Consider the following 57,671-nt stretch of genomic DNA (forward strand, 5'->3'; position numbering starts at 1 on the left):
CCTCTGCTGCCGTTAGCCGGCTTGCCCCGCACACATAAGCCACAACAATGGACTGCTAACCTCCCATTTGGTAGTAGAGCCGGAAATGTTCGCTATCCAGGAAGAAACCGATCTTTTGCCTGCGGTCTATGACGGTCCGTTCGAGCAACCGATGTGGTCGACGTTCCTCGATCGCCTTCGCGCGCGCACACGCGCCGAGTACGCCGGTATCGCCTTCCGGCCGCCCGGACGGCCGCTGAACGCAACGGTGAACCTGTTCTCTGGCCGGCCCGTCAGTCCCGAAATCGCCCGACTCTACCGCGAAGAGGCATGGCAACGTGATCCACTGCCCTATTTCGACCTGCGCGAAGAGCGTGTCTATTCCCTGCCAGAGCTCATCCTCCCCCACGATCCCGTCCATCGCCGCTACCGCAACGAGATCCTCGGCCCCGCCGGCGCGGATGCCATGCGGGTCGTCCGGATCACCGAACCGGGCGGCGTCAGCGCATGGCTTGACATCATCCGCTCAGGCTCGGACTTCACGCCCGCCGACGGCGCGGTGCTCAGCCGGATTGCGCCGCACTTCCGCCGCGCCTTGCGCGCATATGCCGAGATCGAGCGCCAGAAGTCCGGCGCGCGCATCGCCGCCGAGGTCATGGAGCGTCTTAACTTCGGCTGGATCGCGCTCGACGCCCGCGGTGTCGTGCTGGACGAGAGCGCCGAGGCGGCGCGGCTGCTGCAGCACGGCGCGGGCTTGCGCCTGACGCGCAGCGGTCGGCTGATCGCCAGTAATCCCGCGACGGACCGCACTCTCAACGTTGCGCTCCGCGCCGTCGCGAGAGGTCCGGGCAGCGCGCCGCGGGCGCTCAATGTCAGCACCGACCCATGGGTCGACATGTTGCTGGTGCCAGCGACGTCGGACCCGGCATCCCCCACCTCGGACGCTGCGGCAATCGCCTATATACAGGGCGACAACCGCAGCCTCGCCGATCGGCACGAGCAGCTTGCCGAATTGTTCGGCTTGCTTCCTAGCGAAGCCCGCTTCGCACTGGCCCTCTCGCGCGGAATGTCCATCGCCGAGGCGGCGGAGAGCTTGGGCCTGACGGTGGAAACCGGGCGCAACTACTCAAAGAAGATCTACGGCAAGATGGGCGCGCGCGGGCAAGCCGACCTCATCCGATTTATTCTGACGAGCGTGCTGGCGCTGGCCTGACCATCAGGCCGTGACCAGTTCACCCTTTCGCGCAAGTTCCAGAGCATCGATGAACTGGTCGGTCGCACGGTCCCAGCTGAAGCCGTTGCCGAATACGGCAGCGCCAAGCGCATCGCAGCGCAGTGCCCTGGCGATCGCCACGTCGAGGTTGTCGTCCAGCGCGCCTACCGCCATTGGCAAATCGCCCTGCGGTCCCCGGCCGTTCGCGCCGATGATGTCGATCGGCCCCGGGACCGGATAGCCCGCAACCGGCACGCCGCAGGCAAGCGCCTCGATCAGCACCAGCCCGAAAGTGTCGGTGCGGCTGGGGAAGACGAAAACGTCGGCCGAGCAATAGGCCCGTGCCAGCTTTTCGCCGGACAGCGCCCCCAGGAACCGAGCCTGCGGATACTCGCTGCGCAGGGCCGAAAGTTCGGGGCCTTCGCCGACCACGACCTTCGTACCCGGTGCCCTGGCGTCGAGGAAGGCACGCAGGTTCTTCTCGGGGGCGACACGCCCGACATAAAGCAGGATCGGGCCGGCGAGTGCATCCAGTTCGGGAAGCGAGGCATGGCCGGGACGGAACAGCTCCTGGTCGATCCCGCGGGTCCACAGCCGGGTGTGCCCGATCCCGCGCTCGCCGAGTTCGGCGGCCAGCGTCGGGGTCGAGACCAGGACCGCGCTGCTCGGCGCATGAAAGCGGCGCATCAGCGGCCAGAACCGCTCGGCCGAAATCCCGGTACGGACCGCGGCATAGTCGGGGAAGCGGGTGTGGAACGAGGTGGTGAAGGGCACGCCGTGGCGGATGCACCAACTCCGCGCGCTCCAGCCGATCGGGCCTTCCGTGGCGATGTGGACGATCTCGGGCGCGAAATCGCCCAGCGTCCGCCGGGTGCCGAAGCGCGGCAGCATGGCGAGCCGGATTTCGCTGTAGCCGGGCAGCGGAACGGTGCGGAACTGGCTCGGCGTGACCAGTTCAACCTCGTGCCCGCGGGCGATCAGGCGGTCGACGGTCATCCCCAGCGACCGGACGACGCCGTTGACCTGGGGGTGCCAGGCGTCAGTGCAGATGGCGATCCTCACGCGGCGATCTCCTCTTTGGCAGGTACGGGCTGGGCAAGCGGGGCAGCGGCCGCTTCGCCCTTGCGGACCTCCTCGGCCCAGTGGAGGATTTCCATCTGCCCGTCGCGGTGCTCGACCAGCGCGGTGCAGCTCTCCACCCAATCCCCGTCGTTGTAGTATTCGATGCCGCGGATCGTGCGCATTTCGGCGCTGTGAATGTGGCCACAGACCACTCCCTCGACGTTGCGCTCGCGCGCCGCGAACGCCACCGCTTCCTCGAAGTCGCAGATGAACTCGACCGCGTTCTTGACCTTCTTCTTGAGATAGGCGGAGAGCGACCAGTACGGCAGGCGGAACTGGCGGCGGATCACGTTGAACGCGTGGTTGCTGCGCAGCAGGATCGAGTAGGCCTTGTCGCCCAGGAACGCGAGCCAGCGCGAATAGAGCACCACGCTGTCGAACCCGTCGCCGTGCGTGACCAGCAGGCGGCGGCCGTCGGCGGTCTCGTGGATCGCTTCCAGCACCAGTTCGACCCCGCCGAAGCCCATGCCCGCGAACGGGCGCAGCATCTCGTCATGGTTGCCCGCGACGAACACCACGCGGGTGCCCCGGTGCGCCATCTTGAGCACGCGGCGGACGACCTCGTTGTGCGCGTCGGGCCAGTACCAGCCCTTGCGCAGCCGCCAGCCGTCGATGATGTCGCCGACGAGATAGAGCGTCTCGCACTCGACCGAGCGGAGGAAATCGAGCAGCATCTCGGCGTTGCAGCCGCGCGTGCCGAGGTGGACGTCGGAAATCCACACGGTGCGGTACTTGCGCTTGGGGCGGAAGGCCTGCGGCTCGGGCAGTTCGAGCCATTCGGGAAGTCCGGCGATCCCCGCGGAAGCGGACCGGAAAATGTCGGGAAGCGGTTTGCGTCGAAGTCCCACCGGGGGTCTCCCTGCTGTCTGACTTGCGCCCACCGTGGCGAAGCAAGGTTGCAGGGATAAGGCGAGGTTACGGCTTGGTGACGGTATCCGCTCCTTCGAGCGCGAGCGGGCCCAGCGGGCTCCCGATCAGCCCGCTGACCATCGCCGCCTGGATGGCATTCGCCGGCCACAGCTTCGACAGCGGGCCGACCAGCCGGTCGCGGATGACCGGGAGGACGCGGCTGTCGGACTGGTAGACCGGGGTGAACAGCCATGTCAGCCACTGGTACAGCCGCACGTGCCACAGCCGCATTTTCACCGCGGAGGCCAGGGCTGCGGCCATCTCGTCGTGGCGCGACAGCGCGGCAGACAGTGCCCAGGCATCGAGCAGCGCCATATTGGCCCCCTGCCCCAGCTGCGGACTGGCCGAATGCCACGCGTCACCGATGTGGATCAGCCGCTCACCGCAGGGTTCCGATAGCGTGCGGTGCGCATAGCGGGCGAAGGTGAGTTGCCCAGGCTCGGTCAGTTGCCCGGCGAACGGTTCGCATTCGGGCCAGAGTACAAGGACCTCGCGCTTCCATGCGTCAAGCCCGCCGTCTTCCCACGCCGCAAGGTCGCTGCCCTTCAGCGACCAGAAGAACGCGGCGCGCGGGCTTGTCCCTCCGGCGGTGCCCAGCGGCAGCACCCCGGCCATCTTGCTTGACCGGCGATAGCGCTGGGTCAGCGTGTGCGCGTCCAGCGTGCAGCCGCCCGGCCAGTCCACGGTTCCCCACAGCGCCCCGAATGCGAGCTCGCGCCCGGTCGGCGGAGCCAGCGTCGATCGCGTGCCGAGCGCATCGACGACGAGATCGAAGCCGGCGCTGGCTCCTCCGTCCTCGAACAGCAGGACGCGGCGATCCTGCTCGATCCGCGAGCCCGCGACCGCATGACCGGTGTGGATGGGAATGCCTTGCGCAACGACCGCCTCGTGCAGCGCCTCGAACAGGCAGGCGCGGTGGATGCCGATGCCGAACAGGCCCTGCCGGTGAAGCGCGGCATAACTGACGTCGAGCACAACCCGCCCCTCCGCCTGGCCGAACAGCCGGTCGATCCTTGCGCCCTGCCCGGTAATGCGTCCTGCCAGCCCCAAACGGTCGAGCACGGCGAGCCCGGTCGGCTGGATCATCAGGCCGGAGCCCAAGGGGCGCGGCTGGTCGAACCGTTCGAACAACTCGACCTGCTCGCCGGCGCGCGCCAGCAGCAACGCCGCGGCCAGGCCGCCGACGCCGCATCCCGCAATCGCGATCCGCCTTCCCCCCATCGGACGGTGGATAGACCGGAACGGTCGGCCGCGCCAATTGCGAAAGCGGTTCTTGTTGCGACCGGCCAGATGACCGAGGGCCAGCCAAATTCGCCGATGCGCGGTTTGCTCTCGGATTGCCGGCGCTTTCTGACAGTCAGCAAATCAAATAGGCGTCTGCCGAACTTGAGCCGAGACATTCGCAGAGTGATAGGTACCCTGCACATCGGTGTTGATGCGGATGGAGGACCCCATGGAACTGAGCGGCAAACGTGCGGTCGTCACCGGCGCGGCATCGGGTATAGGGTTGGCGATCGCCAAGGAGCTGATCGGGCGCGGCGCAAAGGTGCTCCTCGCCGACGTCAACGCAGCGCTTCTGGAAAGCGTCGCAAACAGCATCGGCGGCGGGGTGATCTGGCAGAGCTGCGACGTCTCGGATCATGCCCAGGTCGAAGCATTGGGCCGGCGTGCCGCGACGGATTTCGGCGGGGTGGATCTGGTGTTCGCCAATGCCGGGGTGATTGCCAGCGGCCCGCTGCTCAAGATGAAGCCGGCAGAAGTCGACTGGATTCTCAGCGTCAACATCAAGGGAGTGTGGAGCACGTTCGCAGTGTTTGGCGAGATGATGAAGGCGCAGCCTGAGGGCGGACGGCTCTGCGTGACCGGGTCCGAGCACTCGCTGGGGTTCCAGCATGCCGGCGCAGGCATCTACACCGCGACCAAGCATGCCGTCCTCGGCATGGCCGATGTTCTCCGGGCTGAACTGCCCGAAGCCGTTTCGGTCAGCGTGTTTTGCCCGGGCCTCGTGGCAACCGCGCTCGGCGCGGGGCCGCGGCCGGCAGGCCTCGCTCCGGTCCAGCGCGATTCCGACATGAGCGCGCGGATCCAGGCGCGAGGAATGCCCGCGGCCGACGTGGCCCGCCGGGCGGTCGATGGCACGCTGGCGGGCGAGCTTCTGATCGTCACGCACCCCCACGCCGTGAAAGCCGCGCAGCGACGCTTCGCAGACATCTCATCGGCCTTCGCGGCCCAGGCTCCCTACACCGAGGAGTCCGAACGCTACGACGTCAACCGGGTGATCGCCGAGGTCGTCGCGGAGCGGAAGGCGGAGCGTACGTAAGCATCGCCCGCGCAGGGCAGGAAAGAGCATGGCCCGCCTGCCGGGGGCGCTCGACCTCGACCGGGGCCTGACACAAATGTGACAATGGGCGGCGTCTACTGGATGGCCGCCGGTCGTCACGCTAAGACGCCGCCATGCCGATACGGGGACTCTATCGCACCCGCGATGCGCTGCTGGGTGCAGGCGTGCGTGTGGCGTGGACGGCGGGGGACGCTGCCCCGGTCGTCTCCGAAACCGTCTACGAAGCGATGAAGGGCTGCCCCGGGCTATCAGAGCTGCCGACCGCCGAGCAGTTTTACGCGCGCGGCACCGGGTACCGGAAGGACCTTCTCGAGCTGGGTTGAGCGCCTGCTTTGACTGCCTGAGGCGACCTCATCGGTCGTTGTCGGCGGCAATCAGGCTCAGCGGCGCCCAGAAGAACGGGTGACGCCATGCCGGGCGCCAGCCTTCGACCGCACGTCCATCGGCATACTTGCCGGTGCGAACCGCATGTTCGGCAGCCGAGAGGGCGGCCGCGGGCGTCATTGCCGGGTTCGCTTTCATTTCATGGAGCATGGACACCAGCAGGACCGGCGCCGTCTCGTCGGACAGGCGCCAATGGCTGGCAACCATGCGGCGCGCGCCGGCGTAGAGGAAGGCCCTCGCGAGCAGGCCGAGCGCGTCCGCATCGGCAATCGAACCATCCCCGCCGCCGGCGGTCGCCGTGTCGCAAGCCGAAAGCAGCAGCCAGTCGGCACGCAGCCGCAGCATCGCGATTTCCGAAGCGGTCAGCACCCCGTCGTCCGCCGCGCTGGGCACGGCTGGCGGGGTGAACACGATGCCGGGCTCGCGCAGGCCTTGCCCGCTCGAGGGGTCGGGCAAGTAACCATGCGTCGCGAGATGGACGACCTGCGCTTCGGACAGGTCCGGATCATTGCGGAAAGCGTTCTCGGTGGCCTCGCTCCCGGTGCGCACCATTCCCAGCGCAACGCCCATTTCCTTCGAGACCTTGCGCAGCTCGAGCCGCGTGTTGGGCAGCGCGGAAAACGTGCTTCGCAGCCACTTGGGATCGGCGAGGTCCTTCACCGGCATCGCGAAATCGCCGCCGCCAGACCCCATGTCGGGCGCGCCATAGCCGAGGTAGGGTGTTTCGCCCGGGTCCGGTCGCTCCAGGCCGGGCGCGCGAAGGGCGGCGACGCTGGGCAGCAGGACGATGTCGTGTTGGTCCCCGAACCAGGCAGGTGCCGCATCGGAACCGGGCGGGCGTGTGAGCAATGTCGCGAGCGGCAGTTCGCCGATGCGCCCGCTCGCGGCGACGTAGATGGTCCGTTTGCCGGCCAAGGGCCCCGCCACCGGCTCGATCAGCCGCTGGTACAGCCCGAACGCTGCGTCGGCGGCGAAGGGACTGTCCGCACCGCCCGCCGTGCCCTCCGGGCAATTCTTCCGATCGAGCGAGCAGCGCAAAGTGCTCACATCCTGCTCGACAAGATCCTGCCGCTTGACCTCCTGCCACGCAAATCCGTCGGCGGAGACCGAGAGGACGAATTGCGAGAGTTCGCCACCGCCGGACAGGAGCAGCAGGGCTTCCCCCGGTCGCAGGCGCTTGCGCAAGGTCGGCAGGTCGATCGACTTGGGTGCGAGGAGCAGCGCATAGCCCGGGTTCTTCGCGTCAATCTGCCGGTCCACGGCGGCGAGGCGCGTGGCGAGTTCGGACTGCTGCTCCTCCAGCTGGGCAATCCGGCCGAAATCCATCCCCTGCCGCGCCTCGGCGAGCGCCATTGCCAGCTGCCGCGCCTGCTCCGCGAGATCGGACTGCTCGCGGGCCAGGGCCGCGCCTGGTCCGTCCCCCTGGGCAAGCCGGGCAGCCGTTGCGCGCATGGCCTGGCCGGCGTTCGTCGCCGACAGATCCTGCATGACCATGAGGATCGTCGATCGATCAGCGTGGCGGCCAAGGTCCTCCACCCGCCGGGCCTCGGCGAGGTACTCGGCGTAGATATCGCGCAGCGGACTGTTGGAGATGCGTCCCCCTGCCGTCGCCCGCGCCAGCGCCTGCTGCGCCGGGTCCGTCCCCGCGTCGAGGCCCAGCGACACCCTTTCGGAGGATTGGCGCGCGATCAGTGCGGCCTTGCCGAGAAGCAGCAGCGGCTGCGGATCGGACGGATCGACCTCGCGGCGGGTCTGGGCCAGCATCTCGAGCGAGAAGATGCGCATCCCGTCATTGGCGGAGACGCGGGAATTGAAGATGTCGACCGCCGCTGCGAATAGGGGAATCGCCGCGACCGGGTCTCCCCGGTCGGCCACGATCGTCCCCAGAAACTGGCTCGCGATGCCTTTGTTGTAGAGCAATTCCAGCGGGGTCTTGTCGCCGAAGCTGGCGAGTGCGGCGCGCAGCACGGTCTCCGCCTCTGCCTTCTGGCCATCGAAGCCGAGCGCGAGACCCAGCAGGCTCTGAACGAAGGCCAGCTGGCCTCGCAGCGCGGGCGAACCGCCCTCCGCACCAAGCAGGGGTGTGATTTCGTCGATGGTCTTGCGCAGGCCGGGAATGGCAGCGGGATAATCATCCCGGCTGAAGGCCAGCAACGCCTCTGCCAGTGGATTGTCGTCCTGCCGGGCGGCGTTGCCGGTTGCCGCGCTGCGCCCGAAAATCTGGTCGAGCGAGCTTGCCGTCGCCTCTGCCAGGCCGAGGAACTCCCGTTCTTCCTCCGGCGCGGAACGCATCGCAGGCAGCAGCTTCTGGATGATCGCATCCGCCTCGCTTGCCGCGTTGGTCTGGATGAGGGATGCGGCGAGAAACACCTGCGCCCGGAAATAGTCGGCACGGCGCGCCGGCAAGCCTTCGAGTGGCGCAGCGCCAAGCCGCATCTCCCTCACCGCGCCCGCCGGGTCGCCGCCGGCGGAAAAGATCGAGCCGAGGAGAAAATGCAGGTTTGCCGCGTCTGCGGCCGGCGCCGCCCGCACATCCTTGCGGGCAAGCGTCTGCTGCAACAGGGACACCGCCTCCTCGGTCGCATTGCTCTTGAACAGAGCCTCGGCAAGCGCCGCTGTCGCGGAGAGCGCGGACGGGCTCACAAGGCCGTCTCGCGCGCGGCTCCGGGCCATTATTTCCCGCCGCACCAGCACCAGCTCCTGAACGGCGCGCGTGTAGTCGAGCGCATCGGCGAGCACGCCCAAACAGGCATCGGTCATCTGGTCCTGCGCCGGACCGAGCTTTCGGTAGCCGTCGCAAGCCTCGCGCAGCGGCGCGACGGCCTCCGCCTCCCGCGTCGTGCGATAGAAGAGGTCCCAACCCATCAGGTAAAGCGCCCAATTCAGCTGCGCACCGTCCGCGTTGCCGAGAGCCTTGCGCGCGGCGATGCCTTCACCGAGCGCTGCGATCGCCTCCTCGAAGCGCCCCGCATCGTGCAGCGCCTGGCCCAGCATGATCCGGTAATCGGCCTCGGTGACGGCACTGCGCCCGTCGATCCCGAACAGCACAATGAGCTTCCTGTAGTCGTCGACCCGGCGAGGGTGATCCGCCATCCCCGTCGCGACGACCACCGACAGGCCGTAGGACAGGCTGAGCCAGTCGCGAAAGAACTTCTGGTCGCGTCCGGTCTCGAAGCCGGCGATAGCCTGGTCGATCGCATCCCGCGCCTCCGGATAGCGCTTCTGGATGAGGCGGATCTCGGCGACCCGATAGGCCGCCTGAGCGGTCAGGCCGTGCGCGGCACCGAAGCGGGCCGTCCGCCAGGCCACGCATTGCGCGTAAAGCGCCGCCGCTTCGTCGGGCCGGCCCGCGCCGTTGACCGCCATCGCCAGTTGAAAGCGGGCTGCATCGGCCTGGTAGCTGTCAGCGCCTTCGCTCTGCGTTGCGAGTGCCAAAGCCTCGCGCGCGCCGGCCTCCGCCTTTGTCCAATCACCACCGTTCATCGCCTGAGCGGATTCGGCGATCGCGGCGTCAAAGCCAGCGGCGGCTTCCTGTGCGATTGTCGGGGTCGAAGCGAGCAACGCCAACGCCAGCGCCAGCGCAAACCGCGCCCCGCGCTGTCCAGTCACCCCGATCTCCCGCAACGTCCCGGACAAAGTACAGGCGAACCGCTTGCCGGTTTTACGGTGAATGCGGCTCTCGGTCACTGCTATGCCTCCTCGAACGATGTCAGCACGATATCGGTCAGCATCTCGCCGGCGACCTCCAGATAAGCCCGCAGGCAATCCAAATGAATACGATAGCTCGTTCTTCACCGCCCGACAGATCATCATCCTGCGCTTCACGACAACACGCGGACAAACAGGTCGCACAGTGGGATAAAGAGCCGCAGGATATGTGGTTGGATCGTGCTGTTGCCAGCGCAAGCAAAGGCCGATGCGATTGTAACGCTGCTCATGCGGCGTTGAAGATCGGGCCTATCGGGTCGTGCGCGGCGCTAGATGCAGAAGGGCAGCCGGAACTGGCCCGCCCGTCGCCCAGTCGAGCAATTCCACGGTATGAGCCACAGGCAGGTCGGAGAACCGCGCGATCTGGGTTGCGCAGCCGATGTTTCCGGTCGCGATAACGTCGGCATCGAGCCGATCGATCGCGCCAGCCTTGCGCCGGCCAAGTTGGTCGGCGATTTCGGGCTGGAGAATGTTGTATGTGCCGGCCGATCCGCAGCATAGATGACTTTCGGCGGGAAGTCGGACGGTGTAGCCGGCCTCGGTCAGCAAGCGCTTGGGCTGTTCGGTAACCTTCTGACCGTGCTGTAGCGAACAAGCCGGGTGATAGGCCACGGTTACACCGCGCTTCGTTGCAGGCGGCAGTTCGACGCGGGCAAGAAACTCCGAAATGTCGAGCGCGAGCGCGCTGACCCGGGCGGCCTTCTGCGCATATTGCGGATCGTCGCGCAGCATGAAGCCGTAATCCTTGATCGACGTTCCGCAGCCAGAGGCGGTAACGATAATCGCAGCAAGCCCCGCGCCTTCAATTTCTGCGGTCCACGCATCGACGTTGCGCCGCGCCGCCGTCATCGCTTCGTCAGTCCGGCCCATGTGATGGACCAGCGCACCGCAGCAACCTTCGCCTTGCGCAAAGATCACGTCATGGCCGCAGCGATTGAGAAGGCGAATGGCTGCAGCGCGGAACTCGGGACGCAGCACGGGTTCGGCACAGCCCTGCAGCAGCGCAACCCGCCCTTTTGCCGCCGGGACCAGTGCAGACCGTGCCGGCGTCTGCGCCGACACGCGGCGGGGGGCCAAGGTAAGCATCGCAGCCAGCGGGCGCAGCGCGGATACTCGCGCAAGCATTGCGGAAAAAGGCCGCGCCAGCGGAGCCAGGGCAAGCGCCAGGCGGAAGCGCCTCGGGTTGGGCAGAACGAACGCCAGAAGGCTGCGAAACAGGCGGTCTGGCCAAGGCCTTACGTGGCGCTCGGCAATATAGGCGCGGGCATGGTCGACCAGGTGCATGTAGTTCACGCCCGACGGGCACGTTGTCATGCACGACAGGCACGACAGGCACCGGTCAACGTGCTTGACCACCTCGGCGCTTGGATCGCGCCCGTTTTCCAGCATGTCCTTGATCAGGTAGATGCGACCACGGGGGGAATCGAGCTCGTCTCCGAGCAGAACATACGTGGGGCAGGTCGCCGTGCAGAAGCCGCAATGGACACATTTGCGGATGACCCCTTCCGAGGCGCGCATGGCCGGATCGGCCAGCGCCTCAGGTGGAAAGCTGGTCTGCATGCGCATCCTCCGCGAAACGGTTGGTCAGGAATACTCCAGCGGGGTCGAACGCGCGTCGCACGCGCTGTTCGAGGGCGGCAACGCCGGGGCTCCGCGGATGGAAAGCAGGTATGCGCGCGCGCACCTCGGCCGGCGCGTTGACCAACGCAGCCTCTCCGCCGAGCCGGGCCGCCTCCTCACGAAGGCTTGCCCCCTCATCGCCAAGCGCGGCCCAAACCTGACCCCCACCCCAATCCATCGCCCATTCGGCACCGCGGGCGTCGAGATAGCGCACAAGCTCGGCCGCCAGGCGCGGCGGCAAATGGACGCGCCAGAGGACTTCGCCTGATAGCCCTCCCCCGGTCATCGCAGCGCGCCACAACGGTGCTGCTTCGTGCTCGGCCAGCCGTCTCAGCTCGCAACGGCCTGCCAAGAGGCCAGGCAGCGCCCCGCAGCGTGCCTCGACGGACGGGGCGAAGCCCGCGACACGCAGCAGGGTGATGCCGTGCTGCAGATGTGCCGCCGCGGACACATCCGCATTGCTGCCGAGCGCGCATGCCATCACTGCGTAAGCGGCAGCGGGATCGAGCCCCTCGGCCGCCAACGTAACGCTGAGGCGCGGTCGCGGAAGGACCTTGAGAGTCAATTCCGTCATAGCAGCAAGACGGCCCCACGACCCGGCCATGAGCTTGGGCAAATCATAGCCGGTGACGTTCTTGACAACCTTGGCCCCGGCGACAAAGACTTCGCCACGACCGGAGACGGCCGTGAAACCAAGCAGATGGTCGCGAGCACTGCCTGCAGTGACCCGACGCGATCCCGCCACCCCCGCCGCAACCGTTCCGCCTATCGTCGCACCCGGCTCTCCCCACGGCTCGAACGCCAGCATCTGACCTTCACCCGCAACCAGAGCCTCGATTTCGGCCAGCGGCGTTCCTGGCAGGACGGACAGGACGAGTTCGGCCGGATCGTAATCGATTACGCCCGACAGTGCCGCAAGGGACACCGGCTCGGCAGCGCGCGACGCGCCGAAGCCTGCGCGCGTCCCGCCGCCACGCAATTCGAGCCTTTTGCCCTGCGCCGCGGCGCCGGCCACGATCTCGGCGAGATCGCCTGCATCTCTTGGCGTCAGCATCAGAACCTCGGCAGTTCAGGGTGCGGCAGTGCCCCGTGATGCACATGCATCCGCCCCAGTTCGGCGCAACGGTGCAATGTCGGGAAGACCTTGCCGGGATTGAGCAACAGTTCGGGGTCGAACGCACATTTCACGCGCTGCTGCTGCTTCAGGTCTTCCTCGCCGAACATGGCGGGCATCAGGTCGCGCTTCTCGATCCCGACGCCGTGCTCGCCGGTCAAGACGCCGCCAACTTCGACGCAAAGCCGCAGGATGTCATTGCCGAATTCCTCGGCCCGGTCGAGCTCGCCGGGCACGTTCGCATCGTAAAGAATAAGCGGATGCAGATTGCCATCGCCCGCGTGAAAGACGTTGGCGACGCCAAGGCCGTATTGCTGGGAAAGCTCCTCCATCCGGCGTAGCACGTCGGGCAGGCGGCGGCGCGGGATCGTGCCGTCCATGCAATAATAGTCGGGCGAGATGCGCCCCACTGCCGGGAACGCCGCCTTCCTTCCGGCCCAGAATGCGACCCGCTCGCCCTCGTCGCGCGAAATGCGCGTGGTGACCGCCCCGTTGGCGTCGGCAATCCGGGCGATTTCCTCGATCAGGTGATCGCATTCCGCGGCGGGTCCGTCGACCTCCACGATCAGCAACGCCCCGACGTCGAGCGGATAGCCGACGTTGACGAACGCCTCCGCCGCATGGATGGCGGGTCGGTCCATCATTTCCATGCCGGCCGGAATGATCCCTTCGGCGATGACCTGCGCGACGCAGGCACCCGCCTGCTCGGCGTCGGGGAAACCCACCAGCACGGCCCGCGCGGTCTCGGGCTTGGGCAGGATGCGCACGGTCACTTCGGTCACAACGCCGAGCAGGCCTTCGGACCCGACGACCACGCCGAGCAGATCAAGGCCTGCGGGATCGAGATGCCGACCGCCCAGCCGCACCACTTCGCCATCCATCAGCACCAGTTCGACGCCAAGTACGTTGTTGGTCGTAAGGCCGTATTTCAGGCAGTGTACCCCACCTGAATTTTCCGCCACGTTGCCGCCGATGGAGCAGGCGATCTGGCTCGATGGATCGGGCGCGTAGTAGAACCCGCGTCCCTCCACCGCTTGCGTGATGGCCAGATTGGTGACACCCGGCTGGACCACGACCACGCGGTCCTCGTAATCGATGTCGAGGACCTTCTTGAACTTACCCATTCCGAGCAGCACTGCGTCAGCAAGCGGCAGGGCGCCGCCTGATAGCGAGGTTCCGGAGCCACGCGGCACGACCCGAACGCCTTCGCCATGGCACCAGCGCAGAACCGCGGAGACTTGCTCCACCGTCTCGGGCAACACGACGAGCATCGGCGGCTGACGATAGGCGGTCAGGCCGTCCGATTCCCATGGGCGTAACGCGTCGGCATCGGTTATCACGCCCTCACCCGGTACGATCGCCTGCATGGCTGCGACGATCCGCTCCCTTTTGGCGAGCGTTTCCTGGTCTGGCGCAGGCATGGCGATGGTCATCGATGATCTCCGTCGCAACTCGTCGTCACAATCAGCCGGCCGCCTTCACCTTGTGCCGGAAGCTGTGCAAAAGCGGTTCGGTGTAGCCGTTCGGCTGCAAAACGCCATCGAACACCAGCGCTTGCGCCGCCTGGAATGCAAGGCTCGCGTCAGGATCGCTTGCCATCGGGCGGTAGAGCGGATCCTCGGCATTCTGGACATCGACCGTCTTTGCCATGCGCAGCAAGGCCGCTTGAACATCTGCCGGAGTCACGACACCGTGCAACAGCCAGTTGGCGATATGCTGGCTCGAAATGCGCAGCGTCGCGCGGTCTTCCATCAGTCCGACGTCGTGAATGTCCGGCACCTTCGAGCAGCCAATGCCCTGGTCGACCCAGCGCACGACATAACCGAGAATTCCCTGGGCATTGTTCTCGATTTCCTCCCGCACGTCCGCCTCGGACCAGTTCAGCCCGTCCGCGACCGGAATGGACAACAAGTCGTCGAGCGAAGCAATCGCTTCGGCCTGCCGCACGTCCTGTCGGGAAAAGACATCTATCCTGTGATAATGTGTTGCATGGAGCGTCGCGGCGGTAGGCGAAGGCACCCACGCCGTGTTGGCACCTGATTGCGGATGAGCAATCTTCTGATCGATCATCTCGCCCATGCGATCGGGCATCGCCCACATGCCTTTGCCGATCTGCGCCGTTCCGGAAAGTCCACAGGCCAGCCCGATCTGCACGTTGCGATCCTCATAGGCCTTGATCCACTTGCTCGCCTTCATGTCACCCTTGCGAAGCATTGGCCCGGCTCGCATCGAGGTGTGGATCTCGTCGCCGGTGCGATCGAGAAAGCCGGTGTTGATGAACATGATGCGATCTTTCACCGCATGGATGCACGCGGCAAGGTTGGCGCTGGTGCGGCGCTCTTCGTCCATTACCCCGATCTTGACGGTGTGGCGCGGCAGGCCAAGCAAATCCTCGATTTCGTCGAACAGGTCGTTGGCAAAGGCGCATTCTTCGGGGCCGTGCATCTTTGGTTTGACGATATAGACAGAACCAGAGCGACTGTTGCGCAAGGGGCCGGTACCTTGAAGATCATGCAGCGAGATAAGGCTGGTCACGATGCCATCGAGTATTCCCTCGGGCGCCTCGGCTCCATCGGGCAGCAGGATTGCGGAACTGGTCATGAGATGGCCGACATTGCGCACCAGCAACAAGGAGCGTCCGGGCAGTGAAAAGGTGCTGCCGTCTGCTGCGGTGTAGACACGGTCGGGATTGAGCCGACGAGTAACCGTAGAGCCACCCTTTTCGAACGTGTCCTCAAGGTCTCCCTGCATAAGTCCGAGCCAGTTGGCGTAGGCGGCAACCTTGTCGACCGCATCAACCGCTGCGACCGAGTCCTCGAAGTCGCAGATCGTGGAGAGCGCGGCTTCCATCATGATGTCGGACATCCCGGCAGGATCGTCCTTGCCGATGGGATGGGCGCGATCGATCATCAGTTCGAGGTGCAGTCCATTGTTGCGCAGCAAGATGTTTTCGCCGGCCCGGCCCACCAGCTGAGACGGGTCCGACAGCGAGACGTCGCCGCCGGTCCAATCGGCCCAGCCACCCGTCTCAAGCGGCACCACCTCGTCCAGAAATGACTTTGCCCAGCCGATCACCTTCGCGCCGCGGACCGGGTCGTATCCGCTACCCCAGCTCGATCCGGGAATGGCGTCGGTCCCGTAAAGTGCGTCGTACAGGCTGCCCCATCGCGCGTTCGCAGCGTTAAGCAGGAACCGCGCATTCAGAACCGGAACCACAAGCTGTGGCCCCGCGACAAGTGCAAGCTCGGCGTCCACATTGCGCGATGAGACGGCGAACGGCTCCGGTTCAGGTACCAGATAGCCCAGCTTGGTCAGGTAGTCCTTGTAAGCGCGCCCGTCATGCGGCTGGCCGGCACGGCTTTCGTGCCAGGCGTCGATGGCAGCCTGCATGCTGTCGCGTTTGGCGAGCAAGGCGCGGTTGCGAGGCGTGAAGCGGGCGAAAATCTCGGCGACCCCAGCCCAGAAATCGTCGGCCGAGATGCCGCTACCCGGGAGTGCCCGTGCCTCGATGAACTCGGCCAGCTCGCTCGCGACGCGCATCCCTGCCTTTTCGATATAGCGGCTCATCTGTGCATTCCCCAAAGCGTTCTGTTCGCGATGTGCGCGTCTATCCGCCCGGGGCAACTTCCGGTAGAACGAAAGAATGCAAATCAGCTTTTCATACAGGTAAAAGATGTTCGATCCCGATTATGACCTGTTCATCCAGATCGTAGAGGCTGGTTCGATCTCCGCCGCAGCGCGGCAAGGGACCCTTTCGGTGGCCAGTCTCTCCAAGCGTCTTGCCCGGCTGGAGCACCGTTTGCGCGTACGCCTGGTGCACCGCACGACACGCCACCTTGCACTGACGCCCGCGGGCAAGGACCTGTATGACACGCTTCTACCCTTGCGGGCTTCACTGACCGCGGCCGAAGACCGGATCGCCGGGCGCAACGCGCTGATCAGCGGAGTACTGCGCATCACGGCGCCCACGTCGTTCGGGCGGATGCACGTCGTACCTTGCCTGCCATCGTTCCTTGCCAAGCACCCGCAGATCAACCTGTCAGTCGACCTGTCGGACGAATACGTCGACCTGCTGGCTGGCCAACATGACCTGGCCGTTCGTATCGGCACCAGAATAGGAGCGGGGCTGGTTGGCCATCGCCTCGGCACCAGCCATCGGTTATTGTGCGCTGCCCCGACCTATCTTGCCGCTCATGGCGAGCCCGCCTGCCTGGCCGATCTTGCCAATCACAGATTGCTGGCGACCGACAGTCAGCTGCCTTGGCAGATTACCGGTTCAGAAGGGGCCATCTTGATGAACGGGCAAAGCCACATCCGAACCAGCTCAAGCGAAGTGGTGCGCGAACTCGCTTTGGGCGGATGCGGCATCGCACTGCGTTCGATATGGGATGTTGGCGAAGCGCTCGCCACGGGCGCGCTCGTGCAGGTACTGCCCCAGTACCGAGGCTCCGAAGAGGTAGGTATCTTTGCTGTGCATGCAGCTGGACCCGAAGTGCCGGCCAGAATCCGGTCATTAATCGACCACATGAAATCAAACCTGCGCATCGGCGATCCAAATTCGTTGATGCAATTTGTGGCAAACTGAAAGACCTGACTGGCACAGGCAATTGATCGGATCTTGAACACTTTTTCGTAGCGCACCTTCCCGACGCGCCTTCCTCGCCTGAATCTGTCACAGGCGATGTTTCGCCTACGCGGCAGAATTGCTCGGGCAGCCTCCAAAAAGCCGCCGTGTCTCTGTCGACCTACAGCGCGCTTCGATGCGGCGCGTGAGGGAGCGGGTAGTGACCGACCATGGCGCGATCGACGCCCTGTGCAACGGCGCTTTGGTTAACCAGCCGCGCGCTGCATCTGTCGGAACACAAGTCTGATGAATGCCTCCACTATGTTGCATGGTCGGCGTGCCGGGACGACAAGCTGATCCATCGAGTAGAATACTAGGAGACGGGAACGGATCTGGAACTGCACGGCAAACGGGCTTTCGTCACGGGCAGCAGTTCGGGCATCGGTGCGGCGACCGCGAAGATCCTGGCGGCCGAGGGCGCCAAGGTAGTCGTGCATGGACGTAGCCATGACAAGACCCGCAAGGTTGTGGACGCCATCCTCGCTGCTGGCGGGGAAGCAGGCTACGTGATCGGCGAACTCGATAGAGAAGACGTGTGCGCCGATGTCGCCGAACAAGCCTTGGCAGTCTTCGGCGGGATCGACATCCTGGTCAATAATGCCGGTGGCTTCGCCGCCACCGGCCGGCTGGATTCGAACGCCGAGAATTTCAACCGGCCATGGCTGGAAACGCCGTGGGACGACTGGATGTGGACTTACGAACAGAACGTAGGCTCGTCCGTGCGGCTCATCCAGGCGCTGGCACCCGCAATGATCGAGCGCGGCTGGAGCCGCATCATCAACCTTGCGAGTGCCACTGCTACCCAGACAGAAACCGGTCTGGCCGATTACCAGCCGGCCAAGGCCGCGATCAGCAACATGACCTCGGGGTTAGCCAAGTCGCTTGCCGGCACCGGCATCACCGTCAATGCGGTTACGCCCGGCACTGTCGCGACCGAAGGGGTCAAGGAAGGTTTCATCAGTTGGGCAAAGGAACTCGGCTGGGATACCAGCGACTGGTCGGCGCTCGAGCGCCGCTTTACCAACGAAATCTTCCCGCAACCGACCAAGCATTTCGGACGGCCGGAAGATATCGGACGGATGATCGCCTTTCTGGCGAGTCCGCAGGCCAGTTACATGACCGGAAGCAATTATCGCGTCGATGGCGGCATGTGCCGGTCAATCAACTGACGGCCGCGAGTTGGCCGAAGACACGTTTCAACCCGTAGCCCTCTAATCGATGCGGATGCCCGGCTGTGACCGAGTTCCGATATCAGGCCGACTGATGAACCGATATGGTTTCCCACAACTGGGACACGGTTTTCGACGGGTCGCTGTGTGAGGTCATCGGCATGCGATCGGTGCCGATCCGCTCGGCTATCGCGTCGAACACGGTTTGGGGATCATCCGCTTCTATTTCATAGATGGTCGCAAACTTCCATTTATTGCCTGAACCTTCCTGTTGCACGGCTGCCGATCGCAGCCGCTGCGCGTTCAGAACCCCGTCGATGGCGAGGACGTCTTTGACATGCCGCTCCTCGTGCCAGGCATTCCAGTCGGCCTCGTGGCCATCCTTTGGCGAGGCGAGAACCATGAAAGTATAGCGGCCCATGTTTAGTCCTTCTGTCTTGGCGGTATGATTTTGCGCTGCGACTAGCGGCGCAGCAGAGCAGCCACGTCCGCGGCGTCCCGCATAGCCTGGGCGATGTAGCCAACCCCCTTGCAGTCGCCGATGGCGAAGGCTTCGACACCCGCGTCCCGAAGCTGCGTGGCCAACGCCAGGTCGGCCGTTGCGCCCTTGGCAAGAATGACGTTCTCGGCCGCGATTGTGCGCTGCGTACCGGCGCCATCGGTGCAGCGGACAGCACTGGGCGTGATCGCAATGTCGGCTGCCGAAGGGATCATCGTCACGCCCGCCGTTTCCAGTTCGTCGAGAACATCGCCCCGACGCAGCACTGGCAGCCCTTTGCCGAACTTGGGCGTATCGTCGATGATCGTGACGGTGCGTCCGCGGTGGGCGAGGAATTCAGCCAGTTCCAGCCCGACCAGATCACCCCCCACGATCACGATTGTCTTGCCGAGCGGCATCCACATCCGGCTGGCGCGGCGGACCATCTCGGGCGACCCGGTCAGGTCCAGCTTGCGCCCGACGCTCATGACGGCACGGATCAGCGGCGAGAACTTTGTGCCGGCATTTGCGGTCGGCCCCTCCCCGGTCAGGAGATAGCGCAGATCGTTGCCATCATAGACATGCTTCAGTTCGGCGCCCGGGATTGGCACCCGCGGACGAGCGGCGCCGGTCGCCACGACGACCGCGTCGGGCGCCATGGCGACCACGCTATCGACACTGGCAGGAGTGCCCAGCCGGACGTCGATCGAGCTATTCTGCACCTGCCGCTTGAGCCACTCGACGATCCGGCCATTGGGTTCGTAGGCGATGGCCGCGATGCGTGCCGTGCCGCCAAGGTCCGCCGACGCCTCGATCAGCGTAACGGCATGCCCCATCGCGGCGAGCAGGCGGGCTGCCTCCATCCCACCGGGCCCGCCACCGACCACGACCACGCGGCGCGGGGACGACGCGGGCGAGCCGACATCGATCGCGTGTTCGCGGCCCGTCGCTCCGTTGACCGCGCAGCGCACCGGCCGGTCGAGCGTAACCTCCGAGATGCACGTATAGCAGTAAATGCAGGGCCGTACCGCATCAGGGGTCCCGTCCTGCAGTTTTCGGGCGAGGTCCGGATCGGCAAGCAGCTTGCGCCCCATGCCGATGAAGTCGATCTGCCCCTCGCCCAAAAGCCGATCGGCGACATCGACCTCGATCCGACCCGCAGTGATAACCGGAATATCCACCGCCTCGCGGATCTGTGCGGCGAAGGGAACATAGTTGGCTGGGCGCATGGCCGCAGAGCCGCCGACCAGGCCGCGCCCGCGACTGCTGCCGCTATAGGCGCTTGCGCTTATGGCGTCGGACCCGGCCTTTTGCGCCAGACGTGCGGTGATGCAGGCATCCTCGACCGTGAAGCCATTGTCCAAGTTGAATTCGATGGCGTTGATCTTGCACCACAGCGGGAAATCCCGCCCGATCTCCTCGCGGATGGCAGCGATCGTCTCGATCAGGAACCGCGCCCGATTCTCCGCCGATCCGCCATAATCATCCGTTCGGGTGTTGGTCGCAGGGGACAGAAAACTGCGTAGCAGATAGCCGTGCGCGGCGTGGATCTCGATCGCGTCCACACCTGCCGCCACCGTCCGCCGCGCGGCGCTGGCGAATTGCGCGATCACCGCGGCAATATCCGACTTGTCCATGACATGGTAGGAGGGCGGCGCCTGGATCCGACCAAACGCAGAATCCGCACGCTCTTCGTCGAAAAGCAACGTGCTCAATATGCTCGACGACGCGGAGGGAACGGAGGGCACCAGCAGCGGCCGGCCCGCGATCATGTCTTCGGTCGATCCCGGCCCCCCATGCTGCAACTGCAGCGCTATGCGCGCGCCATGGCTTTGGATCGCCCGTGCCAGGTTCCGCAGTCCGGGAATGAAGCGATCGTCGGATATCGCGACCTGGTCCTTCATCACCATCCCGGCGGGATAGGCGACGCCGACTGCACCGATATTGACCAGCCCCACCCCGCCCCGCGCCCGCGCCTCGTTGAAGGCGATGATGGCGGGTCCGCATGTCCCGTCCGCCTCGGCAAGGCCAGTGCCCATCGCCGACTGGATTATCCGGTTCCGCAGTTCGAGTGTGCCAATTCGCCCCGGTGACAACAGTTGGACTTTGTTCTTCATGTGGGCATTTCTATTGCCGCAATGCGATGTTGCGAAAACGGTGGACACTGAGTCCCGGGCGACAAGCCCGGGACTCAATGCCTTTCAACTCAGAAATCGACGCTGATGGACGCGCCAAAGGTACGCGGCGGACCAAATGTGACCGTGCCGTATCCGAACGTGGCGAACTGGATCGCAGAGGCAGTGCCGTAGTGCTTGTTCGTGAGGTTACGGCCCCAGATCTGCAGGCTAACCGGCGAACCCATCACGTTCTTCCAGTTGATCGACCCGTTGAGGAGGAAATAACCGGAAAGATTGTTCAACTCGCCGCCAGCAAGCCTGTCGAAAGTGCCAAGGCGGTTCGATTGCGTGATGCTGCTGGTGTAGTAGCCCGAAAGCGTGGTCGATATTTCACCGGTATTCTCATCGAGCGGCCAGACATAGGTGATCGCCCCGTTGATCTGATGTTTGGGGGTCTGCGCGGGCGTCGCACCGCTCAGGTCGACCGCCGGAATGAAGCTGGGATCCGGTGCAGGCCCGCCAAGGCCTGGATAGATGAACTCGTCGAATTTGGCGTGGATGTAATTGTAGCTGAAATCGAGCGTCAAATTCTCCACCGGCGAATAGCGCATTTCGAAATCCGCGCCATAGACCGTTTCCTTCGCCGCGTTGACGACACCGAAGCCTGTGCCGCCCCCTGCGTAATTGGCATTCGCGAAGACCTGCTTGTCCTTGATCTTGCCGTAATACAGCGCAAGATTCGTGCGGATCGGTCGGTCGCCGAGACGCCAGTCAGCCTTGATGCCCACTTCCGCCATCGTGGTCTTCTCGGGCTTGAACGTCGTTCGGCCCGGATCGCGCAGAGTGAAGTTCGTTCCGCCGGCAAGGTAGCCATGGCTGATCTTGGCATATCCGAGCACCCGGTCGCTGAACTGGTTGGTCACACCGAGCAGCCAGCTCGGCGCCCTGAACTTGGCGTCGCGTGACCCAAGACAGGTTTGGGGATTGAAGTTAGGATAGCCGGCCAGGCTGCCCGGTTGACACGGCTTGGCGGGAAACGGCAGGAAATCGTAGCCGAAAATGGGCGGCGTGCCGAGCGGTGTCGCCGGATTGGAAAGGTTACCGCCGGACGTGACAACGGATTTGATTTCGTCCCAGTTGTAGCGGAAACCACCTTGCACGCCCAGCGTCTCGGTTACTTTGTATTCGGCATTGAAGTAGACCGCCTTCGATTCTGTTTCCTTGCGCTCGAAATTGTTGGTGCTGATGACATTGTTCGGAGCGCCAAAGAACGCGAAGAGGCCTTGCAGCACGTTGGCGTTGATGCCCGTCGAACGACGCAAGAACGAGTAGTAACCGCCGACACTCGCTTTGAAGCCCATGTCCGCGCTGTCGAAACTCAGGGTTATGTCGTTCGTCCATTGCGAGGTCTTGTCTTCTCGCAGGACATCGACAGTGACGGGCCGCGTCGTGCCCGGCGCATTCTCGCTCGTCACGGTGTGATCATTGCGATAGCCCAGCACGTTGCGCAGCGAAACCGTGTCCGAGAGTTCGAGGGTAGTCCGGTTCTGGAGGCCATAGAGGTCGGCCTTACCGAAAAGATCGGGCTGCACGCCGGTCGCATTCGGACCGGCATGGATCGTGTTGTAATCGCCCAGCTGTGCACCGAGGTCGGGCAGGAAAATGCCCAGAGTACTACGCACGAACTTCACCGGCACTGCGGAATAGGGCGCCTCGTCGCGATTATAGTAATCGGCGATCAGCACGTTCTGCAACGATCCGGCATCGATCGACAACGTGCCGCGCAGCGAATAGTGATTTTCGTCCTGGAAGGCCTTGGGCAGGATGCCGGCATTGTCCGGGTTTTTGACGTAGCCGTCCCGCTTGACGTAGTTGCCCGCAAACCGCAAGCCGACGACATCGTTCACGGGGATGTTGATCATGCCTTCGAATTCGCGGCGGTTGAAGTTGCCATAGCCGGCCTTCACCGAACCTTCGAATTCGTCGGTCGGCAGGTTGGAGCGCACCGAAATCGTGCCGCCGGTGGTGTTGGTGCCGAACTGGGTTCCCTGCGGACCCTTGAGCACTTCGATCGTCGACACGTCATAGAACGAATTCATGATGCCCACGGTCGAGATGAGCGGCACGTCGTTGAAGTAGATTGCGACACCGCCGTCGATGCCGAGCTCGGTCGAGGTGCCGCGGATGGCGAAGATCGGCACGCCGCCCGTCGCGTTGTTGGAAACGGTCAACCCGGGCGTGATCGCCTGCAGGTCCTGTGCCGAAAGCACGACCCTGCTTTCCAGTTCGTCGGCATTGAAGGCCGTAACGGAAATGGGCAGCGACTGCGAAGCCTCACCGACTTTCCGCGCAGTGACGACGATATCGCCGAAGCCTGACTCGGCATCCTGGGCCTGAGCGGCCTGTGCTGCTTCCTGGGCCTGCGCTGACTGCATCGCCATCATCATCGATACAGCAAGAACCGAAACGGTACTGAAGCTCTTTAATCTTTTCATTTCAACATCCTCCCCTACTAAATATTGATAGCGGCTCCCAAATTGGATCGTGTGACTTCGATGCCATCACGAATTCATTATTGACTTCCCGGACCTCCGCCCGGCTTTCGATCCGCTATTCGCGGGATCGGCTGCGATTGGGCCCAGGCAAAAGTGCGATTGGCCTCTGCCGAAAGAACATGAATCGTGTTCGCGGATCACAGTTCGACCCCGCATCGTGACGCTTTGCCCCCCGCCGAATGTCGAACCGATCATCCAAATGCATCCATCCACATGGACAGACCCAATCTTACGCGATCAGCCAGCATTGGAAATGGCACCACCGCGATATTCTCTATCTGATGGCGAGCGAATTCCGACGGAGGTTTGCAACATTGCTGCACAAATCTGCCCGGGTATCTGCGGGTTTCGGCTTCATCCGTCCGAAGTCGTGCGCAGGGAGGAGCGATCAGCTGGCGGCGCACAATCCAACCGGAGATCGGTCACCATCACAACCTGAATATGGCAGCAAGAACGACTTTGGAAATTGTTGCAACGGAGCTTTGGCCATACCTTCCATCAGTTGCTCATCACAAGCAGGGAAGGATGCAATCATGACCCTCGAAGAACGCGTCGCACGTCTTGAGGACCTAAACGAAATCAGGAGCCTTCGGAACAAGTACCATCATGCCGTCAACTCGAACACTCCCGAACGCTTTGCCGAGATCTATACTCAGGACGCAGTTGTCTATTTCGACGACTTCATGAAGCAGGAAGGCCTCGACAACATTCTCGCCGCTTCCCGCAGGCTCTCCGACAGTGCCTTCGTGAAGCAATTCCTGCACAATCACGAGATTGAACTGCTAGGCGATACCGCCAAGGGGTATTGCTACCTCGACGCACGTTATGCGGCAGAAGGCGAGAGCATGATTGTCGCGGCACGCTATGACGACGAGTACCGCCGCACCGAGGCGGGTTGGCGGATCAGCATGACACGCGTGAACATCATTTTTTCAGTGCCGCTGTCTCAGGGCTGGGCCAATCTTGATGCTGCGGAAATCGGCCGCAGTCGTTTTGCCGAACTGGCGCGCACTCTCAGCGAAAATTCCGCACCTTCATGATGGCTGGAGAGGGCTGACGGCGACTTCGCACGAAGATCGTGCGAGAAAGGAACGCGCCGTGCGGCGCGGGGCGTCTGCCCACGTATATCCGTCCCCGTTCAAGCCTCGACGACGTCGGGTTCCCTGCCAAGAAACGCAGCCACCGCCATGCTCGCCAGGATTAGTCCGGTGAACACCGGAATGATGAGATCATATCCTCCGGCGACATCGCGCGCATGGGCGGCGATCATCGGCGCGACACCGTAGCCGACCGCAAACAGGCCGGCGATCAGCCCGAAGATCGAGGCATAGGCAAGAAGGCTGAAATAACGGCCGCAGATGTAGGCAAGCGAATTGATCGTGCCGCCAGAGCCGAGGCCCAGCAATACCGCGATGAGCACGCCCATCAGCGGACTTCCCTCGTTTACGAGCGTCAGCAGGCACGAGCCGAGGATTGCCGCGATTGCCAGCATGAATACGTGGCGTGCCGGGAAGTGATCTTGCAGAAACCCGGTGCCGAGACGACCGACGATGAGCGCCGCGCCCATTGTCGAGGTGGCAGCCGCTGCCGACATCGGCGACAGCCCTCCCTCGTTCAGGATCGGGTAGAGATGGATCGCCATCGCGCCTTCCACTCCCGCAACGATCACGCAGACGATTGCCAACTGCCAGAACTGGCGACGGCGCAAAGCGCGGGCAAAGGGCGAGCCGATCGCAGGCGACGAGGAGGAGACGTTCGGTTCGAGGGAGGCTTGCGCGCTGTCAGTCTGCGCGTTCCTTCTGGGTTGTCCGCCATGAAACCATGCCCACAGCACCGGCAAAAGAACAAAGGCGAATAGCGCTGCAAAGATGAGATAGACTGCCCGCCAACCAAGTTCCTGGATGATCGCCAGCGCCAGTGGCGGGAAGAATGCAAATGCCAGCCCAGCCCCACTGAGCGTGATGGCAAGCGCCATGCCGCGTGACTTGTCAAAGAACTCCGTGACTGCGGTTGACCAGACCAGTGGACTGAGGAGGGTGATGATGGCCCCGAAGAAGACCCACGACACAATCCACCACGCCGCGTTTCCGGGATTGAGCGCTATCGCCAACACACCTGGAATCGCCGCGATTGCACCAGTCATGGCGCATCGCCGCACACCGAAACGTCCGATGGCGTATCCCACCAGGGGCGCAAGCAGCAGCGACATGACCGAGCAGATCATGATGTTCGCGGTAACAAGCGCCCGGGTCCAGCCGAAGTTCGTGGCAAGCGGCTCCATCACCACGCCAGTGACACTCGTCACCCCGCCGATGAAGATCATGCCGACGCTACCGCCTGCAACGGTGCGCCAGCCGAGCGACCATTCGCTGCGGCTCAAGACAGCAATCCCTGCGCCTTCAGATCGGCCACATATCGCCCGATCAGTGCCGCACCAAGGTGCGGCACCTGGCCGTCGGCAGTCACCCCGGCCCGCGCCGTCGCTTCGACAAAGCGGGGACAGGGCAGCGTCGACCCGGGATTTGCCGGCTGCGGTCGGGCTACGGCTTCAAGAAGCGGCAGCATCGAGGCTTGGCGAGTTTCGTCGGGCAAGGCGCGCAGCGCCCCTTCGAAGCGATCGCGCCATTGGGCAAATGGAGCGCGCGTCATCGTGTAACCCAGCTCCTCAAGCCAGTGGACGAATGTGTCGAACGACACGGCATCGTCATGCGGATTGAGCACATGGTACGTCGAGAACCCCGAAGCCCCGCCCGCACCGATCGCGGCGACGGCGTCGGCGATGAAGTCGACCGGCAGCCCATCGTAATGTGCGCGCTCTCCTTCGTAGAAGCTGTCCGGTGCCAGCCGCGTTGCGGCGAGGCTGAGAATCTGGCGCGTGAAGATGTCGGGAAGGTTGAGGTGGCCGGAATAGCCGGCGGGCGCCATGATCATGCCCGACCGGAAAACGCTGACTGGTAACCCGAAACACTCGTGCGCCTCGCGCAGCAGCACCTCGGCGGCCCACTTGCTGGCGCCATAGCCATCGGCATAGCCGCTTGATGCGCGCCATGCGGGGATCGCCGCGCGCACATCGTCGTCTTCCGTCGCGACGCGACCATCATGGAAAGCGGCGGCAACCGTCGACACGTGAATGATGCGCTTGGCCCGCGTGGTCAGCGCCAGTTCTATCAGGCTTGCCGTGCCTGCGACATTGGGCCGGAAAAGTTGCGCATAGGGCAGGACGTGATTGACCAGCGCGGCGGGGTGCACGATCGTATCGACATCCGTGGCGAGGCGCGACCAGTCGGCATCAGCAAGTCCGAGGTGCGGCGCGGCGAGATCCCCGGCCAGCACCTCGAGCCGCCCTTCGGCGATTGCGGCGATTTCGCGCGCCAGCGCGTCGTCGCCACCCGCGAACGAACGCATCAGCCTTTCTCGCGCCGCCGCAGCGTCAGTCCCGCGCGTGACGCAGACGAGCCTGCCGTCGACCTTCGCCAGCCGCCGGAGCCAGGACAGTGCAAGGAAGCGACCGAGAAAGCCGTTAGCCCCAGTCAGCAGAACGCAGCGCGGCTCGCCCGTCCAGACCGGCGCGATTGCGTCGGCTTCGGCCAGCACCTTGCGCGGTATGAACTTGTCGAGCGTCAGGTCGGCGGCGTGTATGATGGCGGCTTCCGGCCCGTGTACGGCGGCCGCGCTTACCTCGCCCTCGCCGCCACGCTGCCGCTCTATGTCGCGGGCCAGCTGCGCGAAGGATCCGGCAGGATGCATGATCGTGCCAACATCGACCGGGAATCCGTAGATGTCCTCGAGCAGCAGCGCATAGGAAAGCCCTGCCAGCGAATCCCCGCCCAGCGCCGCAAACGAGGTTTCGTCCGACACTTCTGACGCCTGAATGCCCAGAATGGACGCGGCGGCGCGGCGCAGGGTCTCGACCATCGGGCGGTCGCTGCCGTGACGGCGCAAGTCGTCGAGCTCTGTTGCCTGGTCGTCGGCATGGGCGGCATACATCGCCTCCAGCCGATCGCCATAGCGGGCCTTCAGCGCCGGGCGCAGGTGCTTCGCGAGCGAGGACTGCAGCCCGTTGGCAACCGAGAACGGTTCGCTCTCGACGATGATGTCGCGCGGGATTTCATAGGCGTTAAGCCCGGCGTCGAGGCCGATCCGGCGCAGCGCGGCGAGAAGATGCTCCTTCACCTCAGCCTCGCCTAGCCCGGAAGGCAGCGCGGCGGGATCGGGCACCACCACGCCGAGGAGGTAGGCCCTTGCGCTGTTGGCGTAGAGATAGACTTGCGAGATTGCCGGATCGCCCAGCGTGAAAAGCGCCTCGAGCGGGGCAATGGCAACGAACTCGCCTTGCGCCAGCTTCACGACGTTGTTGCGTCGGTCGAGATAGGCCAGCCGGTCGGGCTCGAGCTCGGCCATGATGTCGCCGGTGCGAAAATAGCCGTCCTCGTCGAACGCCGCCGCCGACAGGTCTGGGCGACCGAAGTAGCCGGCAAAGAGCGCCACGGACTTGATGAGCAGCTCGCCGCGCGGGTGCGGCTTGTCGGTGGTGAAATAGCCCAGTTCGGGCACGTCGACCAGCTTGTAGTCGATGATCGGCGGGCGTGTGACTTTCTGGTCGAGGGTGATCGAACCCGATTCGGTCGACCCGTAGCCATCGACAATGGGACGGCCGAACAGCCGCTCGATGAACCTGCGCAAACCCGGATCCAGCGGGGCCGAGCCGACGACCGCGTCCGCGATCCGCCCGCCCAGCGCACGATCGTTGAACGCCGCCAGCGCCTCGTCTAGCTCCTTCTCGTCGGCCACGTCAGGATACTGCGCAGTAAAGCGCTGGTGGATGAGTTCACATATGCGCGGGACGAGCGCCATCGTAGTCGGCCGGACGGCAGCGATGTCTTCCATGAGCGTGCTGAGATCGCTCCGCCCCGTGAAACAGGTGATGCCGCCGCTGGCAAACGTCAGCCACAGATAGACCATGCCATAGACGTGATTGAGCGGCTGATAGTTCAACACGATCGGCGAGAGCTCGCGGGTGTTGAGCCAACCCGCCTTGGCCAGCCGCTGGGTGTGCATCGCACCCTTGGGTGTACCGGTGCTACCCGAGGTATAATAGACCACGACGAGCGGATCCTCGCCCGGTAGTGGCTGATAGGGTGTGGCCGGGGGCATCGCCGCGCCCCGCGCGCGCATTTCGCTGAACGTCAACATGGCCACATCCGGCCGATCCCCTGCCAGCCGCGCCTTCTGCGTTGCGACCTGCGCGCTTTCCGCATCATCGAAGCCGTCGTGATCGAACACGACCACGGCACGGGTCTCGGGACAGCCGAGCGCCAGAGTGACCGCGGTTTCAAGATGTTCGAGTGCTGTCGCGATGACGGGTGCCCTGACTTCGCCGATCATCCCTAGAAGCGACTCGACGGAAGCGGTGGTTTGCAACGGCACGATCGGCAGGCCCAGCAGCCCTAGCGTGAGATTAAGCGTCGCGAAGTCGACGTTGGCGAAGGCCATGATCGCCACCGGATCCCCCGGCCTTAGTCCGAGGGCCGGGTCGTGCGCGAGCGCCGCGGCGGCGGCGAGCACGCGTCGCTCGAGCTCGGCGTAATCGATGATTGTGTAATCGTCATCGAGCCGGCCCGAATGCACCGCGCGCCAGGCCATCGCCGGTCGATCGCGGTAGGCCCCGAAGGCGTGCATGGTGAGCTGCGGGATCGTTGCGTCCGGGTTGCGCGCGGCCTCTTCATAGCCGGCGTCGCGGCGGAGGTTCGGGTCTAGATCCTGCAGCGTGAAGGCACGTGCGCCTTTGTCCACTAAGGTGGCCATGACGATCCTCTCTCGTTCAGCGGCAAGGCTTTAACGCCGCACGCTCGTTGCCCGAAGTTATGAGGGCGCGCGCTGTAACGGCGCAACAATTCAAGGAAAGTATCCGTCATCTGATAGTGCCCCGCACAGGTCTCGGGGTCCGGGCCGAGGCGACCGCTCCTTCCTTGCCAGACGACGGGCCTTGCCCAATCATGCAATCAGCCGCGGATATCACGCTGCGTGGGGAGGCGCGGAAATGAGTACAGCTGGAAGCCGCGAAAAGCCGGAACCGCGAAAGCCTTCGGCGCGGCTAGTGCGCGGACGCGCCGCAATGGCGGCACTGGCAGCAACGATGTCCGTGGCGGCCGCAGTCGTGTTTTCCACCCACGCGAGCGCCACGGAACGAGGCACATCCGCCTTCGACGTGACTTCGGGCACCTCGTTCGCGGCGGCGGTGTCGCCAGACGGACGCAACATCGCCATCGACCTTCAGGGCACGATCTGGGTGATCCCGGCCAAGGGCGGGAGAGCGCGTCCGCTGACCAATCGGTTCGACGACGCCCACCTGCCGTCGTGGTCGCCCGATGGAACGCGCATCGCGTATTACGCCTATCGCGGAGGTCGCTATGCGATCTGGTCGATGCGTGCCGACGGGCGTGATCAGCGCCGCCTCACCAATGCACCCTTCGACGACCGCGAACCGGCCTGGTCGCCCGACGGGCGCAGCATCGCCTTTGCGAGCGAGCGCGGGGGCAGTTACGACATCTGGCGGCTCGACCTTGCCGACGGGCGCCTGACGCAGTTGACAAGCGGCCCCCGGGAGGATCGCTCGCCCGCATGGTCCGCCGACGGGCAGCGGATCGTGTTCGCTGGGCGCGAGGCGGGGACGAGCGCGATCCTGGCCGTCGCGGCCGCCGGCGGCGAGGCAGTGGTCCAGCGCAGCGCGCCGGCCGGCGTGACTTATGAAGCGCCCTCGCTTTCGCCGGGCGGATCGCTCGCGTGGGTCGCGCGCGACGCGACGAGCAGCCAGTTCGAGATCGACGGTCAACCGATTGCCGACATCGGCCCGGTGTTTCCGTTTCGCGCCGGGTGGCGCGGCGAAACGGCCTATGTAACCGCAGACGGGTATATTCGGGAGATCGCGAAGGCGAAGGCACGTATCGTGCCATTCGCGGCACGGCTGGAAACCAATACCGCCCGATACCCGCGCGCGCGCCGCGACTTTACCTCGACCGCACCGCGCAAGGTGCTGGGCATCCAGCATCCCGCGCTTTCGCCCGACGGCCAGACAATCGCGCTCGTCGCGCTGGGCGATCTTTACACGGTGCCGGCCAGCGGCGGCACGCCGACCGCGCTGACCCGCGACGGTTCGATGGAGGCCGACCCGGCGTGGTCGCCCGACGGGACACGGCTCGCCTATTCGTCGGACAAGAGCGGCGGGCTGATGCAACTTTGGCTGCGCGACTTGAAGACCGGGGTGGACCGACGGCTGACCTCGTTGGCAACGCAGCCGCTCGGCGCGGCCTGGTCGCCCGATGGGTCAACAATCGCGTTTCTCGACTATGACGGTTTCTTCGGCACGGCCGGGCTGATGTTGGTCGATGTGGCTACAGGGGAGACCACCCGGCTCCAGAAGACATTGCCGCAACCGGGCAATCCGACCTGGTCGCCCGACGGCCGATATGTCGCAGTGGCATTGGCCAGGCCCCTGTCGGGAAGCTCGCGCGAGGGATACAACCAGGTCTGGGTCGTGCCGGTCGACACGAGCAAGGCCCCGTTCTGGCGCATCGCGACTGACCGCACGCTTGATACGCGCGGAGGCGGCGGGCCGGTCTGGGCACCAAACGGCGGGCGCATGGCGGGGATCCAGGACGGATTGCTCAAGGTCTGGCCCGTCAGTCCCGACGGAGAGACGACTGCCCCGGCGCGCATTCTTTCAAGTCGGATCGCGCATTGTCCTACTTGGCGCGGTGATGGCGGCGCACTCCTCTACCAGTCGGCCGACAGCCTGCGCATGATCGATGCGGACGGCACGCACGACCGCGAAGTGCCGCTCGACTTCACCTATCGCATGTCGGTTCCCGCTGGACGTCTGGTGCTGCACGTGGGCGGCCTTGTCGACGCGGTGCGCGATACGACGCAGACTGACATGGATATCGTGATCGACGGCAACCGGATCACCGCCATCCTGCCTCATGCTGCGGGCAACCACGCCAGCGCCGACAAGGTCATCGACGCACCAGGTCTGACCGCGATCCCTGGCCTGATCGACTTTCACGCCCATCCGCAGAAAGATGCCGGCGCCAACGCCCACCTCGCCTGGCTCGCATATGGCGTGACCACGGTGCGCGATCCGGGCAACCAACCGTACGACGGGGTGGAGGACCGCGAGGCAAGCGAGGCGGGCGTGCGGATCGGGCCGCGCATCTATACCACCGGGCCCCTGCTCGAATGGCAGCGGGTCTATTACCGCATGGGTGTGGCGATCTCTGGGCCTGATCACCTCGCTCGCGAACTCGAACGCGCTCGCGCGCTGCGCTTTGACCTGATCAAGAGCTATGTCCGCATGCCCGACGCCGAGCAGCGCCAGATCATCGCAGCGGCACATGCGATGGGCGTGCCGGTCGCCACGCACGAGATCTATCCGTCGACATATGCCGGGGTCGACAGCGTCGAGCATCTGGAAGGCAGTAGCCGGCGTGGCTTTTCTCCCAAGGAAGGCCCTCTAGGTCGGTCCTACGAAGACGTCGTCGGCCTGCTTGTCCGGTCGCAGGCAACGATCACGCCAACGGTTTTCGGCGCGCTCAACATATATCTTGCGCAGCATCCGCAATTGCGGCGCGATCCACGCCTGGCGTTCTATCCGACGTGGGCCAGCGGCCCGTTCACGGCCGACGCCCCGCTCCCCGCCGCGCTGCTCGCCGCGCAGCCCGGGCAACTGGCGACCCTGCGCGCGTTGCATGCAGCGGGCGGGCGCATCGTGGCCGGCACCGATCTTGTCATTGCTCCGAACCTCATCGGCGAACTGACGGCCTATGTCGCGGCGGGGTTTTCGCCTTTCGATGCTTTGCAGTCGGCAACCGCGGTGCCGGCGCGCGCCCTCAACCTCGACGCGGGCACGCTCGAGGCCGGGAAGCTGGCCGACATCGTCTTGGTAGAGGGCGATCCCCGCCGCGACATCGGCGCACTCTTCAACGTGCGCCAGGTGGTCGCCAACGGCCGGGCGTTCAGCGTGGCCGAACTTCTCGCGCTTGGCACCGCCTCGCCGGTCAAGGGTGCGGTCGATGACGATCGCTAAGTGCTGCCTCAGGGAATTTCGTTCGAACCGGGCGATGCTTGCGCACTATGGTCCGCGCGAAAGCAATTCGCGCTGACCGATGGCCCTGGCGGGCAACCGGACCTGCGCCAGCCAGGCACGACGCCCGGACGCAAAGACAAGATCCAATAAGGGAGACTCTCTGAAATGACCAAGACCCGCGCTTTTGCCGCCCTCTCGCCCGGCCAGAGCGTCGAGCCGCTTGAGATCGACCGCCGCAACCTGCGGGCGGACGACGTGGCCATCGACATCCTCTATTGCGGGATTTGCCACACCGACCTGCACATGGCGCGCAACGACTGGGGCCATACGAAATATCCCTTCGTCCCCGGCCATGAGATTGTCGGCAAGGTGGCGGCAATCGGCTCAAGCGTCAGCAAGCACAAGGTTGGCGATGTGGTGGCCGTGGGCTGCATGGTCGATAGCTGCCGCGTCTGCGCCCCGTGCAAGTCAGGGGAAGAGCATTATTGCGCAAACCAGTTCACTGGCACGTACGGCGGGAGCGACCGGCATGACGGCACGCCAACTTACGGCGGCTATTCCGAGAGCATCGTGGTGTCGGAAGATTTCGTGTTGCGCGTACCCCAGGGGCTCGACCCCGAGCGGGCAGGACCGGTGCTTTGCGCAGGCGTTACCGCATGGTCTGCCCTGCGGCATTCCGGGGTCGGCCCGAATTCACGCGTCGCAGTCGCCGGACTGGGCGGGATCGGACACATGGCCGTCAAACTCGCCGCCGGATTGGGGGCGCACGTCGTGGTGGTGACGACTTCGGAAAGCAAGCGCGACGACGCCAAGGCGCTCGGTGCGGCCGATGTCCTGATCTCGACCGATCAGGCGGCAATGGGCGCCGCAATGGGCCAGTTCGATGTCGTGATCGACACCATCCCGGTACAGCACGACCTGACGCCCTATCTGATGCTGACAGGGCTTGATGGGCGGATCGTGGTACTTGGCATGATCGACATGGTGCCGAGCTTCCATTCCGGCATCATGATGATGAACCGCCGCATCCTGACGGCGTCTGCCATCGGCAGCATCGCCGAGACGCAGGAAGTGCTCGATTTCTGTGCCGAGAAAGGCATCAACGCCGATTGCGAGACGATCCCGGTAAGTCAGATCGAGACCGCGTTCGAACGGATGGAAAAGTCCGACGTCAAATATCGCTTCGTCATCGACATGGCGACGATCCACTGAAGATAGGCGCCCCGGCCCCGCCAGCGGGGTCGGGGCCGCTTCCGCGCAGGATCAATGGTGGTCGGCGGCCTGGCGGATCGCCGTATCGTCCCATTCGCCCAGCGCCTGCTTGACGATTTCGCGCCGGAACGGGATCACCTCCGCAAAGCGCCCGTCGCGCACCTTGTTTACCCAGTCGTTGTCGCCCATCATGCTGCGGCCGACGGCAACAAGGTCGAACTCGCCCGACGCAAAAAGATCCTGAAGCACGCCGAAGCTGTGTTCGGCCTGGCTTTCGATCGTCTTTTCGCTGTAGATCGTATCCATCACGTCGACGTTCAGCCCGACGGAGCCGACGGCGACGACCCGGGCGTCGGTAAGAGACTTGACCCAGCCTGCGAAAGTCCGCCTGCGATCGGGCGATGCCGGTTCCCAGAAGCGTCGGGTCGATACGTGGAACATGTCGGCACCGGCGTCACGCATGCGGGCAAGGAAGGACCGCAAGTCCGCCTCTTCCTCGACGATGCGGGCGTCGTAATCAGCTTCCTTCCACTGCGAGAAACGCACGCTGATCACGAAGTCGTCACCCGCAGCCTCGCGGATCGCGCGCACGATCTCGGCGGGAAAGCGGGCACGTTCGACAAGGGTGGCGCCGCCGTAGCCGTCCGTGCGCAAGTTGGTCTCGTGCCACAGGAATTGATCGAGCAGATAGCCGTGCGCGCAATGGACCTCGACCCCGTCGGCGCCGAATCTCTTCGCGAACATCGCGCTGCGCACGAAAGCGTCGCGGAGCTCGTCAAGCTCTTCCAGCGTGGCGGCACGGCCGTTCGGCTGGCCGGTCCGGATCAGTCCGCTGGGGCTGATCGAGGCCATGTCTGGGCGCGGGCCGCCAGAATTCTCGACCCGGCACGCGCCAGTGTGGTTCAGCTGCACCAGCACGCTGCTGCCCTCGGCGTGGACGACGTCGATGCAGCGGCGCCAGCCGTCGCCGCGGCTTTCGTCGAGCATCAGGACGAAGCCGTCGTGCCCGGTCGAGGTGGGGTGATCGATCGCCGCCGATTCAGTGATAATCAGCCCGGCACCGCCGTGTGCGCAGCGACGATAGTATTCGATCAGTTGCGGGGTCAGGGCATAGCGGACGGCCATTCCGCGCTGCATCGCAGGCAGGACGAAGCGGTTGGGCACTGTTGCCGAACCGATCGTGACCGGGGAAAAGAGTCCGTCCAATGCTGCCTCCGCCGTCACCGGCAATGCTCTGCCGTGGCGAAAAGCTACATCAGCGACGAGGCAGCGCTAGGCCATACCGGACGGCCGCCTGACGCTATCACGTTGCGGATATGGCAGATGGATAACATGCATCAATGCCTTCCGCCTGATCAGGCCTTAGTGGGCCTGCAGCAATGTGAGTGCAAGACCGGCACCCAGGCTCGCCAGGGTCGCCGCCAGCACCGGCGCTATGCCCTTCATTCCGACTTCACCGATCATGTTGAGACGGGTGCGCATCGCCGTGGCGGTTACCGCCAGCAGCAGCAGTATCTTGGACACGGTGAGCGCGCTGTCGCGCACGGGGATGGGTACCGCCAGGAACGAGCCCGCCACTGCCACCACGGCAAACAGGGCAAGGAACCATGGTGGCAGATAGCGCGGTCCGCCCGCCGCTCCGCCTTTGCGCATCCTCAACCAAAGACCTACCGCCAGCACGATAGGGCCCAGAAGCGCCACTCGGGTCAGCTTGACGATCGTTGCATAGCGCCCGGCATCGTCCGAAAAGGCATAGCCGCCGCCAATTGCCTGCGCGACATCGTGAACGGTCGCACCGATGAGGAAGCCGGCCTGGGAATCGCCCAGGCCCATCTCGCGCCCGATGATCGGATAGATCGACATGGCGATCGCGCTGGCCAGCGAGATGCCCGCCAGGGTTACCGCGAAATGAGCCTCGCCCACGCGCTTGCGGTCCATCAGGGCATAAAGTGCGAAGGCTGCGCTTGCTCCGCAGATCGCGGTTGCACCTCCGGCGAGCAGGCCCACCTCGAGCGGCTGGCGCAGCGCTCGCGCGGCGACGAGCGCGGCCAGCATCGCCGCAACCATGATGACGATGAGGGACGCGAACGGGGCGATGCCCAGCGCCGTCACTTGCGCGATCGAGACGTTGAAGCCCAGGAGCACGATCGCGGTCTGCAAGCCATAGCGCGAGACGAAGTTAAGCCCCGGCAACACGCGAGCATCGTCGCCGAAGAAGTTGAGCGAAGCGCCGATCAGCAAACCAAGGAGAATGACCGGAAATCCGTAGTGATCGGCCAGCCACGCCGCCGCCGCCGCCGCGGTGGCACAGGCAGCCAGTCCCGGCCACAGCTGGGCAAGCTGGAAACGCGGGCGGACGGGTTCGCCCGCCTCGTTGTATTCGCCGAACAGGTCGCCGAGGAAGCTGGCGGTGTCCGGCATGCGATTGTATTCGTCGCGCCGCGAAATCATCATGCCCTCCGCCCCCCTTCGATCAATATCGGCCAGATCGGCGCAGACCAGGTCTCGCGCCCTTGCCCCTGCTCAGATTTCGCGCAGCGAGGTCCGCAAGAGATTGGCAAGCCGTGCCGCACCGCGAGAGATATGCGCATTCTCGAGAACGGCGTAACCGACACTTCCCAGCTCGGGCAATCCGGCGACCCGATGTGCCGGATTGTCCATCATGAAGGTGCCGGTTCGCGGCGCGATCGCCAGCCCGGCTTCGATCGCGGCATGCAATACCGAGGCGGAGGCTGTTTCCACCACGATCTCGTAAGGTATCTTTGCCCGGTCGAGCGCATTGATGCCCATCTCGCGGAACATGCAGGGCGCCTCGAGCAAGGCCAGCGGCAGGACGTCGCGCGTGACCAGATCCTGGTCGCCGTACCACGACACGGGACGCTCGGCGACGATCTCAGGATCGTCGGACCCGGCGATTACCACGGCGAGATCGAGCCGGTTCGACTGCACCAGCTCACGCAGTTCGCGCGAGCCGCAAATGCGCAGGCTTAGCCGGCTGTCCGGGTTCAGAGCCGAGAACAGACGCAGCGCGCCCGACAGCAGGGTCCGGGCGAAGTCCTCGACGACGCCGAGGCTGATCGCACCCGCTGAACGCTCGCCTTTCAGGGTCTCGATCGCTTCGTCGTTGCAGGCGAGAATCGTGCGTGCATAGTCGAGCAGGATCTGCCCCGCCGGCGAGACCGTCAGCCGCCGGGCGTCGCGAAAGAACAGCGGCATGCCGACGATTTCCTCGAGCCGCTTTATTTGCAAGCTGATTGCCGACGGAGTGACGTTGATCTGGCTGCTTGCCTTCAGCATCGTCGAACAGTCGACGACCGCAGCGAACGTGCGGAGCAATTCGGTGGGTAGATTGACCGCCATTGGGAAGTGTTGCTGACCTCTCTCGACCGATAATGTATAAGAAAAGGTCATCATTCATAGTACGAACGATTAGGTCCTGTAATCATCTCATTTGTGATCCCGAACGGCGGACACTGGCCTGACGCACGCTAAACCCTCCCTAAAAAGGACTTGCTTGTGACGGCGTGGGACAAGCCCCAGAATTGGGCAATCACCAGCAGCACCGCCGAGAAGGACGGGGCACGGGAGAGAGAACCATGGCTGTGCAGACCGATGGCAAAATCGAGCTCAAGATCGAACGACTGTCGCCGCGCATTGGCGCCATTATCCATGACATCAGACTTGGTGGAGACTTGTCGCAGGCCGTCGTCGAAGCGTTGCGCAACGCGTTGCATCGCTACAAGGTCATATTCTTCCGTGAACAGTTCGACCTGACCGATCAGGAGCAGGAGGCCTTTGCCGGACTGTTCGGGACGACGACCGCGCACCCGTTGGTCAAGCCGCCGAAGGGCACCAAGACGGTGTTCGAGCTAGATTCAACAAACGGGCTGAGAGTCGATGGCTGGCACACCGACGTCACGTATCAGGAGCGGTTATCGTATGCCTCGGTGCTCCGCGCGATCGAGTTGCCATCGATCGGCGGCGACACGCTATGGTCGAACACGGCGACCGCCTATCAAGGACTGCCCGACAGCCTCAAGCGCTTGATCGACCACGCCTACGCGCGCCATTCGACCGACGAGGCCGGCATGCCCGAGAAGCTCTCGGGCGTCTATGACCGCAACCCTGGCATCGGCAGCGAGGCGGTGCATCCGGTGGTCCACGTGGTGCCGGAAACTGGCGAACCGGCGATTCTGATGGGCTTCGCCTTCCGCCAGATTCTGGGGATGAGCTATCCCGAATCGCTCAGCATCTACGAAATGGTGCAGGCGCATGTCACCCGGCCCGAAAACTGCGTGCGCTGGCGATGGGCCAAGGGTGACGTCGCCATGTGGTTCAATCATTCGACGCAGCACTACGCCACGGCCGACTACACCGAACGCCGGGTCATGCACCGCGTCTCGATCGACGGCGCGATCCCGGTGGCGCTGAACCCGACCCGGGTCTGACACTGCGCCGGCCGGGGCGACCGCAATCGGTTCCTCCACGCATGTTCCGGCCGGTGGCGGCTTGTCAGGCCGGCACCCTTGTCGCCGCCTCGTGCGCCAGCGCAGCCTGGGTTGCAGGCCGTTCGAGGAAGCGGCGATTGTGCTCGTTCCAGCGGGTCCACCCCGTGGTGTCGAGCTCGAGGCGCTCGGCCCAGCGACGGAACACAGCGACATACGGATCTACGATCGTATAGTTCTCGCCCATCACCCAAGGTCCGGCGATCCTCTGTTCAATCATTTCGAACCCGTACTTCAGCCTCTGCAGCGCCTCGGCCTTCAGGCCGGCCGCTGTCGTCTCGTCCGCAGCAAAGCGCTCGGTGCGCCAGAGCTGCGCGATGAAGACCTGCTGGTCCGTCGCAAGCCAGGCCATCATCTCGTAGCAGCGCGCCAGCGCCAGCGGGTCGGCAAGCGGCAGTAGCTGCGCATCGGGGAAGCGGTTGGCGACATAGGTCAGCACTGCGATCGTCTCGGTCACCACCTTGCCGTCGACGATCAGCGCGGGCACCCGCCCCAGCGGGTTGATCGCCAGAAACTCGCTGCGCCGCTGGTCGCCTTCGGCAAGAACGAGACGATGCGGCATGAATTGCGCGCCCGCTTCCTCCAGCGCAACCAAGGGTGCAAAGGCGCAGGAGCCGGGGGCGAAGTGAAGTTCGATGGTCACTGTGCTTGCTCCCTAGATCACGAAGAAACCATGGCTGGCGTCCCGTTCAAGTTGCGCGACGAGCCCGTATTCCCAGTCGAGGTAGGCTTGCATCTTCTCTCGCGGGTTGTCCGTGCCTTCATAGGGCCGGCGGTAGGCGTCCTCGTTCGCCGAAAGCGGATTGGCGAGGCCCTTGGCAAGCGGATGGCCAGCGGCCGACCAGCCTTTCGTTCCGCCTTCGAGCACGAGGACGTGGCGCCCGGTGATCGCGGCCACTTCGGGCGCGGCGTGGCGCGCCAGCTCATCGTCTGGCGACGTCAGCACGATCGTCGTTCCTTCGGCTACCGGAGGCAGGTCGCGGCCCAGACGCCCGCGCATTACGAACCGTGCGCCCGGCACGTGGCCCTTCTTGTGCTGGGTGCTGAGCGCAAGGTCCAGGATCAGGCATTCGCCCGCGTTCGCGGCCAGCGCGTCCGGCCCGATCATGGCGCAGGTTGGGGCCGGCACGCGAGCGTTGGGAGCGATCCCCCGCTCAACGGGCAGCGCAGCGCCCGCTTCCTCGATGACGACCACGTCCCAGCCCATCTGCGCGAGCCAAGAAGCACTCATGTGCGCACGTGCACCAAGATCGTCGAACAGGACGATCAGCGCGCCGCGAACCGGCGCATTCATGTCGGTCTCCTGCACCAGCTGCCCCCCGGCCACGTGGCGAAAGCCCGACGGATGGCCGGCCTCATGCTCGGCCAGCGAGCGGACGTCGAAGCGATAGACGGTGCGCCCGGGCGTCATTGCCACGGCCAGATCCTCGCCGCGGATCGTGCGGACCCCGGCGCGATAGCTCACCGATCGGGCATGCTCACGCCGACCGCGGATCTTTTCAGGATCCACGTCGGGATAACTGCGCGCCTGCCCGGTATCGAGTTCGAGTTCATCCAGCGACCAACCGATCGTGCCGTTGCGCAGAGCCATGATCGGATTGGGAAGCCCCGCGTTGATGAGCGACTGTGCGCCGATGATGCTGCGCGTGCGTCCCGCGCAATTGACGACGATGGGGGTCGCCGGATCGACGGCGATGTCACCGGCGCGCAGCACCAGTTCGGCGCCTGGCACGCTGATCGCAGTGGGTATGCTCATCGTCTGGTATTCGTCGAACCGCCTTGCGTCGAGCACGACAAGGTCTTCGTTGGCAGCCAGCCTTTCGTTGAGGTCGAGCGCCGTTATGTGTGGCGTGTGCCGCCGGCTCTCGACAAGTTCGCCGAACGCCTTGCTCGGCGAATTGACGTCTGCGAACAGTTCCAGTCCCGCCGCGCGCCACCCTTCCAGCCCGCCATCAAGCAAGCGCAGGTCGGAAAAGCCCGCACCCGACAGCCAGTCGATCGCCTGCATCGCCTGGTCCTCGTCCTCGCCGTAGAGCACGATCGGCACGTCCGCGCGGGGCAGCAGGTCCCGGATGCCGACCTCGATCCTCGACAGCGGCACGCAGGCGGCGAACAGCGGGTGCCCGTCGGCGAAAGCGAATTCCTCGCGCACGTCGAGCACCGCGATCTCGTGGCGCAATTTCCACGCCCGATGGACTTCGTGCGGAGCGGCGCGGCGTGGTGATGGCGGAGGCATCAGGGGAGAACCTCGATCATAGGGGGTTGCGGCGAATAGCGCGACACGAACCGCCGGGGTGTGCCGTCGGGATCGAATGCGCGCCGTTCGATCGAACCGATGTCGCCGCCATAGGCATGGATCGAAACCGATACCCGGTCGGCAAGCGCGTTCGTCACCGCGTGAATGTCGCCAACCGCCGGGTCGAGCACTTCGACGGCGCCTGCAGCGAGCAGGTCGGGCGCGTGCGCCGTCAGCGCCCGATCAGCGCCCAGGTCGTAGCGAGTTGATCGCTCAGCCCCACGCAGGACGCCGACGACACCCCACAGGCCGCCGTGATCGTGGATCGGGGTGTGTTGCCCAGGCGCCCAGACGAAACTCACAACCGAGAACCGCGCCGACGCGTCGAGATAAAGCAGGTGCTGCTGGTAGCGCACCTCGCTCGGAGCGGCCCAGGCGTCGGGCAACCAGCCGTCATCGGCGACAAGCACACCCATCGCTTCGGCCGCGCGCGCGGCCGCGATGCCAGTGGACGCGTCCGAGACGACGATGCGCTCAAGTGCGCGGCAGAAATCGACCAATGCCTGCAAGACGCGGTATCCTGTCCCCGTTGCGAAAACGCGCCTGCGATCAGGTCATCATGATGCGATGCATGACCCGGTCGTAGCTGCGGTCGAACACCAGGTAGTGCTGGGTGAACTCGTTGTCCCACATGCCGACGGTGCCCGGCTCCCAACGCAGGCGAAGCTGCCACTGCGGAATCTTCGCCTGGTCGAACAGGAAATTGAGCAACGCCGTGCTCTCGTCATAGCGCAGCTCGTTCACCTTGCGCGTGTAGAGTTTGTTGACATAGAGTGCTTTCTTGCCCGTGCGCGGATGGGTCACGACCATCGGGTGGGTGACGGCGGGCGCGTCCGGCTTTTGCGGCCCCCAGGAATGCGAGCACGTCAGCCCTTCGAGGAAGGCCTTCATTGCAGGCGAAAGGCATTCGAAGGCGGTAACCATGTCGGCGAACATCGTGTCACGACCATAGTCGGGAACGTCGACCGCCTGTAGCAGCGAGCGCCAGTGGCGATTGGAGCGCGGCGCACCATCGGTGTGCCACGAGTCGAGGTTCCACTCCATCGCGTGATCGCGATATTCGTCGGCGTTACTATGCAGGACCTTGATGCCCGGAATCTCGCCCAGGTCGTCGCTGTACGCGGGAAGTGACGGATGCGGCACCTCCTCGGGAGCGCCAAAGTGGCTGGCAAAGCGGATATAGCCACGTGGATCGAGGTCGGTCTGCCCGCGGAACACGAGCACGCGATATTTGTCGAGTGCGTCGCGGACCGCCGCGATGGTATCGGGCGAGTTGTCGTCGGCCAACCGAATGCCGTGCACTTCGGCCCCGAAAGTCCCGGTGAGCGGCCGAATGTCGAGCGCGCAGGCCGCGGTGGACGCTGACCTGACCGGCAATTCTGCGAGTTCTGCCATTTTCCAAGCTCCCCGGCGGAGACGCCGCCGTTCATCGACGCCTCATCGCGCGCCTTTTCCGACCGGATGCCCGCCGTCATCGGGGCGCGCACCGGCACAACCTTGCTATCGCCACTAGACCCACCGGGGAAAGCGAGACAATCTGTTGGCATGATAAAGCGCGCTTAGCCAAAAGCGCCGTGAGGATAACTGCCGGTCAGTGTCTGCTAACCGTTTCTTGATTGCCACCCGGCCTGGCATCAACGACCGTGCGATCTTGAACGGGCCTTGAGAACCGGGAGAGAATGCGATGCCGAATGCCGCCACGTTGAGGCGCGACCAAAGCCCTGTGCCATCCGACGGGTGCCCCGGCGCCATCGCGACGATCGGTGAGCGCAAGGACGTTGCGTTCCCCTGCGAGACAGTCGAAGAGGAGCGTACCTATCGCAAGCAGCGCCTTGCGGTCGCCTTCCGGATCTTCGCCGAGAGAGATTTCGAACTTGGCGCCGCAGGTCATATCACGGTGCGCGATCCCGAATATCCCGACCGGTTCTGGGTCAATCCGGTCATGTTCCCCTTTGGTGAGATGCGTGTGTCTGACCTCATGCTGGTCGATCACACGGGCCGCATCCTCGAAGGCCAGGGCCAGATAAATCCGGCCGCCTTCGCCATTCACTCGCGCCTTCACGCCTTACGCCCTGAAGTGAACGCGGCTGCCCATTCGCATTCGGTTTACGGCAAGACGTGGTCGGCCTTTGGCAGGTTGCTGCCGCCGCTCACCCAGGACGCGGCGATCTTTCATGGCGACCATGTCATCTTCGATAATTTCTCGGGCGTGCTCGACAATCTCGACGAGGCGCAGCGGCTGGCCAATGCGCTGGGCGACAAGCGTGCTGCGATCCTTCAGAACCACGGCATCCTGACCGTGGGGCAGACTGTGGAGTCGGCAGTCTGGCGCTATCTGGCTTTCGAGGATGCGTGCCGTGTGCAGCTCCTTGCCGAAGCGGCGGGCGGCGGCACGCCCATGCCCGACGAGGTTGCCGAGAAGACGCACCGGCATCTGGAATCCGACATGGTTGGCGTGTTCTCGTTCGAACCATACTGGCGCTCGATGATCGCGCGTCACCCCGAGGTGCTGGACTGAGCGGGCGCGAGGGCGTGACACGTCCGCTGATCGCCGCGGTCCAGTTGCCCGAAGCGGCTGCGCGCGCCTGGCTGGGCGGCATCGCGAACCTGGATTTGCGGACGACCGGAGCTGACCTGTCAGCGCTGCCAGGGGATGTCGAATGCCTGATGGTCGCGCCCGAGGCGTATGGCGGACCGCTCGTACGCCCGCCATCGTGGCCGGGTTCGATCCGCTTGGTCCAGCTTCTCTCGACGGGGCTCGACGGATATCCTGACTGGTTGTTCGATGGCGTGACGGTAACGACCATGCACGGCGTCAACGCTGTGGCCGTGGCAGAATTCGCGATGGGCGCGATCTTGGCAGAGGCAAGGCGCATTCCCGACGTGTGGGAAGAGGGACAAGCCTGGTCGAAGAACGACGGTGCCGCTCGGATCAGTGCGGGGCTAGCCGGTGCGAGGCTCGGCATCGTCGGCTTCGGCGCGATCGGCGCGGCCATCGCACGGCGGGCGTTGGCGTTCGACATGGAGGTACAGGCCACCCGGGCGAGCGATGCGCCGCTTCTGGACGGTGTGCGCCGCGCCGTCTCGCTCGACGATCTTTTCGCCACCAGCGACCATGTCGTACTTGCCCTTCCCTCCTCTGCTTCGACGGTCGGGTTGGTCAATGCGGCGCTGCTCGGCAAGGCGAAACCGGGGTTCCATTTGGTCAACATCGCGCGCGGCGACCTTGTCGACGAGCAAGCACTGCGCGAAGCGCTCGACGCCGGAGTGGTCGGGCGCGCGACCCTTGACGTGCTGACGCAGGAACCGCCCCCTGCGAAACATCCCCTGCTCGGCCATCCCCGCGTGCGCATTTCGCCCCACATATCCGCCCATACACTTGGTGCAATCGACGGAATGGCTGCACGCGTGCGTCACAATATCGACGCTTACAGAAGCGGCCGTCCTCTCGAAGGCGTGCTGAGCGAAAGGATCAGTTGACTCGATGACCGACGTTTCGCATCGCCCTACGCCCTTCTATTACGGCTGGGTCATCGTCGCTTTCTCGGCGGCGATGCAGATCTTCTCGATCGGACTGCTGTTCTACGCGAACGGCGTGGCGTTGTTGCCGTGGATGGAAACGTTCGGTGTCGGCCGCGCCGCCCTGTCGGCGGTGCCATTCGCCTGCACCATCGCGATCAGCATCCTGAGCCCGTTTGCCGGACCAATTTTCGATCGCTACCCCGCGCGTCTGCTGGTCACCTTCAGCCTGGTCTCGCTGGCTGTCGGATTGTTGGGAGTAAGCCTTGCGCAGTCGGTGTTCCAGCTCATCGCGGTCCATGCAACGCTGCTGACGGTTGGCGCGACCGGCGCGGGCGCGTTTGCCGCGCAGACCCTGTCGGCCAAGTGGTTCGCCAGACGCCGCGGCCTCGCGCTTGCTCTCGCGGCGAGCGGTGCCGGCCTCGGCGGCCTCATCATGCCTTACATCATGGCGATCACCATTGATGCCTATGGCTGGCGGGCGACTTATGCGGGCATCGCAGCTTTCGTCCTCGTCGTGCTGGTGCCCATCGCCTTCATGCTGATCCGCAATCCACCGGCGGTGCTCGCACCGATCGAACGGGTCGAATTCGCGACGGCACAGCCCGCCGCAGAACCTGGCGACGCACCGGTCCGACTGACAACCATGATGATCCTGCGCAACCCGGTCTTCCTGGTCACCACGCTGGGCATGGGATCGTTGGTGGCGGTGCAGTTCATCCTGCAGTTCTATCTGCCGGCGATGGGGAGTGAACTGGGCAGCACTCCCGCGCAGGCCGCCTTGCTCACATCGATCCTTGCGGGCGGCGCCCTCATCAGCAAGCCGTTCTGGGGCTATGTCATCGATCGTTCGGATCCGCGCTACAGCTTTCTCGGCCTTGCGCTCGTCTATGCCTGGACGCTGATCGTCCTTGGCACCTGGCTGGGCCCGATCACGTATCGCAACCTCGTTTTCGTGGCGGCGCTCTGCGGATTCGCCTCGGGAGCGATGCAACCGCTACTTGGCGTCGTGCTGGCGCGCACCTTCGGACGCGAGAACTTCGGACGTGTGCTCGGCCTTGGCTACTTGTTCATGAACGTCAGCAGCTTCGCACCGGTGTTGTCGGCGGTACTCTACGAAAGAACGGGAAGCTATTCGCTGACCTCGGCAATCCTGATGATCGTGCTGGTCGTGATGCTGGCACTGTTCATGCGCTTCGTGACCAACCGGCGCGTCATGGCAGCCTCGACCGCCGCCGCGTAACCCTGTCGCATCAACGGCGCAGCGGCAGCACCGTCGTTGATTTCAGCTCCTGCATTGCGAACGTAGAGGAAACGTCGTTCAAGTCGGCGATCTTGATGAGGTCGCGATAGATCCGGTCGTAGTCATCGATGTCGCGAGCGACGACCTTCAGGATATAATCGACATCCCCGCTCATACGATAGAATTCCACCACTTCGGGCATGCGGATCACGCCTCGCGAGAACTGCTCGAACCATTCCTCGTTGTGCCGCGCCGCGCGGATCGAGACGATTACCGTCACCCCCAGTTGCAGGGCCTGCCGGTCGAGCAGCGCCACCCGGCTGCGAATGACGCCGGTATCCTCCAATCGCCGGATCCGCTTCCAGCAGGGCGAAGCGGACAGGCCGACCCTTGCGCTGATTTGCGCGAGCGAAAGGGTCGCATCTTTCTGCAACGATTCGAGAATGCGAAGATCGAACGAGTCGAGATGAATTTTCTCCATAATGAGGAATCTTGGAGAAAAATTTGCCAAAGGTCCAGCAATTCCGGGAAAATGCGAAACGTCTTTCTCCTCTCGCGTCGCTATAAAGCACGGGAATTCAGGACCGGAGAAAATCGCGCGATGTTGAAACGTGTATTCCTCGAGCACCCGCATAGCATCGATGAAAGCTACGGCGCGCATCTGCGCACCGCGCTGTCGTTCTCGATCGTGATGTTCGGTTGCAGCCTCGCCGCCGCAGTTCATGCCGTCTTGCCGTGCCTGTTCAAATCGACTGCCAGCAATACAATCGCGCAATTGCATCACACGCTCAGCGTCCGGAGCCGGAAATCACGTGAATGAATACCGCGGCCGACGACAGGTTTGGCGCGCGTTTTCCGTTGAGGCGCAGTCCGGCGCGCCGTAGCGTCTGCACGAACCCTGCAAAAACTGGGCCGCGGCGGAAACCGACCTTTATCAAAATACGAATGCGCCGACGCAGCGCATCAAAGAGGATGCCCGAGCATGACATGTGAACATCACGGCTGCGAACCCCACGTTTCACGCCGCAAGCTATTGCAGGCGGGCACATTTGCTGCTGGCGCAGGCGCACTTCTTGCCGCCAACCCGGTCGCGGCCCGTTCGGCCGGGGCCGGCGGCATGCCGGGGATCGCCGCCCAGCCCGGAACCGCTGCCACCGACAGCAGGGCGAGGTTCGCACCTTCGACGGACTATCTCGGTATGGCCAAGTCGGCAGCCGACTGGATCATCGCCAACAAGACCACGGACGAATACGGCGCCTATTTCCCCGCCGACCCCGCCAACCCGAAGCGGGTCTTCATCGCCGATTCCGCACCCGAGTGCTTTTATTCCGGAATGGCCGGGATGATCGTCACTTTCGCAGAGCTGGCACAGAAGACCGGGGAAGCCCGCTATCGTGACGCCGCGATGGAAGGAGCAGAGCGGCTGCTGAAACGCTGGCCCGAAATCGCCGCCAAGCCGATACCGGCCCTGGACATGCGCTGGGCCATTACCTTCGGCATTGCCGGAATAGGCATGGCGCTTCACCAGGTTGGCACGATGCTGGGCGAACCGCGCTATACCGCTGCGCTGCGCCCGATCGCCGAACGGATCGTCGCCGCTGCCGATCACGGCAATCCCAAGGGCACCTGGACGGAATATGCCGGTTATCTCACGGATGCCGGTACCGTGCTTTTCTTGGTCCAGGCTGCAACTCTGCTGCGCGACAAGAAGATGATGAGCACCGCGGTCAAAGCCGGCGATCGCCTGATCAGCCTCGCCACCGCGCAAAGCGACGGATCGCTGGCCTGGAAGATTTCCCACAACCCTGCCTATCCCGAACGTTTCTATCCCGGCTTCGAATATGGCCAGGCGGGCACAGTCTATACGCTGGCGGCGATCTACGAAGCGACGCGCGAACAGCGCTTCCTCGATGCAGCAAAGCGCGGCACACAACATCTCATGGGCCTCGCTGTCGGCAATGATCAGGCGGCGCTGCTGCCCTATGCCCTTCCCGACTGTCCCGACCTGTTCTACCTAGGCTTCTGCCACGGTGCGGCCGGCACGGCCCGTCTGTTCTACAAGCTTCACAACATCACGGGCGAGCGCATCTATTTCGATTGGATGACGCGCCTGGCGAACGGCATTCTCGCCACGGGTGCCCCGGAACTCGAAAGCCCGGGCATGTGGAACACGGCCACCCAGTGCTGCGGCGTGGCGAGCCACGTCACGCTGTTTCTTGGTCTCTGGGCGCGTTACGGTAACGAGGACTATCTCGAAATCGCGCGCCGGTCGGCACGTACCATATCCAGCCGGGCCAACAACCTGGACGGCAAGGGCGACAAATGGTTCATGGCCTGGTCGCGGGTCGATCCCAATATCGTCAACGCCGAGACGGGATACATGATTGGATCAGCCGGCATCGCTACCGCGCTTCTCCATCTGCATCTTGCGGAAAGCGGCCGCTACGACGTCACGATCCCCTGGGACACTCCGTTTCCCCAGCGTCGGGTCTGATCCGGCCAAAAGCCCCGAAAAGCCGACTCGAACGCGGAGTACGCCTGCGGGCGTAGTTCGGGGTAACGCATCCTGCCTGTCACGATTTGACGCACCCGACCCTTGAGCGCGGCAAGGCCCTCGATCGCAGCGCGATAGCGTTGCAGTCTGGCCACCCCGCAAGCGCTGCAATCAAGGGGCTGGTCCCGCTCAGACCCTTGCAGACAGGCCTGCCGCCGCAATACCGGCGAGCGCCGCCTTCTCATCGTTGTCGCTGGTGTCCCCGGTGACTCCGACCGCGCCCACCAGCTCGCCTCCGTCAACCTGGATCAAAACGCCGCCCGCCACAGGGATCAAACCAGCTGCGCTGAGCGCTCCGGCCGCACTGATCAGCATGGGGCGCTGTTCGGCCATTTCGGCGATGGCACGAGACGACATGCCAAGCGCGAGGGCGCCGGTCGCCTTCCCCGTGGCAATCTGTGGGCGCAGATTTGAGGATCCGTCCTCGCGGGCCAAGGCGACCACGTGCCCGCCAGCATCGAGGACCGCAACCGTCAGCGGCTTGAGATTCATCGCCCGACCTTCCTTAAGCGCGCCGGCGACGATTGCCTGCGCCTGGTCCAGGGATATTCTGGTCATACTTGAAAGCTCCTCGGTTGCAGTCAAAATCATGCGTGCAGCCGCGGCGCTGAAGCGTCGTACTGCTGTATGGAGGGTGATCTCCATCCAGAAGGGCTGGACGACGGGAATTTCCGGTTCGTCGCATGCCTGCCAGTGACCACGGCTGCTTGCAGCGTGCGATACGGACTTGCGAGCGACACGAGCGGACGACCGTGCCGGATACGCAACATACGTCGGTGGATCCTGCCGCGATGATATCACCGCAACCACGTTCAGCAACCCGATCTCCGCCCTTCACTGGGCCGCGGAGCGCCTTTGAGCCCGATATCACATCCGTAGCAGTTCCTGGTGCAAGAGCCGCCGCATTCCTTTGCAACTTGATGTCATGAGAGTTCTACCAACCTCGTCATCAAGGTGCGCAGGCGCCCAATAACTTGCGGGGCGCCTTCACTCGAAGCCGCTCCTTCGCAACTGGAGGATCGAATGGATCTTGAACTTGAAGGAAAGCGCGCGCTGGTCACCGGCAGCAGTTCAGGGATCGGCGCGGCAACCGCCCGCCTTCTCGCCGCCGAGGGCGCCCGGGTCATGGTGCACGGTCGCGACCGGGCGAAGACCGAGGCGGTTGCGCAGAGCATCCGCGATGCCGGGGGCAAGGCAAGCCACGTGATCGGCGAACTGAGCGAGGAGTCAATCTGTGCCGAGGTAAGCGCTAAGGTCCTTGAAGAGTTCGGCGGGATCGACATTCTCGTGAACAATGCCGGGGGGTTTGCGGCTTCGAACCGTCCCGACACGACCGCGGAGAGCTTTAATCGCAACTGGCTGCAAACGCCGTGGGATGACTGGCGCTGGACGTATGAGCAGAATGTCGGGTCGACGGTGCGCCTGATTCAGGCTTTCGCGCCCGGTATGATAGAACGCGGTTGGGGCCGCATCATCAACATGTCCAGCGCATCGGCAACCCAGACCGAGGTCGATCTGGCGGATTACCAGCCCGCCAAGGCTGCTGTTACCAATCTCAGCAGCGGTCTTGCCAAGTCGCTGGCGGGTACTGGCGTGACGGTGAATGCCGTGTCGCCCGGCGCGATCGCGACCGAAGGCGTGCGCGAAGGCTTCGTCGAATGGGCGAAGCAGCTCGGCTGGACAGAGCTCGACTGGCCGACCGTCGAACGTCGCTTTACAAGTGAAGTGGTAGTCCAGCCGACCCGGCATTTTGGCCGGCCCGAGGACATCGCCCGCATGGTGGCATTCCTTGCCAGCCCGCAGGCCAGCTACATGACGGGCTCGAACTATCGCGTGGACGGCGGCCTGTGCCGCTCGATCAACTGAGGAGCGTGACGATGACTGAAATCGAAACACTTCTCGCGATAGAGGAAATCAAGCGCCTCAAAGCGAAGTATTGCCGCTGCGTCGATACAAAGGACTGGGAAGGATACCGCTCGGTCTTCGCCGATGATCTGGTGTTCGATATCACGGCGGACATGCCCGACGCCGGCGTGATCGTCGGCGCCGACGCCGCCGTCGCCATCCCCGTTGCCTCGCTGACCAGCGATGTCACTTCGGTGCACCACGGCCATTGTCCGGAAATCGAGATCCTGTCGCCCACGACCGCCAAAGGCATATGGGCCATGGAGGACAACCTGATCTGGAGCGCCGACAGCGCAACGCCAGGCCAGCGCATGAACGGTATGGGTCACTACCACGAGACCTACGAGAAGACCGACAAGGGGTGGGTCATCAAGACCTTGAAGCTCACCAGGCTCCACGTCGACTTTACGCAGGGTGCCTGAGAACGGTCGGTTCGTGGCGATCGGCTGGCGGGCGCGGGTCATGCCTGCCGCGAAACAGCGGACGGAGTGCCTGAGATGAGCAGTGCGGAAGGACGTTTCGACGGTCGCGTGGCGATTGTGATGGGGGCCGGCAGCGGTCTTGGGCGCGACTATGCGCTGAACCTGCCCAGCCTGGAGGCGAAGGTCGTCGTCAACGATCTGGGCGTGGACACGCGCGGCAAGGCGGTTGCCTGCCATGCCCGCTGTGTCACGCGCGAAGGCTTCTACAGCGCGACCGCCGGCCGGTTTGCCAAGGTGTTCATTGGCGCAACCGAAGGATGGCTGCCCGACTTCGAGAACCCGCCGCTGCCCGAGGACCGGGCCGTCGGATCGTCCACGATATCGAGCGTGACGGCTATGCCATGAAGGCAGGCGACATGCTCGTCCTCGCCAGCTGTTTGCACGGTCTTGACGAAAAGCGTTGGCACAATGCCGCCACCGTCGATTTCGACCGTCCGCGCAGCACGCACTGCACCTTCGGCACCGGTGTACACAACTGCCCCGGCGCAGGCCTGGCGCGCAGCGAAATCACAATCATGCTGGAAGAATGGATCAAGCGCGTGCCCAGTTTCGGCGTAGATCCCGATCAGGACTTGATCATGGCGAGCGGTGCCGTCAACGGTGTCGTTGCCCTGCCGCTGATCTGGCCCCCGGCCCGGGTCGAACGCTTCCGCGTAATTAGGAAACATCAATGAACGCCATTGCCCGTATTTCCGACTTCGACGATCCTGGCTTCGATCCGTTCAAAACCTTTGATACGGCGGCCGGCCTGTTCGAAATCAAGGATCCCTGGCCCCTTTTCCACGAGCTGGCGGCGCGCGGACCGGTACAGGAAGGGTCCTTGCGAGAGCAGTTCGGCCTTGAGGAATTCGCGCTGTGGTCCGATGTGCCGAGCTACATGGTCTTCGGCACCGAGGCTGTTACCAAGACCTATCTGAAAGCGCCGACATTCTCGAACGAGATCATGATGCGCGTCTACGCCGAGTCTTTCGGCGCTTCTATCAATGGTATGGATGCGCCTGAACACACGCGGTACCGGCGGCTTTTCCAGCAGGCGTTCATGCCCAAGCAAGTGCTGGGCTGGGGCTCGCATCTTGTACCCGAAGTGGTCAATCGCCTGATCGATGGCTTCGTCGGCAACGGCAAGGCCGACCTCGTCCGCGAGTTCACCAGCCGTTATCCGTTCGATGTCGTCTATGCGCAGCTCGGCTTGCCCAAGGACGAGGGCGCGCTGTTTCACAAGCTCTCGGTCGGGCTCATGTGCATCATGGTCGACTATCCCCATGCCGTCGAAGCGTCGCGTAAGATGGGCGACTATCTGCTGACGCTGCTGAACGAACGCCGCCGAGGGCAAGGCGATGACATCGTGACGATGCTGGCCCAGGCAGAAGTCGGCGGCGAACGCCTGCCCGACGATATCGCGGTGTCCTTCCTGCGCCAGCTCCTCAACGCATCGGGCGACACCACGTATCGCGGCACAAGCTCGTTGCTGGTCGGCCTTTTAACCAATCCCGATCAGCTTGCAGCCATTCGTGCCGACCGCTCGCTGGTGGATCAGGCGATTGACGAGGCGTTGCGCTGGGACGGTCCCCTGACGGCGATGACCCGGCAGGCCCTTTGCGATGTGGATCTGATGGGCGTGACGATTCCGGCCGGAGCCAAGGTTGATGTCGTGCAGGCCACGCTGAACCGCGATCCTTCACGCTATCCCAATCCAGACAAATTCGACATCTTCCGCGAACAGAAGCGCCACGCCGCCTTCGCGTTGGGCCCGCACGTCTGCATTGGCCAGCACCTGGCACGCATCGAGATGAACCGCGCGGTCAATGCACTGCTCGATCGCCTGCCCAACCTGCGGCTGGACCCCGATTATCCGTCACCGGAGATCGTGGGCTTCAACTCGCGCGCACCGATCGAGCTGCGCGTGGTGTTCGATACCTGATAATGACCGTGGTGGCATGATCGACGCCGGTGGCGTCGCTTGTGCCGCCCACACTTTGCAGCCGCGTGCCTGGCTCGGGGCGGGAGCCCGGAATGCTTACGGCTGCTGCCGCGCCCCCTCCTCCTTATACGCGCCGATTGCGCCTGCAGTGCGCCATTCCGCTCTACGATAAAGATTGTAGCCCAGGCGCCTGTTGCGCCGAGGCCGACTTGAATGCTTCGCAGAGACAGCCTTAGACTTCAGATGCAGAAACACCGCGCACCGGGGCGATCGCCCCGATGGCGGTGTTTCATCATGCGTCAGAAGTCCAAACGGAGCGAAGCGCCGTAGGTCCGCGGCGGACCAAAGGTTACCGTCGCATAGCCGAAGGTCGCGAACTGGACCTGCGATGAGGTGCCGTAGTGCTTGTTCAGGAGGTTGCGCCCCCAGATCTGCAAGGTCGCCGGCGAGCCCATCATGTTCTTCCAGTTGATTGACCCGTTCAACAGGAAATAGCCGGGCAGATCGTTGAATTCAGCCCCCCCTGCCAGTTTGTCGAACGTTCCCAGCCGGTTGGCCTGGGTCGTCCGGCTGGTGTAATAGCCTGACAGTGTCGTCGACACCTCACCGGTCGCTTCGTCGGTCGGCCATACGTACGTGATCGCCCCGTTGATTTGATGCTTAGGCGTCTGGGCCGGCGTCGCGCCGCTGAGGTCGACCGGGGGAACGTAGGTCGCAGCGCCCGGGCCACCCAGCCCGGGGTAGATGAACTCGTCGAACTTGGCGTGGATGTAATTGTAATTCAGGTCCAGCGTCAGCCCTGCAACCGGCGAATAACGGGTCTCCAGATCGAGGCCGTAGATCGTTTCCTTGGCCGCGTTGACCACGCCGAAGCCAGTGCCGCCGCCATCGTAGTTGGCATTGGCGAAGACCTGCTTGCCACTGATCCTGCCGCGATAGAGCGCAAGGTTCGTGCGAAGCGGTCGATCTCCGAGATCCCAGTCCGCCTTGATGCCGACTTCGATCATCGTGTTCTTTTCCGGCTGATAGGTCGTGCGCCCTTGATCACGCAGGGTGAAGTTGGTGCCGCCAGCAAGATAGCCATGGCTGATCTTGGCATAGCCGAGCACGCGGTTGCTGAAATTGTTGGTAAGACCGAACATCCAGCTCGGAGCCTTGAAATTGGCACTCCGCGACGCTTTGCACGTTGCGGGATTGAAGTTGGCATATCCGATCAAGCTATTGAAATCGCATGGACGTGCTTGGGTCGGGAAGAAATCCGGACCGAAAATCGGGAGCGTGCCGAGTGGGGTGGCGGGATTGAACACGTTGCTGCCCGCCGTCACGTTCGAGCGGACTTCGTCCCAATTGTAGCGAAAGCCCGCCGCGGCGATCAGGGTATCGGTGACGTCGTATTCGGCGTTGGTATAAACTGCCTTCGATTCGGTTTCCTTGCGTTCGAAATTGTTGGTGCTGATGACATTGTTCGGAGCGCCAAAGGCCGCGAAGAGACCTTGCAGGACGTTGGCGTTGATACCGGTCTTGCGGCGCATGAACGAGTAATAGCCGCCTACGCTTACGCGCAGACCGAGGTCGGCGCTTGCGAAGCGCAAGGTGAGGTCGTCAGTCCACTGCGAAACCTTGTCTTCCCGGTAGACGTCCGTGTTGACGGGACGGGTGAAGCCCGGAGGATTTTCAGAATTGGTCGTGTGGTCATTGCGATAACCCAGCACGTTGCGCAGCGAAAGCGTGTCCGACAGCTCGATGTTCGTCTTGTTCTGCAAGCCGAAAAGGTCGGCCCGGCCGAACAGTTCGGGCTGGATACCAGTCAAGTTGGGCGCCATGTACACTGTATTGTAGTCGCCCACCTTGGCACCAAGATCGGGTGGGAAAATGCCGAGCGCGCTAGTGACGTACTTGACCGGCACGGCGGTGTAAGGCGCTTCGTCGCGATTGTAGTAATCGGCGATCAGGACGTTATCGAAAACGCCGCTCTTGATCGACATGGTTCCGCGCAGTGAGTAATGGTTCTCGTTCTGGAAATCCTCGGGCAGAATGCCGGCATTGTCCGGGTTCTTTACGTAGCCGTCGCGCTTGACGTAGTTGCCCGCAAACCGGAACCCGATCGCGTCGTTAACCGGAATGTTGATCATGCCTTCGATCTCGCGGCGGTCGAAGTTGCCGTAGCCGACCTTGCCGTAGCCTTCGAATTCGTCGGTCGGCAGGTTGGAGCGCACAGAAATCGTGCCGCCAGTGGTATTGGTGCCGAACTGCGTTCCCTGCGGCCCCTTGAGCACTTCGATCGTCGACACGTCATAGAACGAATTCATGATGCCCACAGTCGAGATGAGCGGCACGTCGTTGAAATAGATTGCGACACCGCCGTCGATGCCGAGTTCGGTCGAGGTGCCGCGGATCGCGAAGACCGGCACACCGCCCGTCGCGTTATTGGAAACCGTCAGGCCTGGGGTGATTGCCTGCAGGTCCTGCGCGCTGAGAACGACCTTCTGCTCAAGCTCTTCACCGGTAAACGCGGCCACCGAGATCGGCAGCGACTGCGAGGATTCGCCGACCTTGCGCGCTGTCACGAGAATTTCGCCGAAACCACTTTCGGATTGCGTCGAAGCGTCTGTCTCGGCCGCATCGCCTACCTGTGCGCTATCCTGCGCCTGCGCGGTCTGGGCCAACATGGCGATCGACAGCGCGATAGCCGAAATAGCTGCGTTCCCTGCTGAAACCTTCATCATCTATCCTTTTGCAACATCAAAGTACTCAGGCGAGAGGACACCCGAACGGACACGCGCATGTCCGGCCAGGAGTCCTTTTCTCATCCGGAAGTCGGCCCGGATCGTTTCGACTTGTCCGCCAAGGCTCCCAGCTTCCGTGACGCTGGCTGCGCTTCATCGCTGGACCGCGAATAGTCGGCGACCGACCATTCCCTTTGCCCACCCCATTTTGAACGATGCCGTTCGGCCAACGCGGAACTTTAAAATCCGCATCACCGAACCGGCGCCCGACAAGCTTTCAGGGCCGCCCCATTAGTTGGTTCTGCGCAGATGAGAATTGCTCGTCAGCGCATATTTTCTATCTGATATTGGGCCCTTGCGCAGCTGGGTGACCAACAGCGACGCGGCCCGACGCAGATCCTTTCCGGCCTGATAGTTGCCAGAAAACGCCGTTCCGCCGCGCGTTTGCGGGAGACTGCCCCGCCCCGGATTTTCCAGTCCGCCCGCTTCTTTGTCGCCGCCGATCTGTATTCATCTCATAGCTGATCAGCATGCAGGCCAGGCGTGCTTGCACTGGACAGCTATCTATCGACGTTGCCTTTGGTATCAGCAAGCAACACCGCTCGGTCTGGCGAAGGCTGCCTTTTCCCACTCCCAAGGGAAAGTCGGCGTACGTTTCATTACGGAGAGAAGCAAAATGACGACCAAGATCGGCATCATCGGTGCCAACTGGAGCCTCAAGGTCCACGGCATGATCTGGCAGCAATTGCCGGACGTCGAAATCGCAGCGGTATGTACGGCACACAAGGAAACGGCCGAGGCCGCTGCCGCGGCCTTCAACATTCCCAAGGCTTATTGGAGCATAGCCGATCTGGTCGCCGATCCCGAGATCGACATCATCGACGTCGGCAGTCGCCCTGCCTATCGCCCCGAAATGGTGATGGCCGCATTGAACGCGGGCAAACACGTCTACAATGCACTGCCTTTCGCGATCACTCTTGATCAGGCCAAGGCGCAGACCGAGCTGGCCCGCGAAAAGGGATTGATCGGTGTTACCGATGCGCAGTTCCGGTGGGGCGCGGCGGCGCTGCAAATGAAGCAGATGATCGACGAAGGATTCCTCGGAAAGGTCCTTGGCTTCAACATGCAGCTGCATATGCCGCTGTGGGAGCGCGACGGTATGATCTATCCGGCCTGCGCCTTCCCCGAAGGGGGCATGGATCCCTACCTGTGGCTAGCCGACAAGGAGAGCGGCGGCAGTGCCTGGCGCAATTTCGGCACCCATACGACCCTGCTGCTCACACACCTGCTCGGCCCCGTGGCGGAAGTCACCGGTCTGCAGGCGACGGGGTTGAAGGAGTGGCCGCTTCCCAACGGCATGGTGCTCAAACCCGATACCGCAGACCTGGGCTGCGCCGTCATGCGGCTTGAGAACGGCGCAATCGGCAACCTGCAGACGGGGTGGTGCGTACCCGACGCTGAAGTCATCCGCCTGGAAGTCTGGGGTGATCGCGGCCGCCTGCTGTATACCGATCCAACCTTCGGTGACGGGGTCAGCGCGAAACTCTATGCCGGTCCTGTCGCCCAGAAGGAATATGGCGAGTTGACCGGAGGGCCCGTCGATATCGCGCCTGAGCATTACGCCGTGCCGAACACCCCCTGGAACAAGGACAACGCCCCGGCTTATCTCGTCGAGATGAGCTGGATGTTCCACAACATGATCGAGGCGATCAAGGGCAACGCCCGCCCCTCGCCCAGCTTCGAGGAGGCGCTGCACGCGCACAAGGTGGTCATCGCGCTCGAACAGTCGAGCGATACCGGAAGGCGCGTGTCGATCGCGGACCTGTAGAAAGCAGATGCGTCGACCTGCCCTGGCATATCAGCCGGGCAGGTCGGCCATCCATGGGTGGTGGCCGGAGCGCGCCAGCGCGGCAGTCTGCCAGCCCATGGACCCGGCGGCTTCTTCAAACCGCGTCAGACGCCAATCCCATCTCCGCACCGCTCCAACGTAAGGCGGTTCGAAAACGACGGGATGGCGGCTTCACAATTCGGCAGGATCGCCCAGGATATCTTCCAGCTTCCGCACAAATCGTGCCGCGTCCGCGCCGTTTATCACGCGATGGTCATAGCTGAGCGAGAGCGGCATCATCGTCCTCGGCTGAAATGCCGTTCCGTCCCACACCGGTTGCACCTTGGTCCGGGTTATGCCCAGGATCGCTACTTCTGGCTGGTTCACGATCGGAGTGAAGGCCGTGCCGCCGATGCCGCCGAGCGACGAGATCGTCATCGAACCGCCTTCCATCATGCTCATGGGCAGGCCCTTCTCGCGCGCCTGGCTGCTGAGATCACGGATTTCCGCCGCGAGATCAGCCACCTCGCGCGTATCGACGTTCCGCAGGACCGGCACGACGAGCCCCCCCGGCGTATCTACGGCGATGCCGATATTGGCGTATTTCTTCACGATCAGGCTTTTGCCGTCTTCGCTCAACGATGCGTTGAATTGCGGGAAGTCCGCAAACGCACGGGCCATCGCCTTGGCAACGAATGCCAGCGGCGTGACCTTGCCGACCGTTCCAGCGATTGCGGCTCGATGAGTCTCGAGCTTTGTTACATCGATATCGTCATGGTGCGTGACATGCGGTATCGCCGTCCAGCTTTGGGTCAGGCGACGGGCAACGACTTGCTGAATTCGCGACAATGGCTGAGCCCTCACCTCGCCGAACTGCGCAAGATAGTCCGCGAGAGTGGGTTGTGTCATGAAGTGGTTCCTTTGCCGTTTCGATCATCTCGGGCCGTAGACCCGCTTGTCCCGAGCGCTGCGATCTTGCCCAGAACGTCGTCCGCGTGCTCTGCGCGGCAGATCAGCAGGTCGGGCATATAGACATCCCGTTGGTTATAGATGAGCGGGCTCCCG

46 protein-coding genes (1 of these 46 running past the window's edge) are annotated in these 57,671 nt (G+C 63.9%); 20 read left to right on the top strand and 26 right to left on the bottom strand.

Translation table 11 applies throughout. From position 1 onward, the window contains the following. Positions 1–85 precede the first annotated feature (85 nt). Positions 86–1,192, top strand: coding sequence for a helix-turn-helix transcriptional regulator (locus AC3WLD_RS17610; protein WP_492558283.1), 1,107 nt, complete (start codon positions 86–88; stop codon positions 1,190–1,192). Between the two features lie 3 nt (positions 1,193–1,195). Here AC3WLD_RS17610 and AC3WLD_RS17615 read toward each other — a convergent pair whose 3' ends face one another. From AC3WLD_RS17615 to AC3WLD_RS17625, 3 genes are all read right to left on the bottom strand, one after another. After that, entirely contained in the window at positions 1,196–2,254 is a 1,059-nt protein-coding gene (locus tag AC3WLD_RS17615; protein WP_492558284.1) for a glycosyltransferase family 4 protein, read from the bottom strand. Beyond that, complete coding sequence (locus tag AC3WLD_RS17620; RefSeq protein WP_492558325.1) at positions 2,251–3,108, bottom strand: UDP-2,3-diacylglucosamine diphosphatase; 858 nt, start codon at positions 3,106–3,108, stop codon at positions 2,251–2,253. The genes AC3WLD_RS17615 and AC3WLD_RS17620 overlap by 4 nt, the downstream gene beginning before the upstream one ends. Before the next feature lie 121 nt (positions 3,109–3,229). Next, positions 3,230–4,444 carry an FAD-dependent oxidoreductase gene (locus tag AC3WLD_RS17625; RefSeq protein WP_492558285.1) on the bottom strand — a complete coding sequence of 405 codons (1,215 nt, stop codon included), beginning with the start codon at positions 4,442–4,444 and terminating at the stop codon, positions 3,230–3,232. A gap of 232 nt (positions 4,445–4,676) precedes the next feature. Between AC3WLD_RS17625 and AC3WLD_RS17630 the strand changes: the two genes are divergently transcribed. Then, on the top strand, positions 4,677–5,543 hold the full coding sequence (locus tag AC3WLD_RS17630; protein WP_492558286.1) for an SDR family oxidoreductase: 867 nt from the start codon (positions 4,677–4,679) through the stop codon (positions 5,541–5,543). 134 nt (positions 5,544–5,677) lie between these two features. Then, a complete protein-coding gene (locus AC3WLD_RS17635; protein ID WP_492558287.1) occupies positions 5,678–5,887 on the top strand; it encodes a hypothetical protein in 210 nt (69 codons plus the stop codon). 28 nt (positions 5,888–5,915) lie between these two features. Here the strand turns inward: AC3WLD_RS17635 and AC3WLD_RS17640 are convergent, their stop codons facing one another. From AC3WLD_RS17640 to AC3WLD_RS17660, 5 genes are all read right to left on the bottom strand, one after another. After that, positions 5,916–9,635 (bottom strand): CHAT domain-containing protein, encoded by a 3,720-nt coding sequence (locus tag AC3WLD_RS17640; protein ID WP_492558288.1) that lies wholly within the window; start codon positions 9,633–9,635, stop codon positions 5,916–5,918. 270 nt (positions 9,636–9,905) lie between these two features. After that, on the bottom strand, positions 9,906–11,216 hold the full coding sequence (gene glcF / locus AC3WLD_RS17645; RefSeq protein WP_492558289.1) for a glycolate oxidase subunit GlcF: 1,311 nt from the start codon (positions 11,214–11,216) through the stop codon (positions 9,906–9,908). Further along, the gene (locus AC3WLD_RS17650) at positions 11,194–12,330 is read right to left on the bottom strand and encodes an FAD-binding protein (protein ID WP_492558290.1); all 1,137 of its coding nucleotides are present in this window, start codon (positions 12,328–12,330) and stop codon (positions 11,194–11,196) included. Before AC3WLD_RS17650 ends, glcF begins: the two co-directional genes overlap by 23 nt. After that, complete coding sequence (locus AC3WLD_RS17655; RefSeq protein ID WP_492558291.1) at positions 12,330–13,823, bottom strand: FAD-linked oxidase C-terminal domain-containing protein; 1,494 nt, start codon at positions 13,821–13,823, stop codon at positions 12,330–12,332. Before AC3WLD_RS17655 ends, AC3WLD_RS17650 begins: the two co-directional genes overlap by 1 nt. Before the next feature lie 31 nt (positions 13,824–13,854). Continuing rightward, complete coding sequence (locus tag AC3WLD_RS17660) at positions 13,855–15,957, bottom strand: malate synthase G (protein ID WP_492558292.1); 2,103 nt, start codon at positions 15,955–15,957, stop codon at positions 13,855–13,857. A 106-nt stretch (positions 15,958–16,063) separates the two neighbouring features. Here AC3WLD_RS17660 and AC3WLD_RS17665 point away from each other — a divergent pair, with 106 nt between their 5' ends. Together AC3WLD_RS17665 and AC3WLD_RS17670 are read left to right on the top strand one after the other, a co-directional pair. Then, a complete protein-coding gene (locus AC3WLD_RS17665) occupies positions 16,064–16,975 on the top strand; it encodes a LysR family transcriptional regulator (protein WP_492558293.1) in 912 nt (303 codons plus the stop codon). A 377-nt stretch (positions 16,976–17,352) separates the two neighbouring features. After that, complete coding sequence (locus tag AC3WLD_RS17670; protein WP_492558326.1) at positions 17,353–18,183, top strand: SDR family NAD(P)-dependent oxidoreductase; 831 nt, start codon at positions 17,353–17,355, stop codon at positions 18,181–18,183. A gap of 82 nt (positions 18,184–18,265) precedes the next feature. Here the strand turns inward: AC3WLD_RS17670 and AC3WLD_RS17675 are convergent, their stop codons facing one another. The 3 genes from AC3WLD_RS17675 to AC3WLD_RS17685 form a co-directional block, all read right to left on the bottom strand. Beyond that, the gene (locus tag AC3WLD_RS17675; RefSeq protein ID WP_492558294.1) at positions 18,266–18,604 is read right to left on the bottom strand and encodes a hypothetical protein; all 339 of its coding nucleotides are present in this window, start codon (positions 18,602–18,604) and stop codon (positions 18,266–18,268) included. A 41-nt stretch (positions 18,605–18,645) separates the two neighbouring features. Continuing rightward, positions 18,646–20,778 carry an oxidoreductase gene (locus AC3WLD_RS17680; protein WP_492558295.1) on the bottom strand — a complete coding sequence of 711 codons (2,133 nt, stop codon included), beginning with the start codon at positions 20,776–20,778 and terminating at the stop codon, positions 18,646–18,648. 89 nt (positions 20,779–20,867) lie between these two features. Continuing rightward, the gene (locus AC3WLD_RS17685) at positions 20,868–23,225 is read right to left on the bottom strand and encodes a TonB-dependent receptor (protein ID WP_492558296.1); all 2,358 of its coding nucleotides are present in this window, start codon (positions 23,223–23,225) and stop codon (positions 20,868–20,870) included. Between the two features lie 641 nt (positions 23,226–23,866). On the opposite strand from AC3WLD_RS17685, the gene AC3WLD_RS17690 reads away from it, so the two are divergent. Beyond that, complete coding sequence (locus tag AC3WLD_RS17690; protein ID WP_492558297.1) at positions 23,867–24,373, top strand: nuclear transport factor 2 family protein; 507 nt, start codon at positions 23,867–23,869, stop codon at positions 24,371–24,373. 98 nt (positions 24,374–24,471) lie between these two features. On the opposite strand, the gene AC3WLD_RS17695 is transcribed toward AC3WLD_RS17690, so the two are convergent. Continuing rightward, a complete protein-coding gene (locus AC3WLD_RS17695) occupies positions 24,472–25,713 on the bottom strand; it encodes an MFS transporter (RefSeq protein WP_492558298.1) in 1,242 nt (413 codons plus the stop codon). Then, positions 25,710–29,138, bottom strand: coding sequence for a carboxylic acid reductase (gene car / locus AC3WLD_RS17700; RefSeq protein WP_492558299.1), 3,429 nt, complete (start codon positions 29,136–29,138; stop codon positions 25,710–25,712). The genes AC3WLD_RS17695 and car overlap by 4 nt, the downstream gene beginning before the upstream one ends. 235 nt (positions 29,139–29,373) lie before the next feature. Here car and AC3WLD_RS17705 point away from each other — a divergent pair, with 235 nt between their 5' ends. Continuing rightward, positions 29,374–32,415, top strand: coding sequence for an amidohydrolase family protein (locus tag AC3WLD_RS17705; protein WP_492558300.1), 3,042 nt, complete (start codon positions 29,374–29,376; stop codon positions 32,413–32,415). A gap of 165 nt (positions 32,416–32,580) precedes the next feature. Beyond that, a complete protein-coding gene (locus AC3WLD_RS17710; RefSeq protein WP_492558301.1) occupies positions 32,581–33,627 on the top strand; it encodes an NAD(P)-dependent alcohol dehydrogenase in 1,047 nt (348 codons plus the stop codon). 51 nt (positions 33,628–33,678) lie between these two features. On the opposite strand, the gene AC3WLD_RS17715 is transcribed toward AC3WLD_RS17710, so the two are convergent. The 3 genes from AC3WLD_RS17715 to AC3WLD_RS17725 form a co-directional block, all read right to left on the bottom strand. After that, entirely contained in the window at positions 33,679–34,833 is a 1,155-nt protein-coding gene (locus AC3WLD_RS17715; protein WP_492558302.1) for an oxidoreductase, read from the bottom strand. Positions 34,834–34,989: 156 nt separating this feature from the next. Beyond that, complete coding sequence (locus AC3WLD_RS17720) at positions 34,990–36,081, bottom strand: YeiH family protein (RefSeq protein ID WP_492558303.1); 1,092 nt, start codon at positions 36,079–36,081, stop codon at positions 34,990–34,992. 69 nt (positions 36,082–36,150) lie between these two features. Beyond that, positions 36,151–37,041, bottom strand: coding sequence for a LysR family transcriptional regulator (locus tag AC3WLD_RS17725; protein ID WP_492558304.1), 891 nt, complete (start codon positions 37,039–37,041; stop codon positions 36,151–36,153). 182 nt (positions 37,042–37,223) lie between these two features. Here AC3WLD_RS17725 and AC3WLD_RS17730 point away from each other — a divergent pair, with 182 nt between their 5' ends. Beyond that, the gene (locus AC3WLD_RS17730) at positions 37,224–38,075 is read left to right on the top strand and encodes a TauD/TfdA dioxygenase family protein (protein ID WP_492558305.1); all 852 of its coding nucleotides are present in this window, start codon (positions 37,224–37,226) and stop codon (positions 38,073–38,075) included. A gap of 64 nt (positions 38,076–38,139) precedes the next feature. On the opposite strand, the gene AC3WLD_RS17735 is transcribed toward AC3WLD_RS17730, so the two are convergent. From AC3WLD_RS17735 to AC3WLD_RS17750, 4 genes are read right to left on the bottom strand one after another with little or no spacing between them, the layout of a single operon-like run. Next, positions 38,140–38,775, bottom strand: coding sequence for a glutathione S-transferase family protein (locus AC3WLD_RS17735; protein WP_492558306.1), 636 nt, complete (start codon positions 38,773–38,775; stop codon positions 38,140–38,142). A gap of 12 nt (positions 38,776–38,787) precedes the next feature. Then, positions 38,788–40,368: a rhodanese-like domain-containing protein gene (locus tag AC3WLD_RS17740; RefSeq protein WP_492558307.1), complete on the bottom strand. Its 1,581-nt coding sequence runs from the start codon at positions 40,366–40,368 to the stop codon at positions 38,788–38,790. Further along, positions 40,368–40,937 carry a cysteine dioxygenase family protein gene (locus AC3WLD_RS17745; RefSeq protein ID WP_492558308.1) on the bottom strand — a complete coding sequence of 190 codons (570 nt, stop codon included), beginning with the start codon at positions 40,935–40,937 and terminating at the stop codon, positions 40,368–40,370. The genes AC3WLD_RS17740 and AC3WLD_RS17745 overlap by 1 nt, the downstream gene beginning before the upstream one ends. 40 nt (positions 40,938–40,977) lie before the next feature. Further along, a complete protein-coding gene (locus tag AC3WLD_RS17750) occupies positions 40,978–41,823 on the bottom strand; it encodes a TauD/TfdA dioxygenase family protein (protein ID WP_492558309.1) in 846 nt (281 codons plus the stop codon). A 289-nt stretch (positions 41,824–42,112) separates the two neighbouring features. Between AC3WLD_RS17750 and AC3WLD_RS17755 the strand changes: the two genes are divergently transcribed. Genes AC3WLD_RS17755 through AC3WLD_RS17765 form a run of 3 tightly spaced genes read left to right on the top strand, consistent with a single transcriptional unit; the run spans position 42,113 to position 45,190 of the window. Beyond that, positions 42,113–42,946, top strand: a complete 834-nt coding sequence (locus AC3WLD_RS17755) for a class II aldolase/adducin family protein (RefSeq protein WP_492558310.1) — start codon at positions 42,113–42,115, stop codon at positions 42,944–42,946. Between the two features lie 44 nt (positions 42,947–42,990). Further along, entirely contained in the window at positions 42,991–43,908 is a 918-nt protein-coding gene (locus AC3WLD_RS17760; protein WP_492558311.1) for an NAD(P)-dependent oxidoreductase, read from the top strand. A 4-nt stretch (positions 43,909–43,912) separates the two neighbouring features. Then, entirely contained in the window at positions 43,913–45,190 is a 1,278-nt protein-coding gene (locus AC3WLD_RS17765; RefSeq protein WP_492558312.1) for an MFS transporter, read from the top strand. Positions 45,191–45,200: 10 nt separating this feature from the next. Here the strand turns inward: AC3WLD_RS17765 and AC3WLD_RS17770 are convergent, their stop codons facing one another. Continuing rightward, entirely contained in the window at positions 45,201–45,671 is a 471-nt protein-coding gene (locus AC3WLD_RS17770) for an Lrp/AsnC family transcriptional regulator (RefSeq protein WP_492558327.1), read from the bottom strand. Between the two features lie 120 nt (positions 45,672–45,791). On the opposite strand from AC3WLD_RS17770, the gene AC3WLD_RS17775 reads away from it, so the two are divergent. Beyond that, entirely contained in the window at positions 45,792–46,010 is a 219-nt protein-coding gene (locus tag AC3WLD_RS17775) for a DUF6356 family protein (RefSeq protein ID WP_492558313.1), read from the top strand. Here the strand turns inward: AC3WLD_RS17775 and AC3WLD_RS17780 are convergent. Further along, entirely contained in the window at positions 45,979–46,179 is a 201-nt protein-coding gene (locus tag AC3WLD_RS17780) for a hypothetical protein (protein WP_492558328.1), read from the bottom strand. The genes AC3WLD_RS17775 and AC3WLD_RS17780 overlap by 32 nt on opposite strands. On the opposite strand from AC3WLD_RS17780, the gene AC3WLD_RS17785 reads away from it, so the two are divergent. Further along, complete coding sequence (locus tag AC3WLD_RS17785) at positions 46,173–47,684, top strand: lanthionine synthetase LanC family protein (RefSeq protein WP_492558314.1); 1,512 nt, start codon at positions 46,173–46,175, stop codon at positions 47,682–47,684. The genes AC3WLD_RS17780 and AC3WLD_RS17785 overlap by 7 nt on opposite strands. A 189-nt stretch (positions 47,685–47,873) precedes the next feature. Here the strand turns inward: AC3WLD_RS17785 and AC3WLD_RS17790 are convergent, their stop codons facing one another. Next, entirely contained in the window at positions 47,874–48,389 is a 516-nt protein-coding gene (locus AC3WLD_RS17790; RefSeq protein ID WP_492558315.1) for a GlcG/HbpS family heme-binding protein, read from the bottom strand. 378 nt (positions 48,390–48,767) lie between these two features. Between AC3WLD_RS17790 and AC3WLD_RS17795 the strand changes: the two genes are divergently transcribed. From AC3WLD_RS17795 to AC3WLD_RS17815, 5 genes are all read left to right on the top strand, one after another. Further along, a complete protein-coding gene (locus AC3WLD_RS17795) occupies positions 48,768–49,610 on the top strand; it encodes an SDR family NAD(P)-dependent oxidoreductase (RefSeq protein ID WP_492558316.1) in 843 nt (280 codons plus the stop codon). An 11-nt stretch (positions 49,611–49,621) separates the two neighbouring features. Continuing rightward, on the top strand, positions 49,622–50,071 hold the full coding sequence (locus AC3WLD_RS17800) for a nuclear transport factor 2 family protein (protein ID WP_492558317.1): 450 nt from the start codon (positions 49,622–49,624) through the stop codon (positions 50,069–50,071). A 75-nt stretch (positions 50,072–50,146) separates the two neighbouring features. After that, positions 50,147–50,476: a hypothetical protein gene (locus tag AC3WLD_RS17805; protein WP_492558318.1), complete on the top strand. Its 330-nt coding sequence runs from the start codon at positions 50,147–50,149 to the stop codon at positions 50,474–50,476. Then, positions 50,473–50,805: a cytochrome P450 gene (locus AC3WLD_RS17810; RefSeq protein ID WP_492558319.1), complete on the top strand. Its 333-nt coding sequence runs from the start codon at positions 50,473–50,475 to the stop codon at positions 50,803–50,805. The genes AC3WLD_RS17805 and AC3WLD_RS17810 overlap by 4 nt, the downstream gene beginning before the upstream one ends. Beyond that, complete coding sequence (locus AC3WLD_RS17815; protein ID WP_492558320.1) at positions 50,802–52,052, top strand: cytochrome P450; 1,251 nt, start codon at positions 50,802–50,804, stop codon at positions 52,050–52,052. Before AC3WLD_RS17810 ends, AC3WLD_RS17815 begins: the two co-directional genes overlap by 4 nt. Before the next feature lie 299 nt (positions 52,053–52,351). Here the strand turns inward: AC3WLD_RS17815 and AC3WLD_RS17820 are convergent, their stop codons facing one another. Beyond that, a complete protein-coding gene (locus tag AC3WLD_RS17820; protein ID WP_492558321.1) occupies positions 52,352–54,778 on the bottom strand; it encodes a TonB-dependent receptor in 2,427 nt (808 codons plus the stop codon). Between the two features lie 676 nt (positions 54,779–55,454). Between AC3WLD_RS17820 and AC3WLD_RS17825 the strand changes: the two genes are divergently transcribed. After that, complete coding sequence (locus AC3WLD_RS17825; RefSeq protein WP_492558322.1) at positions 55,455–56,606, top strand: Gfo/Idh/MocA family protein; 1,152 nt, start codon at positions 55,455–55,457, stop codon at positions 56,604–56,606. Positions 56,607–56,798: 192 nt separating this feature from the next. Here the strand turns inward: AC3WLD_RS17825 and AC3WLD_RS17830 are convergent, their stop codons facing one another. Continuing rightward, a complete protein-coding gene (locus AC3WLD_RS17830) occupies positions 56,799–57,515 on the bottom strand; it encodes a 2-oxo acid dehydrogenase subunit E2 (RefSeq protein WP_492558323.1) in 717 nt (238 codons plus the stop codon). Continuing rightward, positions 57,512–57,671: part of a 3'(2'),5'-bisphosphate nucleotidase CysQ coding region (locus AC3WLD_RS17835; RefSeq protein WP_492558324.1), annotated on the bottom strand (this coding region is incomplete at its 5' end). The annotated region continues 497 nt past the right edge of the window; the window shows 160 of its 657 annotated nt. The genes AC3WLD_RS17835 and AC3WLD_RS17830, both read right to left, overlap by 4 nt.

Source organism: Novosphingobium sp. FW305-C-111 (assembly GCF_058783565.1).

What these genes read in the sequence shown, in the direction of transcription:
- AC3WLD_RS17730 (WP_492558305.1), top strand. Translation starts at nt 37,224, where the DNA reads ATGGCTGTGCAGACCGATGGCAAAATCGAGCTCAAGATCGAACGACTG.
- AC3WLD_RS17805 (WP_492558318.1), top strand. Translation starts at nt 50,147, where the DNA reads ATGAGCAGTGCGGAAGGACGTTTCGACGGTCGCGTGGCGATTGTGATG.
- AC3WLD_RS17820 (WP_492558321.1), bottom strand. Translation starts at nt 54,778, where the DNA reads ATGATGAAGGTTTCAGCAGGGAACGCAGCTATTTCGGCTATCGCGCTG.
- AC3WLD_RS17830 (WP_492558323.1), bottom strand. Translation starts at nt 57,515, where the DNA reads ATGACACAACCCACTCTCGCGGACTATCTTGCGCAGTTCGGCGAGGTG.
- AC3WLD_RS17710 (WP_492558301.1), top strand. Translation starts at nt 32,581, where the DNA reads ATGACCAAGACCCGCGCTTTTGCCGCCCTCTCGCCCGGCCAGAGCGTC.
- glcF (WP_492558289.1), bottom strand. Translation starts at nt 11,216, where the DNA reads ATGCAGACCAGCTTTCCACCTGAGGCGCTGGCCGATCCGGCCATGCGC.
- AC3WLD_RS17685 (WP_492558296.1), bottom strand. Translation starts at nt 23,225, where the DNA reads ATGATGATGGCGATGCAGTCAGCGCAGGCCCAGGAAGCAGCACAGGCC.
- AC3WLD_RS17690 (WP_492558297.1), top strand. Translation starts at nt 23,867, where the DNA reads ATGACCCTCGAAGAACGCGTCGCACGTCTTGAGGACCTAAACGAAATC.
- AC3WLD_RS17675 (WP_492558294.1), bottom strand. Translation starts at nt 18,604, where the DNA reads ATGGGCCGCTATACTTTCATGGTTCTCGCCTCGCCAAAGGATGGCCAC.
- AC3WLD_RS17775 (WP_492558313.1), top strand. Translation starts at nt 45,792, where the DNA reads ATGTTGAAACGTGTATTCCTCGAGCACCCGCATAGCATCGATGAAAGC.
- AC3WLD_RS17785 (WP_492558314.1), top strand. Translation starts at nt 46,173, where the DNA reads ATGACATGTGAACATCACGGCTGCGAACCCCACGTTTCACGCCGCAAG.
- AC3WLD_RS17825 (WP_492558322.1), top strand. Translation starts at nt 55,455, where the DNA reads ATGACGACCAAGATCGGCATCATCGGTGCCAACTGGAGCCTCAAGGTC.
- AC3WLD_RS17680 (WP_492558295.1), bottom strand. Translation starts at nt 20,778, where the DNA reads ATGAAGAACAAAGTCCAACTGTTGTCACCGGGGCGAATTGGCACACTC.
- AC3WLD_RS17790 (WP_492558315.1), bottom strand. Translation starts at nt 48,389, where the DNA reads ATGGAGATCACCCTCCATACAGCAGTACGACGCTTCAGCGCCGCGGCT.
- AC3WLD_RS17660 (WP_492558292.1), bottom strand. Translation starts at nt 15,957, where the DNA reads ATGAGCCGCTATATCGAAAAGGCAGGGATGCGCGTCGCGAGCGAGCTG.
- AC3WLD_RS17755 (WP_492558310.1), top strand. Translation starts at nt 42,113, where the DNA reads ATGCCGAATGCCGCCACGTTGAGGCGCGACCAAAGCCCTGTGCCATCC.
- AC3WLD_RS17815 (WP_492558320.1), top strand. Translation starts at nt 50,802, where the DNA reads ATGAACGCCATTGCCCGTATTTCCGACTTCGACGATCCTGGCTTCGAT.
- AC3WLD_RS17750 (WP_492558309.1), bottom strand. Translation starts at nt 41,823, where the DNA reads ATGGCAGAACTCGCAGAATTGCCGGTCAGGTCAGCGTCCACCGCGGCC.
- AC3WLD_RS17635 (WP_492558287.1), top strand. Translation starts at nt 5,678, where the DNA reads ATGCCGATACGGGGACTCTATCGCACCCGCGATGCGCTGCTGGGTGCA.
- AC3WLD_RS17740 (WP_492558307.1), bottom strand. Translation starts at nt 40,368, where the DNA reads ATGCCTCCGCCATCACCACGCCGCGCCGCTCCGCACGAAGTCCATCGG.
- AC3WLD_RS17665 (WP_492558293.1), top strand. Translation starts at nt 16,064, where the DNA reads ATGTTCGATCCCGATTATGACCTGTTCATCCAGATCGTAGAGGCTGGT.
- AC3WLD_RS17725 (WP_492558304.1), bottom strand. Translation starts at nt 37,041, where the DNA reads ATGATGACCTTTTCTTATACATTATCGGTCGAGAGAGGTCAGCAACAC.
- AC3WLD_RS17655 (WP_492558291.1), bottom strand. Translation starts at nt 13,823, where the DNA reads ATGACCATCGCCATGCCTGCGCCAGACCAGGAAACGCTCGCCAAAAGG.
- AC3WLD_RS17765 (WP_492558312.1), top strand. Translation starts at nt 43,913, where the DNA reads ATGACCGACGTTTCGCATCGCCCTACGCCCTTCTATTACGGCTGGGTC.
- AC3WLD_RS17705 (WP_492558300.1), top strand. Translation starts at nt 29,374, where the DNA reads ATGAGTACAGCTGGAAGCCGCGAAAAGCCGGAACCGCGAAAGCCTTCG.
- AC3WLD_RS17720 (WP_492558303.1), bottom strand. Translation starts at nt 36,081, where the DNA reads ATGATGATTTCGCGGCGCGACGAATACAATCGCATGCCGGACACCGCC.
- AC3WLD_RS17630 (WP_492558286.1), top strand. Translation starts at nt 4,677, where the DNA reads ATGGAACTGAGCGGCAAACGTGCGGTCGTCACCGGCGCGGCATCGGGT.
- AC3WLD_RS17780 (WP_492558328.1), bottom strand. Translation starts at nt 46,179, where the DNA reads ATGTCATGCTCGGGCATCCTCTTTGATGCGCTGCGTCGGCGCATTCGT.
- AC3WLD_RS17650 (WP_492558290.1), bottom strand. Translation starts at nt 12,330, where the DNA reads ATGCTGACGCCAAGAGATGCAGGCGATCTCGCCGAGATCGTGGCCGGC.
- AC3WLD_RS17795 (WP_492558316.1), top strand. Translation starts at nt 48,768, where the DNA reads ATGGATCTTGAACTTGAAGGAAAGCGCGCGCTGGTCACCGGCAGCAGT.
- AC3WLD_RS17625 (WP_492558285.1), bottom strand. Translation starts at nt 4,444, where the DNA reads ATGGGGGGAAGGCGGATCGCGATTGCGGGATGCGGCGTCGGCGGCCTG.
- AC3WLD_RS17800 (WP_492558317.1), top strand. Translation starts at nt 49,622, where the DNA reads ATGACTGAAATCGAAACACTTCTCGCGATAGAGGAAATCAAGCGCCTC.
- AC3WLD_RS17770 (WP_492558327.1), bottom strand. Translation starts at nt 45,671, where the DNA reads ATGGAGAAAATTCATCTCGACTCGTTCGATCTTCGCATTCTCGAATCG.
- car (WP_492558299.1), bottom strand. Translation starts at nt 29,138, where the DNA reads ATGGCCACCTTAGTGGACAAAGGCGCACGTGCCTTCACGCTGCAGGAT.
- AC3WLD_RS17610 (WP_492558283.1), top strand. Translation starts at nt 86, where the DNA reads ATGTTCGCTATCCAGGAAGAAACCGATCTTTTGCCTGCGGTCTATGAC.
- AC3WLD_RS17810 (WP_492558319.1), top strand. Translation starts at nt 50,473, where the DNA reads ATGAAGGCAGGCGACATGCTCGTCCTCGCCAGCTGTTTGCACGGTCTT.